At 70.4% G+C, this 54,781-nt stretch carries 56 protein-coding genes (2 of these 56 running past the window's edge); 31 read left to right on the plus strand and 25 right to left on the minus strand.

The window, feature by feature from the left end:
• A protein-coding gene (locus tag VA596_RS21725; RefSeq protein WP_323329628.1) for an error-prone DNA polymerase crosses the window boundary here: on the plus strand, window positions 1-834 show its 3' end. It extends 2,493 nt beyond the left edge of the window; 834 of the gene's 3,327 nt are visible here — the last part of the coding sequence; the start codon falls outside the window, past its left edge; it ends in the stop codon at window positions 832-834.
• Here VA596_RS21725 and VA596_RS21730 read toward each other — a convergent pair.
• Genes VA596_RS21730 through VA596_RS21740 form a run of 3 tightly spaced genes read right to left on the minus strand, consistent with a single transcriptional unit; the run spans window position 806 to window position 2,788 of the window.
• Window positions 806-1,540: a class I SAM-dependent methyltransferase gene (locus tag VA596_RS21730; protein WP_323329629.1), complete on the minus strand. Its 735-nt coding sequence runs from the start codon at window positions 1,538-1,540 to the stop codon at window positions 806-808. The two genes, VA596_RS21725 and VA596_RS21730, sit on opposite strands and share 29 nt — an antisense overlap.
• Window positions 1,541-1,571: 31 nt before the next feature.
• Entirely contained in the window at window positions 1,572-2,000 is a 429-nt protein-coding gene (locus VA596_RS21735; RefSeq protein ID WP_323329630.1) for an acyl-CoA thioesterase, read from the minus strand.
• Window positions 1,997-2,788 (minus strand): AraC family transcriptional regulator, encoded by a 792-nt coding sequence (locus VA596_RS21740; RefSeq protein WP_323329631.1) that lies wholly within the window; start codon window positions 2,786-2,788, stop codon window positions 1,997-1,999. The genes VA596_RS21735 and VA596_RS21740 overlap by 4 nt, the downstream gene beginning before the upstream one ends.
• 76 nt (window positions 2,789-2,864) lie before the next feature.
• Between VA596_RS21740 and VA596_RS21745 the strand changes: the two genes are divergently transcribed.
• Both VA596_RS21745 and VA596_RS21750 read left to right on the plus strand, forming a co-directional pair.
• Window positions 2,865-3,347: a VOC family protein gene (locus VA596_RS21745; RefSeq protein WP_323329632.1), complete on the plus strand. Its 483-nt coding sequence runs from the start codon at window positions 2,865-2,867 to the stop codon at window positions 3,345-3,347.
• 44 nt (window positions 3,348-3,391) lie between these two features.
• Window positions 3,392-3,979, plus strand: coding sequence for a pentapeptide repeat-containing protein (locus VA596_RS21750; protein WP_323329633.1), 588 nt, complete (start codon window positions 3,392-3,394; stop codon window positions 3,977-3,979).
• Window positions 3,980-4,032: 53 nt separating this feature from the next.
• Here the strand turns inward: VA596_RS21750 and VA596_RS21755 are convergent, their stop codons facing one another.
• Window positions 4,033-6,858, minus strand: a complete 2,826-nt coding sequence (locus VA596_RS21755) for a TNT domain-containing protein (RefSeq protein WP_323329746.1) — start codon at window positions 6,856-6,858, stop codon at window positions 4,033-4,035.
• A 176-nt stretch (window positions 6,859-7,034) separates the two neighbouring features.
• Here VA596_RS21755 and VA596_RS21760 point away from each other — a divergent pair, with 176 nt between their 5' ends.
• Window positions 7,035-7,907, plus strand: coding sequence for a bifunctional methylenetetrahydrofolate dehydrogenase/methenyltetrahydrofolate cyclohydrolase (locus VA596_RS21760; RefSeq protein WP_323329634.1), 873 nt, complete (start codon window positions 7,035-7,037; stop codon window positions 7,905-7,907).
• Window positions 7,907-8,230: a DUF3017 domain-containing protein gene (locus tag VA596_RS21765; RefSeq protein WP_410171912.1), complete on the plus strand. Its 324-nt coding sequence runs from the start codon at window positions 7,907-7,909 to the stop codon at window positions 8,228-8,230. The genes VA596_RS21760 and VA596_RS21765 overlap by 1 nt, the downstream gene beginning before the upstream one ends.
• On the opposite strand, the gene VA596_RS21770 is transcribed toward VA596_RS21765, so the two are convergent.
• Window positions 8,227-9,408, minus strand: coding sequence for an MFS transporter (locus tag VA596_RS21770; protein WP_323329635.1), 1,182 nt, complete (start codon window positions 9,406-9,408; stop codon window positions 8,227-8,229). The genes VA596_RS21765 and VA596_RS21770 overlap by 4 nt on opposite strands.
• A 196-nt stretch (window positions 9,409-9,604) precedes the next feature.
• A complete protein-coding gene (locus tag VA596_RS21775; protein ID WP_323329636.1) occupies window positions 9,605-9,928 on the minus strand; it encodes an ArsR/SmtB family transcription factor in 324 nt (107 codons plus the stop codon).
• A 108-nt stretch (window positions 9,929-10,036) separates the two neighbouring features.
• Here VA596_RS21775 and VA596_RS21780 point away from each other — a divergent pair, with 108 nt between their 5' ends.
• Together VA596_RS21780 and VA596_RS21785 are read left to right on the plus strand one after the other, a co-directional pair.
• The gene (locus VA596_RS21780; protein ID WP_323329637.1) at window positions 10,037-11,215 is read left to right on the plus strand and encodes an MFS transporter; all 1,179 of its coding nucleotides are present in this window, start codon (window positions 10,037-10,039) and stop codon (window positions 11,213-11,215) included.
• Between the two features lie 131 nt (window positions 11,216-11,346).
• Window positions 11,347-11,781 (plus strand): TrmH family RNA methyltransferase, encoded by a 435-nt coding sequence (locus VA596_RS21785; RefSeq protein ID WP_323329638.1) that lies wholly within the window; start codon window positions 11,347-11,349, stop codon window positions 11,779-11,781.
• A gap of 11 nt (window positions 11,782-11,792) precedes the next feature.
• Here VA596_RS21785 and VA596_RS21790 read toward each other — a convergent pair whose 3' ends face one another.
• Both VA596_RS21790 and VA596_RS21795 read right to left on the minus strand, forming a co-directional pair.
• The gene (locus VA596_RS21790) at window positions 11,793-12,374 is read right to left on the minus strand and encodes an HhH-GPD-type base excision DNA repair protein (protein ID WP_323329639.1); all 582 of its coding nucleotides are present in this window, start codon (window positions 12,372-12,374) and stop codon (window positions 11,793-11,795) included.
• A gap of 51 nt (window positions 12,375-12,425) precedes the next feature.
• Window positions 12,426-13,205, minus strand: coding sequence for a helix-turn-helix domain-containing protein (locus tag VA596_RS21795; protein ID WP_323329640.1), 780 nt, complete (start codon window positions 13,203-13,205; stop codon window positions 12,426-12,428).
• Between the two features lie 49 nt (window positions 13,206-13,254).
• On the opposite strand from VA596_RS21795, the gene VA596_RS21800 reads away from it, so the two are divergent.
• Both VA596_RS21800 and VA596_RS21805 read left to right on the plus strand, forming a co-directional pair.
• Complete coding sequence (locus VA596_RS21800; protein WP_323329641.1) at window positions 13,255-13,668, plus strand: DUF2000 domain-containing protein; 414 nt, start codon at window positions 13,255-13,257, stop codon at window positions 13,666-13,668.
• A 140-nt stretch (window positions 13,669-13,808) separates the two neighbouring features.
• On the plus strand, window positions 13,809-14,306 hold the full coding sequence (locus VA596_RS21805; protein WP_323329748.1) for a hypothetical protein: 498 nt from the start codon (window positions 13,809-13,811) through the stop codon (window positions 14,304-14,306).
• On the opposite strand, the gene VA596_RS21810 is transcribed toward VA596_RS21805, so the two are convergent.
• From VA596_RS21810 to VA596_RS21825, 4 genes are all read right to left on the minus strand, one after another.
• The gene (locus VA596_RS21810) at window positions 14,228-14,710 is read right to left on the minus strand and encodes a hypothetical protein (RefSeq protein WP_323329642.1); all 483 of its coding nucleotides are present in this window, start codon (window positions 14,708-14,710) and stop codon (window positions 14,228-14,230) included. The genes VA596_RS21805 and VA596_RS21810 overlap by 79 nt on opposite strands.
• Before the next feature lie 112 nt (window positions 14,711-14,822).
• Window positions 14,823-15,422, minus strand: coding sequence for a class I SAM-dependent methyltransferase (locus VA596_RS21815; protein WP_323329643.1), 600 nt, complete (start codon window positions 15,420-15,422; stop codon window positions 14,823-14,825).
• A 9-nt stretch (window positions 15,423-15,431) separates the two neighbouring features.
• Window positions 15,432-15,812 (minus strand): DUF2203 domain-containing protein, encoded by a 381-nt coding sequence (locus VA596_RS21820; RefSeq protein WP_323329644.1) that lies wholly within the window; start codon window positions 15,810-15,812, stop codon window positions 15,432-15,434.
• A gap of 25 nt (window positions 15,813-15,837) precedes the next feature.
• Window positions 15,838-16,347, minus strand: a complete 510-nt coding sequence (locus VA596_RS21825) for a hypothetical protein (protein ID WP_323329645.1) — start codon at window positions 16,345-16,347, stop codon at window positions 15,838-15,840.
• Between the two features lie 259 nt (window positions 16,348-16,606).
• On the opposite strand from VA596_RS21825, the gene VA596_RS21830 reads away from it, so the two are divergent.
• Together VA596_RS21830 and VA596_RS21835 are read left to right on the plus strand one after the other, a co-directional pair.
• Window positions 16,607-17,830, plus strand: coding sequence for an NADP-dependent isocitrate dehydrogenase (locus tag VA596_RS21830; protein WP_323329646.1), 1,224 nt, complete (start codon window positions 16,607-16,609; stop codon window positions 17,828-17,830).
• Between the two features lie 200 nt (window positions 17,831-18,030).
• Window positions 18,031-18,327, plus strand: coding sequence for an SH3 domain-containing protein (locus VA596_RS21835; protein WP_323329647.1), 297 nt, complete (start codon window positions 18,031-18,033; stop codon window positions 18,325-18,327).
• 1 nt (window position 18,328) lies between these two features.
• Here the strand turns inward: VA596_RS21835 and VA596_RS21840 are convergent, their stop codons facing one another.
• From VA596_RS21840 to VA596_RS21850, 3 genes are all read right to left on the minus strand, one after another.
• Window positions 18,329-18,877, minus strand: a complete 549-nt coding sequence (locus tag VA596_RS21840) for a permease (RefSeq protein ID WP_323329648.1) — start codon at window positions 18,875-18,877, stop codon at window positions 18,329-18,331.
• Window positions 18,878-18,956: 79 nt separating this feature from the next.
• Entirely contained in the window at window positions 18,957-19,541 is a 585-nt protein-coding gene (locus VA596_RS21845) for a TetR/AcrR family transcriptional regulator (RefSeq protein ID WP_323329649.1), read from the minus strand.
• 603 nt (window positions 19,542-20,144) lie between these two features.
• On the minus strand, window positions 20,145-20,888 hold the full coding sequence (locus tag VA596_RS21850; protein ID WP_323329650.1) for an MBL fold metallo-hydrolase: 744 nt from the start codon (window positions 20,886-20,888) through the stop codon (window positions 20,145-20,147).
• Window positions 20,889-21,162: 274 nt separating this feature from the next.
• Between VA596_RS21850 and VA596_RS21855 the strand changes: the two genes are divergently transcribed.
• A complete protein-coding gene (locus VA596_RS21855; RefSeq protein WP_323329651.1) occupies window positions 21,163-21,969 on the plus strand; it encodes an exodeoxyribonuclease III in 807 nt (268 codons plus the stop codon).
• Here the strand turns inward: VA596_RS21855 and VA596_RS21860 are convergent.
• Window positions 21,966-22,439 carry a cupin domain-containing protein gene (locus VA596_RS21860; RefSeq protein ID WP_323329652.1) on the minus strand — a complete coding sequence of 158 codons (474 nt, stop codon included), beginning with the start codon at window positions 22,437-22,439 and terminating at the stop codon, window positions 21,966-21,968. The genes VA596_RS21855 and VA596_RS21860 overlap by 4 nt on opposite strands.
• A 64-nt stretch (window positions 22,440-22,503) precedes the next feature.
• Between VA596_RS21860 and VA596_RS21865 the strand changes: the two genes are divergently transcribed.
• Entirely contained in the window at window positions 22,504-23,001 is a 498-nt protein-coding gene (locus VA596_RS21865) for a MarR family winged helix-turn-helix transcriptional regulator (protein WP_323329653.1), read from the plus strand.
• Window positions 23,002-23,053: 52 nt separating this feature from the next.
• Here the strand turns inward: VA596_RS21865 and VA596_RS21870 are convergent, their stop codons facing one another.
• Window positions 23,054-23,791 (minus strand): chitinase, encoded by a 738-nt coding sequence (locus tag VA596_RS21870; RefSeq protein ID WP_323329654.1) that lies wholly within the window; start codon window positions 23,789-23,791, stop codon window positions 23,054-23,056.
• A gap of 466 nt (window positions 23,792-24,257) precedes the next feature.
• On the opposite strand from VA596_RS21870, the gene VA596_RS21875 reads away from it, so the two are divergent.
• From VA596_RS21875 to VA596_RS21900, 6 genes are all read left to right on the plus strand, one after another.
• Window positions 24,258-24,617, plus strand: a complete 360-nt coding sequence (locus tag VA596_RS21875) for a hypothetical protein (RefSeq protein ID WP_323329655.1) — start codon at window positions 24,258-24,260, stop codon at window positions 24,615-24,617.
• A 46-nt stretch (window positions 24,618-24,663) separates the two neighbouring features.
• Entirely contained in the window at window positions 24,664-25,695 is a 1,032-nt protein-coding gene (gene trpS / locus VA596_RS21880) for a tryptophan--tRNA ligase (RefSeq protein ID WP_323329656.1), read from the plus strand.
• A gap of 576 nt (window positions 25,696-26,271) precedes the next feature.
• Complete coding sequence (yhjD, locus tag VA596_RS21885) at window positions 26,272-27,285, plus strand: inner membrane protein YhjD (RefSeq protein ID WP_323329657.1); 1,014 nt, start codon at window positions 26,272-26,274, stop codon at window positions 27,283-27,285.
• 56 nt (window positions 27,286-27,341) lie between these two features.
• The gene (locus VA596_RS21890; protein WP_323329658.1) at window positions 27,342-28,448 is read left to right on the plus strand and encodes an acyl-CoA dehydrogenase family protein; all 1,107 of its coding nucleotides are present in this window, start codon (window positions 27,342-27,344) and stop codon (window positions 28,446-28,448) included.
• 8 nt (window positions 28,449-28,456) lie between these two features.
• Complete coding sequence (locus VA596_RS21895) at window positions 28,457-29,458, plus strand: NADP-dependent oxidoreductase (RefSeq protein ID WP_323329659.1); 1,002 nt, start codon at window positions 28,457-28,459, stop codon at window positions 29,456-29,458.
• The gene (locus VA596_RS21900) at window positions 29,455-29,901 is read left to right on the plus strand and encodes a winged helix-turn-helix transcriptional regulator (RefSeq protein WP_323329660.1); all 447 of its coding nucleotides are present in this window, start codon (window positions 29,455-29,457) and stop codon (window positions 29,899-29,901) included. Before VA596_RS21895 ends, VA596_RS21900 begins: the two co-directional genes overlap by 4 nt.
• Here VA596_RS21900 and VA596_RS21905 read toward each other — a convergent pair.
• Window positions 29,898-31,148, minus strand: a complete 1,251-nt coding sequence (locus VA596_RS21905; protein WP_323329661.1) for a D-alanyl-D-alanine carboxypeptidase family protein — start codon at window positions 31,146-31,148, stop codon at window positions 29,898-29,900. The genes VA596_RS21900 and VA596_RS21905 overlap by 4 nt on opposite strands.
• A 43-nt stretch (window positions 31,149-31,191) precedes the next feature.
• Here VA596_RS21905 and VA596_RS21910 point away from each other — a divergent pair, with 43 nt between their 5' ends.
• Window positions 31,192-31,419, plus strand: coding sequence for an SCO4848 family membrane protein (locus tag VA596_RS21910; RefSeq protein WP_323329662.1), 228 nt, complete (start codon window positions 31,192-31,194; stop codon window positions 31,417-31,419).
• Window positions 31,420-31,482: 63 nt separating this feature from the next.
• Entirely contained in the window at window positions 31,483-32,880 is a 1,398-nt protein-coding gene (locus VA596_RS21915) for a S8 family peptidase (protein WP_323329663.1), read from the plus strand.
• Window positions 32,881-32,951: 71 nt separating this feature from the next.
• Here the strand turns inward: VA596_RS21915 and VA596_RS21920 are convergent, their stop codons facing one another.
• The 5 genes from VA596_RS21920 to sdhC form a co-directional block, all read right to left on the minus strand.
• On the minus strand, window positions 32,952-33,824 hold the full coding sequence (locus VA596_RS21920) for a hypothetical protein (RefSeq protein ID WP_323329664.1): 873 nt from the start codon (window positions 33,822-33,824) through the stop codon (window positions 32,952-32,954).
• Window positions 33,825-34,080: 256 nt separating this feature from the next.
• A complete protein-coding gene (locus VA596_RS21925) occupies window positions 34,081-34,851 on the minus strand; it encodes a succinate dehydrogenase iron-sulfur subunit (protein ID WP_323329665.1) in 771 nt (256 codons plus the stop codon).
• Window positions 34,851-36,605, minus strand: a complete 1,755-nt coding sequence (sdhA, locus tag VA596_RS21930) for a succinate dehydrogenase flavoprotein subunit (protein WP_323329666.1) — start codon at window positions 36,603-36,605, stop codon at window positions 34,851-34,853. The genes VA596_RS21925 and sdhA overlap by 1 nt, the downstream gene beginning before the upstream one ends.
• 19 nt (window positions 36,606-36,624) lie before the next feature.
• Window positions 36,625-37,038: a succinate dehydrogenase hydrophobic membrane anchor subunit gene (locus tag VA596_RS21935; RefSeq protein ID WP_247060758.1), complete on the minus strand. Its 414-nt coding sequence runs from the start codon at window positions 37,036-37,038 to the stop codon at window positions 36,625-36,627.
• Between the two features lies 1 nt (window position 37,039).
• Window positions 37,040-37,483 carry a succinate dehydrogenase, cytochrome b556 subunit gene (gene sdhC, locus VA596_RS21940; protein WP_285456018.1) on the minus strand — a complete coding sequence of 148 codons (444 nt, stop codon included), beginning with the start codon at window positions 37,481-37,483 and terminating at the stop codon, window positions 37,040-37,042.
• 1,675 nt (window positions 37,484-39,158) lie between these two features.
• Here sdhC and VA596_RS21945 point away from each other — a divergent pair.
• The 6 genes from VA596_RS21945 to VA596_RS21970 all read left to right on the plus strand — a co-directional run bounded on the left by VA596_RS21945 (window position 39,159) and on the right by VA596_RS21970 (window position 45,984).
• A complete protein-coding gene (locus VA596_RS21945; protein ID WP_323329667.1) occupies window positions 39,159-40,301 on the plus strand; it encodes a BMP family lipoprotein in 1,143 nt (380 codons plus the stop codon).
• A gap of 80 nt (window positions 40,302-40,381) precedes the next feature.
• A complete protein-coding gene (locus VA596_RS21950) occupies window positions 40,382-41,953 on the plus strand; it encodes an ABC transporter ATP-binding protein (RefSeq protein WP_323329668.1) in 1,572 nt (523 codons plus the stop codon).
• Window positions 41,950-43,038, plus strand: coding sequence for an ABC transporter permease (locus VA596_RS21955; protein WP_323329669.1), 1,089 nt, complete (start codon window positions 41,950-41,952; stop codon window positions 43,036-43,038). Before VA596_RS21950 ends, VA596_RS21955 begins: the two co-directional genes overlap by 4 nt.
• Window positions 43,038-44,315: an ABC transporter permease gene (locus tag VA596_RS21960; protein WP_323329670.1), complete on the plus strand. Its 1,278-nt coding sequence runs from the start codon at window positions 43,038-43,040 to the stop codon at window positions 44,313-44,315. Before VA596_RS21955 ends, VA596_RS21960 begins: the two co-directional genes overlap by 1 nt.
• A complete protein-coding gene (locus VA596_RS21965) occupies window positions 44,315-44,704 on the plus strand; it encodes a cytidine deaminase (protein WP_323329671.1) in 390 nt (129 codons plus the stop codon). Before VA596_RS21960 ends, VA596_RS21965 begins: the two co-directional genes overlap by 1 nt.
• Complete coding sequence (locus tag VA596_RS21970) at window positions 44,701-45,984, plus strand: thymidine phosphorylase (RefSeq protein ID WP_323329672.1); 1,284 nt, start codon at window positions 44,701-44,703, stop codon at window positions 45,982-45,984. Before VA596_RS21965 ends, VA596_RS21970 begins: the two co-directional genes overlap by 4 nt.
• A gap of 93 nt (window positions 45,985-46,077) precedes the next feature.
• Here VA596_RS21970 and VA596_RS21975 read toward each other — a convergent pair whose 3' ends face one another.
• Entirely contained in the window at window positions 46,078-47,202 is a 1,125-nt protein-coding gene (locus tag VA596_RS21975; RefSeq protein WP_323329673.1) for a PA containing protein, read from the minus strand.
• A 212-nt stretch (window positions 47,203-47,414) separates the two neighbouring features.
• On the opposite strand from VA596_RS21975, the gene VA596_RS21980 reads away from it, so the two are divergent.
• Window positions 47,415-48,509 carry an adenosine deaminase gene (locus tag VA596_RS21980; RefSeq protein WP_323329674.1) on the plus strand — a complete coding sequence of 365 codons (1,095 nt, stop codon included), beginning with the start codon at window positions 47,415-47,417 and terminating at the stop codon, window positions 48,507-48,509.
• Between the two features lie 109 nt (window positions 48,510-48,618).
• Entirely contained in the window at window positions 48,619-49,824 is a 1,206-nt protein-coding gene (locus VA596_RS21985; protein WP_323329675.1) for an MFS transporter, read from the plus strand.
• Window positions 49,825-50,130: 306 nt separating this feature from the next.
• Here the strand turns inward: VA596_RS21985 and VA596_RS21990 are convergent, their stop codons facing one another.
• Window positions 50,131-51,402, minus strand: coding sequence for a primosomal protein (locus tag VA596_RS21990; protein WP_323329676.1), 1,272 nt, complete (start codon window positions 51,400-51,402; stop codon window positions 50,131-50,133).
• 151 nt (window positions 51,403-51,553) lie between these two features.
• On the opposite strand from VA596_RS21990, the gene VA596_RS21995 reads away from it, so the two are divergent.
• Together VA596_RS21995 and VA596_RS22000 are read left to right on the plus strand one after the other, a co-directional pair.
• Window positions 51,554-54,058: a DEAD/DEAH box helicase gene (locus VA596_RS21995; protein WP_323329677.1), complete on the plus strand. Its 2,505-nt coding sequence runs from the start codon at window positions 51,554-51,556 to the stop codon at window positions 54,056-54,058.
• A gap of 39 nt (window positions 54,059-54,097) precedes the next feature.
• On the plus strand, window positions 54,098-54,781 hold the 5' portion of the coding sequence (locus VA596_RS22000; RefSeq protein ID WP_323329678.1) for a C45 family peptidase. The gene runs 360 nt beyond the window's last position; only the first 684 of its 1,044 coding nucleotides appear in the window; the start codon lies at window positions 54,098-54,100; the stop codon falls past the right edge of the window.

Here is a 54,781-nt window from a genome sequence, read left to right on the forward strand (position 1 = left end):
GCGCAGCCGATGGGCTTCTACTCACCACAGTCGCTGGTCGCCGACGCGCGCCGCCACGGCGTCACCGTGCACGGCCCGGACATCAACCGCAGCCTGCCGCACGCGACGCTGGAAGCCTTGCCGGACAAGGGAAAGCTGCATGCGGTACGCACCGGGTTGAGCACCGTCCGGCTGATCGGCGAGGAGCTGGCCAAGAAGATCGCCGACGAACGGGCGAAGGGCGACTTCACCGACATGGCCGACGTCGCCCGCCGCGTCCGGCTGACGACACCCCAGATCGAGGCGCTGGCCACGGCGGGGGCGTTCGGGAGTTTCGGCGGCGACCGCCGTCAGGCGCTGTGGACCGCGGGCGCGGTCGCCGGCGAACGCGCGGAGAAGCTCCCGGGCCTGATCAGCGCGCAGGCGCCGGTGCTGCCCGGGATGGACGGCCTCGACCTCGCGGCGGCGGACGTCTGGGCGACGGGCGTGTCGCCGGGCAGCTACCCGACCGAGTTCATCCGCGACCGCCTCGACGCGCTCGGCGTCGTCCCGGCCGACCGCCTGGCCGACCACGAAGCCGGCGCGCGGGTGCTGATCGGCGGCGCGGTCACCCACCGGCAACGGCCGGCGACGGCGGGCGGGATCACCTTCCTCAACATCGAGGACGAAACGGGGATGGTCAACGTGATCTGCACGCTCGGCCTGTGGCAGCGCTACCACCGCGTCGCGCGCGGCAGCCCGGCGCTGCTGATCCGCGGAGTGGTCGAGAAGGCCGACGGCGTGGTCAGCGTCCTCGCCGACCGCGTCGAGGCGCTGCCGATGCGGATCAAGGCGAAGTCGCGGGATTTCCAATGATCGTGATGATTTCCGGGCTGGCGTCGGTGACCGGGCTGCGGTCCCAGTAGCCGTACTGCTCCTCGACGACCAGACCGGCCTCCTCCACGAAGGCGGAAAGCGTTGGCACGTCGAGGAAACGCAGCGTGGAATCGCTGTACTTCGGCGCGTCCCAGTCCGGGCTCTCGAAGGTCGTCTTGAAGGTGACAAGGCCGTCTTCGAACGGTCCCGCGTCGTTCCACGAACGCACCGTGCCCGCTTGCGCCACATTCTCCGGCGTCCACCGTTCCCAGGCGCGGCGCGCGGGGTTGCGCGTGTCGAACCCGAAGCGGCCGCCGGGCTTCAGCGCGCGCCGGATCGCGGCGAACGCCGTCCGCAGCTCGTCGTCGGTCAGCAGCACCTGGAACGCGTGCCCGGTCATCACCGCGAAGTCGAACTCGCTGTCCCACGGCGCGGTCGACAAATCGCCGAGCACCCATTCGACGTCGTCACGGCGGCGGGCCTGGGCGAGCATGCCTTCAGCCGGGTCGAGCCCGACCAGCCGTCCGGTGTGGCCGGACTCGCGGGCCCAGTGCAGCAGGGAACCGGTGCCGCAGCCGACGTCGAGCACCGACTCGGCCGCCATGATCATCGGCAGGTAGAACTCGAAGTCGCCGCTGCTCTCCCGTGGGTTGAGGCTGTCGTACAGCGCGGCGAGGCCCGCGTCGTCAAAGGCGTGATCAGGCACGATGCCAACGTAGTGACCGCCGGGGCGGAACTCATCCGGTTTTCGGTTCCAGGCCCAGCAGTTCCGGACGCGCGGCCAGCTCCCGCCAGTACGAGCCGGGATCGGCCACCAGCCGCCGCCGGTCCAGGTCCAGCAGGCCCGAGACGCTCTCGACCTCGGCGACGAGCGTGCCGTCCGGCGCGCGGAACTCCTGCGTCACCCGCGACGTCTTCCCGGTGCCCCAGTGGAACTCGCAGCCGACCTCGACCTCGCCGCCGCGGAGTTCGCGGCGGAACCGCACGGACGTCTCAAGGTTGACCGGCCCGATCCGGCGCGCGGTCAGCTCGGCCGGGTCGATCCCGGCGGCCTGGACGCACGTCCAGCGCGCGTGGTCGGCGTAGGCGAGGTAGGCCGGGCCGCGGACGTGGCCGTTGACGTCGAGGTCGTCAGCGCGCACCGCGATCGTCACGCGAAAGGTCATGCCCCGGATCTTCGCCGCGCACGGCGGGCGGAGTCTGGAACGAGCGCGGCGGGGGAGGAGCCGGACAGCCGGCGGCAGTCGCGGCCGAGGTGCGACTGGTCGGCGTACCCGAGGTCGGCGGCGACGGCGGCCAGCGACGTCCGCCGGGCGGCCAGGGGCTCCAGCCGCCGCAGGAACCGCTGGAACCGCCGGATCCGGTGCACCTGCTTCGGGCCGGCGCCGACCGCGTGCGCCAGGTGCCGCCGCAACGCGCGGTCGCTGACGCCCAGCTCGCCCGCGACGTCGGTGGCCCGCGTCCCCGGGCCGCCCAGCGCGTGGACCGCGGCCAGCACCCGCCGGTCGGGCGACACGCCACGCGCGGCAACCAGTCCTTCGAGGACTTCGCGCTGTGCCAAGGGATCCTCGGTGCCGGCCAGGATGTCGCAAGCGCGCCGGGCGGTGGCGCCCCAGAGGTCGCTCAGCCGGGTTGCGCCCGCGGGCAGCTCCGCCATCGGCGTCCCGAGCACCGCGCCCGCGGCGCCGCACCGGAGCCGCACGCCGACCCGGGACGCCGAGGCCGGCACCCACAGCCGCAGCGACGCGCCGGCCGTGACGACCACCGTGAGCGCGTCGCCGTCCCAGACCAGGTCCGCGCAGCCGTCCGGGAGCACGCGCAGCGGCCGCGCCCAGCCGGTGCGCCCGTGCCAGCCGCAGGCGACGACGCCGGCCAGCGCGGGCGGCGGCGCGAACTCGCGGTAGCTCGATCGCGTGCGCGCGGTGACCGCCAGCGGCCGCAGCGGAACTCCCATGACGCCAGTATGCAGCGGTCAGGGTCCGTCCTATTTCGCCGCTAGTTTCGATCGCACACCCCAAGGAGGAGGCACCATGGTCAACCCCGTTCCCGACGGCTACACGACGGTCACCCCGTGGATCATCGGCCACGACACCGCTGGGCTGCTCGACTTCCTGAAGCGCGCCTTCGACGCCGAGGAGCTGGGCCGGGTCGTCGGCCCGGACGGGAAGATCGGGCACGCCGAGGTCCGCATCGGCGACGCGGTCGTGATGGCCTTCGACTCCCCGGACGACTGGGCCGACACCCCGGCGTACCTGCGCCTTTACGTACCGGACAGCGAAGAGGCGCAACGGAGGGCGATCGAGGCGGGCGCGACCGAGGTGACGCGGCAGACGGTGCTGTTCTTCGGCGACCGCGTCGGGCGCGTGCGCGACCCGTTCGGCCACCTCTGGTGGATCCAGACCCGGCTGGAGAACCTCGACGAAGCGGAGATGATGCGACGTGCCCAGCTGCCCGAGTACGTCGCGGCGATGAACTACGTCCAGGGCGCGGACCTGGTCAACCGCCGTCCATAGTGGACGGTTGCGGCGCGGCCCCGGCGGTGTGACACCCTGGGGCCGTGCTGGAAACCGGTGAGGACTACCGCGAAGCGGGGTTGTCCGGCCAGTGGTGGGAAAAGCGCCGGTTCACCGGCTGCGACTTCACCGGGGCGGACCTGAGCGGGCTGCAGACCCGCGGCTGCACGTTCGACGACTGCGACTTCAGCCGGGCCGACCTGTCGCGCTCGCGGCACGAGGCGTCGGCGTTCCGCTCGTGCACGTTCGACCGGACGGTGCTCGTAGACAGCCGCTGGTCGTCGTGCTCGCTGCTGGGGTCGTCGTTCGGTGACAGCGGCTTCGGCGGGATCGCGCTCACCGAGTGCGACCTCTCGCTGGCGTCGCTCGCGAAGGCGCGCCTTCGCCGGCTCGGGCTGTCCGGGCTGCGGCTGCGCGAAGCGAACCTGACCGAAGCCGACCTGACCGGCGCCGACCTGCGCGGCAGCGACCTGACGGGCGCCCGCCTGCAGGCCGCGAAGCTCGACGGCGCGGACCTGCGCGGCGCGCGTCTCGACGCGAACGCCCTGGTGCAGGCCGACCTCCGGGGCGCGCAGGTCGACATGGAGACCGCGATCGCCTTCGCCGCCGCGTACGGCCTGGTCGTCCGCTAGCCAAAAGAAACCGGCGGCGAGCACGAAGCTCACCGCCGGTTTCGTGGACGGACTCAGTCGATCGGCGGTTCACCCGGGTCGAGCTCGAGCAGGGCGCCGTCGGCGACCAGTTCCTCGATCGACGCCGGGAGCAGGTACGCCGACCCGCCGCCGGGCTGGTTGAACCACGGGATCGCGACGCCGGCGAGCGTCTCCAGCGGCCGCTGCACGCGGTACACGTGGTACGGCCGGTTGATCCACTCCGGCACCAGCGACCGCTCGGCGAACGGCGTGCCGGCCGCGTACGTGAGGTTGCCGTTCGGGCCGCCGAAGCGGTCCAGCTCGCTGCCCGCGGGCAGCTCGCGCAGCTCCTTGCCGCGGAACAGCGTCAGCGGCGGCTCACCGGACATCGGCCCGATCGGCCACTGCTGGTTGCCGCCACCACCACCGCCGTTGACGGCCGGGCGGGCCGGCTCCGGACGCTGCGGCGACGTCCCCGGCGGGATCATCGGAGCGCCCTGCGGCACCGGAGCCAGGACCGTCGGCGCGGCCTGCGGCGGCTCACGCCGCGGCGGTGCCGGGGCCGCGGGCGGCTGTCCGGCCTGCTGCTGCGCGAGCTGCTGCTGGGCCGGCGGCGGCCCAGCGGGCACCGGCGCGGGTACGGGCGGGCCGGACGGGCGCGGCGGCGTCGGCGGCTCGTCGTCTTCGAGGTCCCCGAACAGCTCGTCGGCGCTGGTGAACGCCGTCTGCTCCTGCGGGGGCACCGGCTCGGGCTTGCGGACCGGGTAGGAGCCGGTCGCGATCTCCGGCGACAGCGTCGCGACGACTCGCTGCGGCGCCGGTTCCGGCTCGGGCTCGGGTTCCGGTTCGGGCTCCGGCGCGGGCGGCTCCTCGGCGGGCACGTGGCCCTCGGGGTGGAGCAGCAGCTTGCCGAGCATGAACGCGGCCGCGTCCTCGGCGTCACCGAACACCGCGGGGTTGCTGAGCTTGCCGTCGTACCAGCCGACGCGCCAGCCGTCCTCGACCTGCTCGACACTCCACCCGTGCTCGGCGGGTTCGCCCAGCTTGTAGCCGCTTTCCGGGACGTCGAGCTCGTCCAGCTTGTTCTGCAGCCCGGCCAGCACGGGGTGGTCGGGGGTCTCGCGGCGCAGCGCCCGGCGTCCGGACCGCGGGGCCGCCTGCGGGGCGGCCTCGGCCTGCTGGGGGGCCGGCGGCTCCGGCACCGGCAGCACACCGGGCACCTCGGGCTGGGTGATCATGGTCGGCGGGCCGGGGTCGAACGCGGCCGCGTGCGCGGGCTCGTCCTCCTGATCCGGCTGGAACGCCGCGTGCGACGGCTCGTCGTCGTGTTGCGGACCGGCGTCGTCCCGCAGGGCCGGCTGGAACACGGTCCGCCCGGCCGGGTCCTGCGTGGGCTCGAAGGCGGCGTGGGCCGGCTCCTCGTCCTCGTGCCGCCCCTGCTGGAACGCGGCGTGAGACGGCTCGTCGTCCTGCTCCGGCTCACCGGCGTCGAACGCCACGCCGTCGTGCGGCGGCTGGAAGGCCCCGCGACCCGGCTCGTCCCCGATCGGCTGATCGGGCACGTACTCCGCGGTCTCGTCGAGGTCCGGCACCCGGCCGGGCTCCGGCGCCGTGCCGTTCGACCCGGCCTGCTCGTAGTGGCCGTCTTCGGGGTACTGGTCGTCCTCGGCGAAGCGGTCCTCGAACTCCTGGGCGTCGTAGCCGTCCTCGGCGTACTCGCCCTCTTCGGCGTACTCCTGCTGCGCCTCGTTCTCGTAGTGCTCCTCGGCCGGAGTCTCGGGCTCGGCCGAGTGCGTCAGCAGCGGCGGCTCGACCTGCGCCGGCGGCTCCTGGTGCTGCTGCGGCGGCGCGACGGGCGGTGCTGCCGCGGCGGCGGCCATCGCGGCCGGCGGCGGGCCCGCGGGGGCCTGCGGCGGTGCCTGCTGCTGAGGCATCTGCTGCTGCGGGGGCGGGCCCGGCGGCGGCCCCTGCGGCGGCGGCCCGCCCGGGCCCGGACGCTGCTGCGGCGGCTGCTGGTTGCCCCGGGTCAGGTACGCCCCGGCGGCCTGCAGCGTCGGCTCGTCGACCGGCGGCAGCTTGAAGCCGACCGCGCGGACGTGCTCGACCAGGTCCGGCTCCGGCGAGACGCCGTACTTGTCGAGGTAGAAGTTGACGGCGGCGGGCCAGATCCACTGGCCGTCGCTGTGGAACGCGACCGGGACGGTGGCCTCGGGTGCCTGCGCCAGCCGGTCGATGTCGTACCCGCGCTCGGTCACGACCAGCGGCGCGCGGTTCAGGTACTCGAGCAAGCGGTCCTGCTCGTCGACCTCGAGCTCCGGCCGGTTGATCACCGGACGGCCCGCCGGGCCGATCGTGTCGAAGATCCGGGCGATCCGGAAGTGCGGGCCGGGCTGCTCCGGGCCGAGCCCGGACATCCGCCGGATCAGCCACTCGGGCACGTTCTCCTCCGTGCGGGGGAACATGCGGAGTTCGTCCGAATAGGCCTGTGGGGGTGGCGCGAGGTTCCACACGGGTTCGTCGCGGTTGTACTCGAGGTTGTAGCTGGACGGGTGGTCCAGCTGGTACCGCGCGTTGAACCAGGTGCCTCGGCCGTCGCGGTACATGCCACCGCGCAACCGCCCGAAGAGGGTCGCGATGTCGTGGGTGGCGAGCCATTCGTGCACCGTGCCGTCTTCGGTGACGATCTCGCCGGTCAGCTCGTGGTACCTCCCGACGGCTCGGTACTCCGCGCTGACCTTGCGCCAGTCGCGGGGGGCGGCGCGCAGCAAAGCCAGCCCGATCTGCTTGACCAGGGTGTCCTGCTCCGTCGCGTTCAACTGCGTCGTCGGTTGTGCCACGGGGACATTTTGACTGTTCGCGCGCGCGAGTGCACCCCGCATGTGGGTTTTGCCGCTCACGAGCCCTGCGGCACCTGGTCTGACCTCGCCTGATGCGACGTGCGGTAGATCACAGCTTGATCGCGGGCAAGATCATGGGGAGTGGCGATCACCTTACGGGCTGCGACCGCCCACGCCTGGAAGCGACGCGCGGGGGCCCCTTTGCCAGAATGGACCTCGTGACGGCGAAGATTCTCGACGGCAAGGCCACCAAGAACGCCATTTTCGCGGAGCTCGAGCCGCGCGTCGCGGCCCTGGCCGCGCAGGGTGTGACACCCGGCCTGGGCACTGTCCTGGTTGGAGACGACCCGGGCTCGCACTCGTACGTGCGGATGAAGCACGCCGACAGCGGGAAGATCGGGATCAACTCGATCCGCCGCGACCTGCCGTCCGACATCACCCAGGAGAAGCTCGAGGCCGTCATCGACGACCTCAACGCCGACCCGGCCTGTCACGGCTACATCGTCCAGTTGCCGCTGCCGAAACACCTCGACGCGAACCGCGTGCTGGAGCGCATCGACCCGGAGAAGGACGCCGACGGCCTCGCGCCGGTCAGCCTCGGCCGGCTCGTGCTGGGCGAACCGGGCGCGCTGCCGTGCACGCCGTACGGGATCGTCGAGCTGCTCAAGCGGCACGGCGTCGAGCTGAACGGCGCGCGCGTCACCGTCGTCGGCCGCGGCATCACCGTCGGCCGCACGCTGGGCCTGCTGCTGACCCGCCGCAGCGAGAACGCCACCGTCACCTTGTGCCACACGGGTACCCGCGACCTCGCCGCCGAGGTCCGCCGCGCGGACATCGTCGTCGCCGCGGCGGGGGTGCCGGGGATCATCACGCCGGACATGGTCGCCCCGGGCGCCGCGGTGCTCGACGTCGGTGTGTCCCACGTGGACGGCAAGCTCACCGGCGATGTTCACCCGGACGTGGCCGAGGTGGCGGGCTGGATCTCGCCGAACCCCGGCGGGGTCGGCCCGATGACCCGGGCGATGCTGGTGAGCAACGTCGTCGAAGCGGCGGAGCGCTCGATCCGTGGCGTTCAAGGCGCTCAGGGCTGATGACGATGACCGAAGACCGGCGGGACCAGCGGGACCGCCGGCCACGGCAGGCGAGGTTCACCCAGCTGCCGTTCGCGGCGGTCCTGGTGGTGGCGGCGGTCGCCGCCCTGCGGATCTTCCAGTACCACTGGCGCGAGGGCGCGGCGCTGATCGGCGCCGCGCTCCTCGTCGCCGCGGTGCTGCGGGCGGTGCTGTCGACGGAGAAGGCCGGGCTGCTGGCGATCCGCGGCAAGGTCGTCGACATCATCACCTACGTGGGCCTGGCCGCCTTGATCCTGTTCGTCGCGTTGACGATCACCGGCGGCCCCTTCAGCTCCTCTTAGGACGCCATCGCGAGTTCGCGTCGTTCGGCCTTGGCCTCGCGACGGTCCAAAGTGCCCGAGACGATGGCCAGCGACAGTCCGAAGACGGCCAGGAGCGCGCCGACCCAGTTGGGGGCGAGCAGGCCGAGGCCGCCGGCGATGACCAGGCCGCCCAGGTAGGCGCCGATCGAATTGGCGATGTTGAACGCCGACTGGACCGCCGCCGAGACCAGCGACGGGGTGCCGCCGGCCTTCTCCATGATCCGCGCCTGCATCATCGGGCCGATCATGAACCCGGCGACGCCGACGAAGAAGATCGTGATCGCGGCGCCGACCTTGCCCTGCGCGGTGATGGTGAACACACCCAACACGCACGCCAGCGCGAGCAGCGCCGCGTACAGGCCCGGCATCAGGGCCTTGTCGGCCAGCCGGCCGCCGAGCAGGTTGCCGATCGTCATGCCGACGCCGGCCAGGGACAGCAGCAGCGTGACGTTCGACGGCGAGTAGCCGGCGACGTCGGTCAGCATCGGCGTGATGTAGCTCAGGCAGGCGAACACGCCGCCCAGCCCGAACGTGACGATCGCCAGCGCCAGGTGCACCTGCGGCCGCTTGAACGCGCCGAGTTCGGTGCGCAGCGACGCTTCGGCGGGCTTGCCCTGGTGCGGCACCAGCTTGGCGATGGCGGCCGCGGCGACCAGCCCGATCACGGCGACGACGCCGAAGGTGGCGCGCCAGCCGACCTGCTGGCCGAGCAGCGTGCCCAGCGGCACGCCGATGACGTTCGCCAGGGTCAGGCCGAGGAACATCATCGACACGGCCTTGGCGCGCTGGCCGGGGCCGACGAGACCGGACGCGACGACCGCGCCGGCGCCGAAGAACGCGCCGTGGGGCAGGCCGGCGAGGAACCGGAACGCGACGCCGAACTCCTGGTTCGGCGAGAGCGCGAAGAGGGCGTTGCCCAGCGTGAACAGGCCCATCATGGCCAGCAGCATGGTCTTGCGCGGCAATCGGACGGCGGCTGCCGTGAGCAGCGGGGCGCCGACGACGACGCCGAGGGCGTATCCGGAGATGAGGTAGCCGGCGGTCGGGATGTCGACGCCGAAGTCGGCGGCCGCCTGGGGCAGCACGCCCATCATGACGAACTCGGTGGTCCCGATGCCGAAGGCTCCGATGGCGAGCGCGAGCAGCGCGACGGGCACGGCACTCCTTCCAGGGGTGAGAAATCGATTACTTGGCCGATCCCGGGTGGATTTCTGGATCGGTTCAGTGGGTGGGCAAAAAGGAAGACAGCCATGCGGCCCCAGCGCCGTGAGCTGTCCTACGCACAGTCCAACCGACGGAGGGGGTCGTTGTCATCCCGATATCGGGTGACGATCCACACCTGTAACGCGTGGGTCAGCGGGGCGCCGCGAGAACGCCGTCCAGGAGGCCCGGGAACAGGGCGTCAAGATCCTTGCGGCGCAACGAGTTGAACCGGGTGGTGCCCTCCTGGCGGCCTGCGACGACGCCGGCCTGCCGCAGGATGCCCAGGTGGTGGGTGATTGTGGACTTGGTCACCGAAACGGTCAGCGCGCCGCACGAGAGTTCGTGGCCCGACGCGGCCAGCTGCCGGACGATCGCCAGGCGGACGGGGTCGGCGAGGGCGCGAAGCACGCCCTCGACGGTGATCTCGTCCCGCTCGGGGTAGACGAGCGGCGGCAGGGTGACGGACTTGGCCATGGGTCCATAGTACGACGCCGGTCGAAATTGTCGCCCCTCCGTAGTACGGTCATCATCGAACTACGACGTTCGTCGAACCAACCATCCGCTCGCTTGGGGGCACCACCCATGTCCGCACCCTCGTCCTCGAGGATCTCGGTACTCGCCTTCGGCGCGTTCGGCGTCGGGACCAGCGGTTACATCGTCGCCGGGCTGCTGCCCGCGCTGACCGGTGAGCTGCACGTCTCGGCCACCGCCGCGGCCCAGCTCGTGACCGCTTTCGCCATCGCGTACGCGATCGGCTCGCCGCTGTTCGCCGCCGTCACCGGCACCTGGGAGCGCCGGACGCTGCTGGTCGCCGCGCTCGTCGTCACCGCGGCCGGCAACCTGTTCGCCGCGCTCGCGCCCGGCTACGGCACGCTCCTGGTCGCCCGGGTGGTGACCGCGATCGGGGCCGCGGTGTTCACCCCGGCGGCGAGTGCCGTCGCGGCCCAGCTGACCGCCCCGGAACGCCGGGGCCGCGCGATCGCGCTCGTGTTCGGCGGCCTGACCGTCGCGCTCATCTTCGGCGTGCCGCTGGGCAGCCTCATTTCGCAGCACCTCGGCTACCGGACGGCGTTCGCGCTGGTCGCCGCGTTCTCCCTGGCGAGTGCGCTGGCCGTGCGCCTGGCGCTGCCGTCGGTCCCCGCGCCGCCGCGGGTCTCCCTGGCCGAGCGGTTCGCCGCCGGCCGCGACCCGCGCGTGCTCGTGATGCTGGCCGTGACGGTCCTCGGGTGCCTCGCCGCGTTCATGGTCTACACGTTCGTGTCGCCGCTGCTGGCCGCGACCGCGGGCCTCCACGGCACGGCGGTCACGGTGCTGCTCTTCTGCTACGGCGTCGGCGGCGCGGTCGGCAACTTCGCCGGTGGCCGGGCGGCCGACCGCTGGGGTTCCCGCGCGCCGCTGCTCGTCGTGACGGCCGGGATCACCGTCGTGCTGGCGCTGCTGCCGATCGCGACGACGACCCCGATCGCGGCCGGCGTGGCGCTGTTCGTGTGGGGCGTGGCGACGTGGTCGTTCAGCCCGCCGGTGCAGCACCGCCTGATCGAGCTGGCCCCCGGACACGCGGGCCTGGTGCTCTCGCTCAACGCGTCCGCGATCTACCTGGGCGTCGGCCTGTCGGGCGTCGTCGGCGGCGCAGTCCTCGACTCGGCGGGTCCGCTGGTGCTGCCCGAGGTCGCGGCCGCGCTGACGCTCGTCGCGCTGCTGCTGGTGAGCATGGCTTGGGGCTGGGTTCGCGAACGCCGTGAAGAGGTCGCCGTCGGCTAGGATCGGGGCATGGTCGACAACACTGGAGGCGCCGCGCCTCGGCGCCGGTGAGCCCCTCGGTCCGGGTCCGCACGCCACGTGAGCTGCGGGCAGCCCGGCGAAGCAAGTCGCATCCCTGCTGGGGTCACCTGGTGGCCGCCCCGCTCTGGCCGTTGCAGGGCGTCAACCTCGGCACGCTGCTGCGCACCTGTGACGCCGTCGGCGCGTGCCTCGCCGTGCCGCGGTTCCCGTGGGTGCCGGAGGCCCTGCGGCGCGGGAACACGTTGCGGCGCCCGGCATGCGTGCACTGGGTGCACGACCCGCCGGGCTGGCTGAACCGCGAACGGGCGGCGGGCACGCGGGTGGTCGGCGTCGAGCTGGCCGAGGAAGCCGTGCGGCTGGCCGACCTGCCGGCCGCCCGCGGCCGCACCATCGCGGTGCTGGGCCACGAGCAGACGGGCATCCCGCCGGAGGCCCTGGACCTGCTCGACACCGTCGTCGAGATCCCGATGCTGGGCACGGGCGCAAGCCTGAACGTCGCGGTGGCGGGCAGTCTGGTGCTGTACAAACTCGCCGGCCTGCTGTGAAAGCTGGTGCGCTAGCCGGCGGCGGCCGCCGCCTTGGCGGCCTTCTTGAACGCGCGGACCTGGGCGAGCGTCTCGGCGTTGGTGACGTCCGCGATGGACCGGCGGGAACCGCGGTCGCCGTAGGCACCGGCCGCCTCGCGCCAGCCCTTCGGGGCGACGCCGCGCTGCTTGCCGAGCAGCGCGAGGAAGATCTTCGCCTTCTGCTCACCGAAACCGGGCAGCGCGCGCAGTCGTTTGAGGACTTCGGCGGCGTCGGGCTTCGGGCGTCCGGCGGTCCAGATCCCGTCCGTGTGGCCGTCGTAGGTCTCGATGATGTGCTGGGCGAGCGCGTGCACGCGGCGCGCCATCGAACCGCCGTAGCGGTGGATGGCGGGCGGTACGACGCACATCTCGACGAACGTTTCGACGTCGGTCGCGGCGATCTTGGCGATGTCGAAGCCGTCCATCCGGTCGGCGATCTTCCGCGGGCCCGCGAACGCGTGCTCCATGGGGTACTGCTGGTCCAGGAGCATGCCGACGAGCAGGGCGAACGGATCGTCGTTGAGCAGCTTGTCGGCCGCGGGGTCGCCGGTGAGGTGGAGTTCGCGCAGCATGCCGACATCTTGACACAGCCGCCTTCTCCGAACGTGCTCGATCGGACCCGGTCAGCGGGTTTTCGAGTACCGGGCGGGGGTGGTGCCGAGGTAGCGCTTGAAGTGCCGCGTCAGGTGCGCCTGGTCGGTGAAGCCGGCGGCCGCGGCGACGTCGGCGGCGGGCGCGCCGTCGAGCAGCAGGCGCCGCGCCCGGTCGACGCGGCGGCCGGTGAGGTAGCGGTGCGGCGGCAGCCCGAACCGCGCGCCGAAGCAGCGCACGAGGTACGCGGGGTGCGCTCCGAGCGTGTCCGCGGCTTCGGCGAGCGTCATCGCTTCGGGCAGCTTCGCGTCGAGGAGATCGCGAAGCTCGTCGGCGAGCCCGCGTTTCGGTTCGTGAACCGTCGGTTGCCCGAGGTGGACGCGCAGCCGGTCGGCGACCAGCGCGAGCCGGCTCTCGGCCTCGAACGCGTCGCCGGGTTCGGCCAGCGACTCGTGCAGCTGGTGGATCCGGGTGCGCAGCAGGCCGTCGGCGAGGCTCGGGCGGTCGACGGCCGCGCCGATCAGGTCCTCGCCCAGCACCGGCGCCTCGAGGTACAGCACGCGCTTGCGGAAGCCGTGGCTGGTCGCGGCGCGCCCGTCGTGCGCGACGTTCGGCGGCAGCAGCGTCACCGCCGGGCCGAGCGCGCCGTGGTGGTGGCGGTCGAGGTCGTAGCGGATGACGCCGTCGTCGACGATCAGCAGCGTCCACGTGTCGTGCGTGTGCAGCGGGTAGGCGTGCGTGATGAACCGCGCGTGGAAGACCTCGGCGATCCCCGGGACCGCCGGCCGCCAAGCCGAGACGCGCGCCTCCATGTCAAGAACGTACAAGACGCGGGCGTCGGCGGCGGGCGACGCTTTTCGCATGAGTTCCTTCGACACGAAGATCGCCGTCCTGCTGCGTGACGACCTGGCGTCCTGGCAGCGGCTCAACGTCACCGCGTTCCTGGTCAGCGGCATCGCGCACGTCAAGCCCGAGCTGATGGGCGAGCCCTACGAAGACGCCGACGGCACGGCCTACCTGCCGATGTTCGGCCAGCCGGTGCTGGTCTTCTCGGGCACCGCGGACGTCCTCACCGCAGCGCACGGGCGCGCCCTCGGCCGCGGCCTGCGCCTCTCGATCTTCACCGACGAGCTGTTCCACACGGGCAACGACGCCGACAACCGGGCGGCGGTCCGCGCGGTGCCGGGGGAGAAGCTGGCGCTGGCGGGCCTCGCGCTGCACGGCCCGAAGAACGCCGTGGACAAGGTCCTCAAGGGCGCGTCGCTGCACAAGTGACCGGCAAGGCGGAAATGGTTGCACGGCCCGGCGAAAAGTGGCGAACCGCGCAAACCCGGCGCACGGCTCTCGACCGGTGCCATCATCGCCGTCAGTGCCGCGGGAGGCGGCCCTGACTGGGGAGGTAGTCCTTGAAAACCATGTTGCGCACCGGTGTGCTCGCCGCGTCCACGCTGGCGCTGGGTCTCGCTTTCGTGCCGGTGGCTTCGGCGGATCCGGTCCAGACGGTCGCCTACGCCTCGGAAGACCACGCGCACCCGCTGAAGGGCTCCGCGAGCTACTCGGCGCCGGGTGACGAGATCGCCGTCTGGGAGTACAGCGGCGTACTGAAGATCGACGTCCAGTCCGGCCTGAAGGACCTGCGCGTCGAGTTGAGCGCCCCGGCCGGGGAGACCCTGCACACCGGGACCTACACGGGCGCGCGGTTCCGCGGCCAGAGCGACCCGGCGCTGGCCGGCCCGGGGATCTTCGTCTACACGAACGGTCTCTCCTGCGGCGACGACTACGCCGACTTCACGATCGACCGCCTCGACCACTCGGCCGACGGAAAGGTGACGGACTACGACGGAACGTTCGTCCAGCGTTGCGGCACCCCGGACGGCCCGGCCACCCACGGCGAGGTCCACTTCCACGCCTGACGCGCGTGCGGGGCACCCTCATGGCGCTCAAGTCCATGAGGGTGCCCCTCACGGCACGAGACGCGCCAGCGGCGGGCGGCGAGCAGCCGGACGGCCTGCCACAGGTCGTCGTCCGCGTCGTGGCGGTCGAGGGTCACGCGATCCCCGGAGGTCCGGCAGAAGACACCGGTGAGGGACGTCGCCAGCCGGTCCCGGCGCTGGAGGAACCAGCCGTCGGGATCGGCGGGCGTGTTCGCCTCGCCGCCGTAGATCCGCCAGGTCACCGTGGGGCCGAGGGCCTCCTGCCACCGCACGGGGTCCAGCGGAGCGGTGAGCCGCAGAGTGCAAGCGTTTGCGGACGGCGCCGGAGGCACCGGCCGCCGCTCGGTCCGCAGCAGCTTCGTCTCGAACGCGGGTGCCGTCACGCGGATCCGGAGGGGCGCGTCGAACTCGACCGTGACCAGCCTGCCGTCTTCCCGGCACCAGGGACCGCCGTCAGGTGGCCGTCGGCGAACCGCGGCAGCCAGTCCTCGAGCTTCACGGAGCGGTCGCGTGCACCACGAACACACTCCGCGACCCGACCGTGAACGTCTTCGCCGAGACGTCCACGAAGCCCGCCGCCAGCGCCCCGGCCCCGGCCTCGTCCGTCGGGAACGTGAGGTCCTTCGGCACCAGCTCCGCGAACGGCCCGGACGGCTGGAACCGCAGGCCCGACACCACCGAGAACGCCAGCCGTCCGCCCGGGCGCAGCACGCGCAGCCAGTCGGCGAACGCGACGGCGCCCAGGAAGTGCAGCGAGGACGCGCACAGCACGACGTCGGCCGAGTGGTCTTCGGCCGGCATCGGGACCGCCGGCCCGACCTGCCACGTGATCACGCCCGACGGGTCCAGCGAAGCCGCCTTCGCCTCGGCCCGCGCGATCATCGCCGGGGACAGGTCCACGGCGAGCACCCGCGACGGCTTCAGCCGCAACGCCTCGTACGCCGCGAAACCCGTGCCGCACGCGACGTCGAGGACCAGCTCGGGCCCGTCCGGCAGGGGCGCGACCAGCGCCTCCGCCACCGAGGCGTGGAAGGGATCTTCGTCGTAGCGCTCGGCTGTGCCGTCGAAGACGGCGGCCCTGCTGTCGTGGTCCACGACCCCAACCTAGCCGGGACGACCAGCGGTTTTCAGTGGCCGACGCCCCGCGAAGCCGAGGTCGGTCCGGTGGTACCAGCGCAGCTCGGGGTCGCCTTCGAGCCAGCAGAGCAGGACGTCGGTGCCGTCCAGCTCGGCCGGGAAGTCGACGAGCAGCGGCGCGAAGCCCTTCAGCTCGGCGCCGGTGTGCTGCACCGTGGTCATCAGGTCGTCGAGCCGGGCCTGTGCGGCCTTCCACTCCGGCAGCCCGCCCAGCTCGGTCGCCCGGCCACCCGGCCGCAGCGACGCGGCCAGCTCGGCCGCGTCGGCGCGGACGCGCACCAGTTCGTCGAGGACCGGCCGCAGCCGCTTCAGTTCGTCACATGCCTCCGCGACGGTGAACAGTCCCATCCGCCGATTTTGCCATCGGCGCCCGTCAGGCTTCGCGGCGACGCCGGACCAGCGCGTTGGCCAGGCCGCTGCCCACGAGCAGGAAGCCGACACCCAGCAACCCGCCGATGAACAGGAAGTCCATGACGCCGTAGGCGATGTCGCTCTTCGGCATCAGGTTGACCAGCCTGAAGCCCCATTCGGGCACGGCCATCGCCGCGACGCCGGGCAGCACGCCGTAGATCAGCCCGCCCAGGATCGGGCCGACGGCGGACAGCGCCCCCAGCGCGGCGACGACCAGCAGCAGGATCGCCCCGCCGGCCAGCAGCGCGATGCCGAGCGAGTCGCGGTTGGTGCTCAGGGTGGCCTGGATCAGTTGTTGCTGCCGCAGCCCGCCCCAGCTCAGCAGGCCCAGCGCGACCGGGGTGAGCAGCAGCCCGCCCAGCGCGCTCACCAGGTGTGCGACACCCCGGCGCGGCCGCTCGTCGAGCACGTCCGCAGGCTCTTCGTAGTCCTCGTAATCGTCTTCGTATTCGGTGTACCGATGGGTCGACATGGCCGTCACCTCCCGCATGATGAGTTCACGGATGGCATCGTGCCCTGGTTCACCCGGTAGCGCGACGATCGCTCGGCGAGCGGTCGGATCGGGTGACCGGCGGGTCGTCCCCGGTGATCCCGGCCACAATCCACGGGTGGAGACTTGATGCCGACCACTACTTGAACCATCCAGCTGCGTCAAGCAGTACGCTTGTACCGCTACCGGCGAAGACTTATAGAGAAGAACGCGAAGATCCGCGGAAGGAGCACCGCTGCTCATGGCCAAGATCAAGGTCCAGGGCACCGTCGTCGAACTCGACGGCGATGAGATGACCCGCATTATCTGGCAGTTCATCAAGGACAAGCTGATCCACCCGTACCTGGACGTGAACCTGGACTACTACGACCTGGGTATCGAGGAGCGGGACCGCACCGACGACCAGGTCACGGTCGACTCCGCGAACGCGATCAAGAAGCACGGCGTCGGCGTCAAGTGCGCCACGATCACGCCGGACGAGGCGCGGGTCGAGGAGTTCGGCCTCAAGAAGATGTGGCTGTCGCCCAACGGCACCATCCGCAACATCCTCGGCGGCGTGATCTTCCGCGAGCCGATCGTCATCCAGAACATCCCGCGGCTGGTGCCGACGTGGACGAAGCCGATCATCATCGGCCGTCACGCCCACGGCGACCAGTACAAGGCGACCAACTTCAAGGTCCCCGGCCCGGGCACGCTGACCATCAGCTACACCCCGGACGACGGCTCCGAGCCGATGGAGTTCGAGGTCGCGAAGTTCCCCGAGGGCGGCGGCGTCGCCATGGGGATGTACAACTACAAGAAGTCGATCGAGGACTTCGCGCGCGCCTCGCTCCAGTACGGCCTCGACCGCGGCCTGCCGGTGTACCTCTCCACGAAGAACACGATCCTCAAGGCCTACGACGGCCAGTTCAAGGACGTCTTCGAGGAGATCTTCCAGGCCGAGTTCAAGGCCGACTTCGACGCCAAGGGCATCTCCTACGAGCACCGCCTGATCGACGACATGGTCGCCGCGGCGATGAAGTGGGAGGGCGGCTACGTCTGGGCGTGCAAGAACTACGACGGTGACGTCCAGTCCGACACGGTCGCGCAGGGCTTCGGCTCGCTCGGCTTGATGACGTCGGTGCTGCGCACGCCGGACGGCCGGACCGTCGAGGCCGAGGCCGCGCACGGCACGGTCACCCGGCACTACCGCCAGCACCAGCAGGGCAAGCCGACGTCGACGAACCCGATCGCGTCGATCTACGCCTGGACCCGCGGCCTCGAGCACCGCGGCAAGCTGGACGGCAACCAGGAGCTCATCGGCTTCGCGAACAAGCTGGAAGAGGTCGTCGTCGAGACGGTCGAGAGCGGTCAGATGACGAAGGACCTGGCGCTGCTCATCAGCAAGGACCAGCCGTTCCAGACGACCGAGGAGTTCCTCGCGACGCTGGACGACAACCTGGCCAAGAAGATCGCCCAGGGCTGATCGAACGACGCAGGCCCCCTTCCCGGAATGCCGGGAAGGGGGCTTTTGCGTGGTCCGGACGGACACGGTGCGTCACCGTCGGAACGTCTTGGTTGGCGCCTACGGGTGGTTAGGCCGCCCGGCGCTGTTCGTCTGGGTAAAGGATTGCCTACCCTTGGCGCAGGACGGGATTCGTGGTGAAGGAAGGCGTGGTCCTCGTTATGTCGAAGAAAACGCTGATGATCCTCGGTGCCATCGTCGCGGTCATCGTCATCTACGCGCTGAACACGGACAAGCAGGCGTCGGGCGCTTCGGCCACCGGATGCAAGGTCACGGTGACCGCCGACGTCCTCAACGCCCGTGAGACCGCCGACGGCAACGCGAAGATCGTCGGGAAGTACCTGCGTGACTCGCAGTTCGACGCCCTGCCGGGCGTGCAGAACGGCTTCCGGAAGGTGGCCGACGACAAGTGGGTCGCCGCCGCGTTCACCGCGCCGGTCGAGGGGTCCGCCTGCTGACTCACACCCCCAGGAGGTCGGTGCCGAGGGTGATGACCCCGCACAGCGCGGCGGTCAGCCCCAGCACCCGCGCGCGCTTCGGGTCGCGCTTGGCCGCCGCGCGCCAGTAGAGGCCGATGCCGACGGCCAGCATCAGCAGCTCGACGACGGCCGAGACGGCGGGCAGCCGCCAGAGCCCGAACCCGAACGTCGGCAGGTCGCCGGCGTTGCCGGGCAGGATCGGCAGGTCCGCGCGGTGCACGACGAGGTCGAGCAGCCAGTGCGAGAACACGACGGCGCCGAGGACCAGGCCGGCTTCCCGGCCGAGCCGCCACGCGGCGACGGCGCCGAACAGCGCCGCGAGCACGAGCGCGCCGACGAGGGAGTGCGTGTAGTCGGCGTGGATCACGCCGCCGCCGTACCCCTCGCCGTCGATCGTCTCGACGCCGGTCAGGTAGAGCGGCACGAACACGACGTCCAGCCACGCGGTGGCGAGCATGAGCGTCCACACGGGAATGGCCGGGCGGCCGGCCTTGACGGCGGCCGCGAGCCCGAAGTGCCCGGCGATCATCTGCGGGCCTCCGTCCAGGGGAAACGGGCGTCGAGCACACCCAGCCCGACGGTGAACAGCAGTACGGCGATGATGAAGGTCATCGTTCTTTTTCCTTCTGTGTAAGGTTTTCCAGGCCTTGGATGAGCATGGTCTTGAGGACTTCGAAGCTCTCGCCGACGTCCTCGGGCCGCCCGAACCCGCCGGAGGCTTCGAGCCCGGCGAAGCCGTGCACGGCCGCCCGAAGACAGCGCGTCGCGTGCACGGCCCGCGCGTGGTCGAAGCCGTAGGGCCTCAGCACGGCGAAGACGACCTCGGCGACGGCGTGGGTGGCGGTGCTCAGCTCGGCGTCACCCCGATCGGGATCGGTGCTCAGAGCGGCGGTCCGGTGCGGGTGTTTCCGCAGGTAGTCGCGATAGGCATCGGCGAGGGCGGCGACGGCGTCCGCACCTTGGCGGCCGGTGGCCGAGGTGCGCAGGGCATCGGCCATCTCCTGGACGACCCGCAGGTCGATGAGCCGCCGCAGGTCCCCGAGGTTCTTGACGTGCTTGTAGAGCGAGGGCGCGGCAACGCCGGCCCGCTCGGCGACTTTGGCGATGGTGAGGTCGTTGGGGCCACCTTCGTCGACGATCTCGAGTGCGAGGTCGACGACGGCTGTGGTGGTGAGCCCGGCTCTAGGCGACATGGCTACGTTCCATAGCTTTAAAGCTACGACCCATAGCTTTCTGGGTCAAGGCGCGTTTTTGTCGGTGGTCGCTGCTAGAACTGATCCCGTCGGGAGGTGCAGGTCGGCGAGGGGAGGGGTTGGTTGAGCGGTGGGGTGCGCCACGGCGGCGGCGGTGTCCGCGGAGTCTCCAGGGGGAGTTCCGCGGGCGTGTGAGCCGGCTGAGCGGCTGTACGCGGGGGAGGCCTACGCGTTGGGCTGAACGCCGGGCCACGGGGCTGTGCACCGTGCTGGGGAGCGCGGGCGGCGTAGCCGAGTGGTGGCCAGGGGACGCATCGTGCTGGGAGCGCGGCGGTGTCGCCGAGTGGCCGGGCTAGGGAGCGCATCGTGCGGGGAGTTCGGGCGGCGTAGTCGAGTGGTGGCCAGGGGGCGCGTCGTGCTGGGGAGCGTTGCGCGCGGTTCGGCCGTGTGGCTCGTCGTCGGCCGCGGTGCCGCGTCGTCGGGGGGCGGAGTGCAGCTCAGGGGAGCGCACTTCCGTCGCCTCTTCGCGGCTGCGCTGGTGATCGGCGGCGATGCGAGTCGTCCGGAGGAGGATCGAGCCCGGGGACCGTGCCCTGACGGGGGTCAGAGCACGACGGTGAGATCCTCCTCCGCGACCAGCACCTCGCCGTCGAACTCGGCGCGGGCTTCGGCGGCCGCCGCGGCTCGGTCGGTGCCCGGCCAGAAATGGGTGAGCAGCAGCCGCCGGGCGCCGGCGGCGGCTGCCCAGTGGCCTGCCTCCGTGGCGGTCAGCAGGAAGCGGGGGCCGTCGGGTGGCGTCCGGTGGGTGGCGTCGCTGATGAGCAGGTCCGCGTCGCGGCCCAGGTCCGCCAGCACCGGCGACGGTCCCGTGTCGCCGGTGTACGCCACCGTCAGCCCGGGCGCGCTGAGCCGCACCCCGAAGTTCGGCAGGTGGTGCGGCAGCGCGAACGTCGTCAGCCGGAACGGTCCGAGCGTCGCCGGCTCGCCGAGGTCGTGCACCTCGAAAAGCTCACCCGGATCCGGCCGCGGCTCAAGCGCTTCGAGCCGCCGGACGGTACCGGGCGTGCAGTGCAACGGCAGCCGCGGCCGCTCAGACGACCGATCCTGCACGGTGAAGTGCCAGGCCCGCCCGAGCGCACTCACGTCCGCACAGTGGTCGGGATGTTCGTGCGTCACGACAACGGCATCGGGCAGCCGATCCCGGCTGTGCGCGAACAACCGCGAGGCAGCGCCGAACCCAAGGTCCAGCACCACGCGAAACCCGTCGTGCTCGAGCAAAAACCCGGCGCAAGCCCGCCCAGGCTCCGGAAACGCCCCACAACTACCGAGCACCGTCAGCTGACTCATGCACGGCAGTCTGACAGAGCGGCCGCCGCCGCTCGCCCAGTTTTCGCCGCCCAGACCACACCGCAAGCCCGCCCACCCAACGCCCCGCAACGGCCGCCGCCCCCAACACCGCGCGGTCCCTGGTGGCGCGCCATACCCGCGGCGGCCAAAGCTGCGCCGCACCCAACGGCCCGCCACGCCCGCGACCGCCAACACCGCGCGCCCGGTCGCTCCCTGCGCCAAACCCCGCACACCCCACCCCGGCCCCGCAACCCCCACACCCCCGGCCGGTAGCGTGCTGTTCGTGCTGACCGTCTCCACCGTGAACGTCAACGGCCTTCGTGCCGCCGCCAAAAAGGGCTTTGTCGAGTGGCTTGCCGCCACCAAGGCCGATGTCGTCTGCTGCCAGGAGGTGCGCGCCACCGCGGAGCAGCTTCCCGCGGATGTTGTCGACCCCGATGGCTGGTTCGCGATGCACGCTCCCTCCGCCGCCAAGGGCCGCAATGGCGTCGCCATCTACAGCCGCGTTGAGCCCGACGAGGTCCGGATCGGGTTCGGGGAGCCTGAGTTCGAGGACAGCGGGCGGTACCTCGAAGTCCACCTGCCGAAGGTCGTCGTCGCGAGTCTTTACCTGCCCAGTGGGGATGTCGGCACCGAGCGTCAGGACGAGAAGGAGCGCTTCATGGCCGCGTTCCTGCCCTACCTCGTCGAGCTTCGCGCGAAGGCCGCCGCCGGTGGGCGGGAAGTGGTCGTCGTCGGGGACTGGAACATCGCCTACGACAACGCCGACCTGAAGAACTGGCGCGGCAACCGCAAGAACTCCGGCTTCCTGCCCGAGGAACGCGAATGGCTCGGCCGGGTCTACACCGAGGCCGGCTACACCGACGTCCAGCGCCGCCTCGACCCCGAAGGCCCCGGCCCCTACACCTGGTGGTCCTACCGTGGCCAGGCCTTCGACAACGACTCCGGCTGGCGCATCGACTGCCAGCTCGCCACCCCCGGCCTCGCCGAGAAGGTCGTGGACGTCGTCGTCGAGCGGGCCGCGGCCTACGACCAGCGCTGGTCCGACCACGCGCCGGTCACCGCCACCTACGACATCTAGGCCGCGCGGGCCGTCCGCCAGGTCTCGCTGTCGACGAAGTGGTTGTCGAAGCGTTCCTGCGACGCCAGGATCTCCGCCGGTGACGCCTCGCCGCGCCGGATCCGGTCGATCATCCGGAAGTACTCGAAGCGCTCGACGCCCGGCGTGAACACGATCAGCACGTCCGCGCCGGACCGCGACGTCGCGCCGAAGGCGTGCGTCGTGTGCGGCGGCACGAACAGCATGTCGCCCGTCCGCACCGTCACCACCTCCTCGCCCTGCAGCACCTCCAGCTCCCCGTCGAGCATGAAGAACATCTCCGCCGACGAGGTGTGGAAGTGCGGGGTCGCGCCGTCGCGCCCGCGGCTCAGGCAGGCGCGGTTGGTGCTCAGGTGCCCGCCCGTCTGGGAGACGTCGGCGAGCAGCGTCATCGTGTCGGGCGTGGTGCCGAGCTGCTCGGCTTCGTCGTGGCGTACCAGCAAGGTTGTCATGCCGAGATGGTTCCATGGCTGATAGTTCGCTGTCAAACTATCTGGGAGCGAATAGACTGCCCGAGTGACTGACGAAGACGCCGTCGACGCCGTGGTGTCGGCGTGGGCCCGCGAACGCCCCGACCTCGATCTGACCGCCATCGGCGTCGCCGGCCGGCTCGGCCGCCTGAGCCTGGTGCTCGGCCCGGCGCAGGAGCGCGTCTTCGGCAAGTTCGGCCTGCAACGCGGGGAGTTCGACGTCTTGGCCGCGCTCCGCCGTTCGGGGAAGCCCTACACGCTGATTCCGTCGGAGCTGTCCGCGACGCTGATGATGTCCCGCGCCGGCATGACGAGCCGTCTCGACCGGCTCGAAGCCGCCGGGTTCGTCGAGCGCACGCTCGATCCGAACGACCGCCGCAGTTTCCGGATCCGCTTGACGGACCGGGGTTTCGAGGTCGTCGACGCCGCGATGACCGAGCACACCGCGAACGTCACCGAGCTGCTCTCTTCGTTGCGGGGCAAGGAACTCGGGCTGCTCGACGACGTCCTGCGCAAGCTGCTCCGGGAGTACGACACCCCGTGAACGCGCACAGGGCCTCCCCGGATGGGGGAGGCCCTGTGCGACGAGCCGGAGGTCAGCAGGAAAGGTTGTCACCCGTCGGGACGCCGAGGATCCCGGTGATCTGCGTGTACTTGTCGACCCGGCTCTGCACCTGGGCCGGGTTGCCGCCGTTGCACTCGATGGACCCGTTGATGCTGCGGATCGTCTCGCCGAAGCCGCGCTGGTTGACCATCGCGTCGTGCGGCGTCATCGTGCCCGGGCCGGTCTGCGTGTTCCAGTACCAGAGCCCGGTCTTCCACGCGACGGCCGCGTCCTGCTCGACCAGGTACGGGTTGTTCAGCAGGTCGATGCCGAGCGAGTCGCCGGCGGCCTTGTAGTTGAAGTTCCAGCTGAGCTGGATCGGGCCGCGGCCGTAGTAGGCCGCGGTGCCCGCCGGGCAGCCGTAGGACTGACTGGTGTCGCAGTAGTGCGGGTAGTTCGCGGTGTTCTGCTCGACGACGTAGACGAGACCGCCGGTCTCGTGGTTGACGTTCGCCAGGAACGCCGCCGCTTCCTGCTTCTTCACGGTGTCGTCACCGGTGTTCGCGAAGCCGGGGTACGCGTCGAGCGCCGCGGTCAGGCCGCTGTAGGTGTAGAAGCTGTTGCGGCCCGGGAAGATCTGGTCGAACTGGGCCTCGCTGACCACGAAGGAAGCGTCCGAAGTGGACGGTGCGGCGGACGCGGTCGTGGTGGGGAGCACGACGGCCGCGGCGGTGGCGGCGAGTGCGCCCACCGCCACTCCGGCGCGCTTCAGGAACCGGGGGAACGACATGCGGGACTCCTCTGCTGTCATGCCCGGTCGTGCGCGGTCCGACCAAGCCGGTGAATTTCTTACGAGCTACACCAAGAGGTATAGACCAATCACCAACGGGTGAAACGGGGTCGAAGCGAAGAGGCCGCGATCGGAGCAGCGTGAACTGCGTCAAATGGCAGAACGTGAGGTGTCACTACGGTGAATGGGTGACCAATCGCCGGACAACGATCAGTCAGGCTCTACTTTGGGTATAAGCGTTCCGTCTTCCGCAACACCGTTCGGGTGATCGATGTGAACCCTGGGGGTGCCCGGATCGTGGTCACTGGTGGGCGCTAGTCTCGGCCCCCGAGTCCAACGGCCCACCAGGCCTTGACACGCTCGGTAGTTTTTTGACCAGTAGCACGCAGCGTCTCACTCGTATGGGTGAGCGTCTCGCTCGTCACTCGCGGGAGGCACTCCGGTGCGCAACCCAGGTCAACTCCTGATGCGATCCACGCTGCGCGGGTTCCGCGCGGTCGCGGTCATCGCGCTCGTCCCGGCCGGCCTGCTGGCCGCGGGAGGGGTCGCGCTGGCCGACGTCACGACCGCGCAGGCCGACACCAACACCGACAGCTTCGGTGTGCTGGGCCCGGTCGGCCTGGTCGCTGTCGCGCTCGGCATCGTCGGGATGACGCTGGGTGTGCTGCGCCAGCGCCGCAAGACCCGCTCGACCGCCGAGATCGTCGAGGCCGTTCCGGTCGTCCCGGAGGTCACCGGCCCGGTGACGGCGCTGGCGGAGGCCGTGCTGTCCGAGCCCGACGCGGCCCCGACGCGCCCGTTCCTGGCCCCGCACCCGCACGCCTGAGGCCCCTCGGCGCCGTCGGTGCGCCGCGGCCTGGAAGAATCCTCGCGTGTCCGAAGAGCAGATCGCAGCCGCCCGCCGCCCGCGGGTCCTGTCCGGGATCCAGCCGACCGCCGACTCGTTCCACCTCGGCAACTACCTCGGCGCGCTGCGCCAGTGGGTGCGGATGCAGGACACGCACGAGACGTTCTACTGCGTGGTCGACCTCCACGCGATCACCGTCGAGCAGGACCCGAAGGTGCTGCGCCAGCGCACCCGCGTCTCGGCCGCGCAGCTGCTCGCCATCGGCATCGACCCGCAGCGCAGCGCCCTGTTCGTGCAGAGCCACGTGCCGGAGCACGCCCAGCTGAGCTGGGTCCTGGAGTGCCAGACCGGCTTCGGCGAGGCCGGCCGGATGACGCAGTTCAAGGACAAGTCCGCGAAGCAGGGCTCGGACCGCTCCAGCGTCGGCCTGTTCACGTACCCGATCCTGCAGGCCGCGGACATCCTGCTCTACCAGGCGGACGCCGTCCCGGTCGGCGAGGACCAGCGCCAGCACCTGGAGCTGACGCGTGACCTCGCGCAGCGCTTCAACAACCGGCTGGGCAAGACGTTCGTCGTGCCGGAGCCGTACATCATCAAGGACACGGCGAAGATCTACGACCTGCAGGACCCGACGAGCAAGATGAGCAAGTCGGCCTCCACCGCGAACGGTCTCGTCGAGCTGCTCGAAGACCCGAAGCGCTCGGCGAAGAAGATCCGCTCGGCGGTCACCGACACCGGCCGCGAGGTCGTGTTCGACGCCGAGAACAAGGCGGGTGTCTCGAACCTGCTGACGATCTACTCGGCCCTCACCGAGCGCACGATCCCGGACCTCGAAGCCGCCTACGAGGGCAAGGGGTACGGCGACCTGAAGAAGGACCTCGGCGAGGCCTTCGTCGACTGGGTGACGCCGATCCAGGACCGGGTCAAGTCCTATTTGGACGATGTGACCGAGCTGGACAAGGTCCTCGCGGCGGGCGCCGAACGTGCGCGCGAGGTGGCGTCGAAGACGCTGGCGAAGACGTACCAGCGGATCGGTTTCCTGCCGCCGGTGCGGTGACGCGCGCGGCTCGCCCCACGCAATGGCGGGCCCGGTGCCCGGCACAGGGCCCAAGCTGCAACGACGCGCGGCTCGCCCCGTGCAATGGCCGGGTCCCCGTGCCGGCACAGAGCCCCACCTGCAACAGGGCCCGCCCGCGCCAAGTCCAGCCCAGCCCGCGCCGAGCCCAGCCCAGCCCGCATCAAGCCCCGCCCCCGCCCTCTCCTGGGGGGCTGCCCCGTGTCCAGTTTATCGGTGGCTGCCGACAATCCCGGCTTTTGCGCTGCTCGGGTGTGCGGTTGTCCACATCTGCCGGGGGGTGTGGACAACGGCCTGCACGTTCCTCACCTGCGAGTTTGCGGACGCCCGGCAGGCTCGGACGGCTTGGCGGGGTGCGGACGCGAAGTTCGCGAGCGAAACGCCGGGGGCCCGGCGAAGATCGGGTTTGCGTCAACCCTGGGGGAGACCTGAGTTCTGTGCCGAGCGGCGGGCGGCGAGCCTGCCGGTGATCAAGATCTGACCTACCAGGCCCTTCTCGCCTCCCTCACGCAGACCGCTCGCGTTGCGGGAGTCACCCGGCGTGGTTAGCGTTTCACGGTGGCGAACGAAGAAACGAAGGAAAAGCTCCTGCCGCGGCTGCGGCGGAAGTACCCGTGGCTCGATCACCTGATCCGGGCGAACGAGGCCTTCACCGAGCGGTACGGCAACCACTACGCGGCCGCCATCACCTACTTCAGCGTCCTGTCGGTCATCCCGATCCTGATGGTCGCCTTCGCCGTGGTCGGGCTGGTCGTCAACCACGACCCGGCCGTCATCAACCAGATCAAGAGCAGCATCAACGACTCGGTGCCCTCGGGCCTGCGCAGCCTCGTCCAGGGCATCGTGGACGCCGCGATCGGCGCCGGCAGCGGCATCGGGATCTTCGGCCTGCTCATCGCGCTCTACTCCGGCATCGGCTGGATGGCGAACCTGCGCGACGCGCTCACCGCGCAGTGGGGTCAGGAGAAGCAGCCGCAGCCGTTCGTCAAGCAGACGCTCAAGGACCTTGTCGCGCTGGTCGGGCTGGGTGTCGCGCTCGTCGTCTCCTTCGCGCTGACCGCGATCGGCGGCGGTGTCGGGAACTTCCTGCTCGGGCTCGTCGGGCTGGCGGACGAGACCTGGGCGAAGGTCCTGCTCCGCATCGCGACCATCGTGCTCGGCCTGGCCGCCAACACCCTCGTCTTCCTCTGGGTCATCGCGCGCCTGCCGCGCGAACGCGTCGCGCTGCGCAGCGCCGTCAAGGGTGCGGTGTTCGCCTCCATCGGGTTCGTCATCCTGCAGCAGGCCGCCACGTTCTACCTGGCCAGCGTCACGAAGTCGCCGGCGTTCGCGCTGTTCGGCCCGGTCATCGGCCTGCTCGTGTTCGCCAACTTCGTCTCGCGCTTCCTCCTGCTCGTCACGGCGTGGACCGCGACGGCCAAGGAGAACCAGCGCAAGGTCATCGCGCCGCCGGTGCCGGTGCGGCTCGAGCAGAACGTCACCGTGCAGCGCGGGCCGGGCCTCGGCGCCGTCGCGGGCGCGTTCAGCGCCGGGGCGCTGCTCGCGTGGCTGGGTGGCCGTCGCAAGTCTTGACAGCGAGCAGGTCGGTAAAGAAACTGAACCGGTAAGAATTCTGAACCGGAGGTTTCATGCTGGACGCCGCCCGCGAGTGTGCCGCCCTCGCCAAGACGCTCGCGCCGGTCACCGAGCGGAACCGCGCGCTGCCGGCCGAGCTCGTCGCGAAGCTGACCGACGCCCAGCTCCTGCGCAGCGGCGTGCCCGGTTACCTCGGCGGCCCCGAAGCGACGCCCGCCGTCAGCCTCGAGACGGCGGAGACGGTCGCGCGCGGCGACGCGTCGGCCGGCTGGTGCGTCTCGATCGCCGTGACGAGCAGCCTGCTCTCGGCCTACGCCCCGCGGAAGTGCGCCGAGGAGGTCTTCGGCGACCCGCGCACGGTCGCGGCCGGCGTCTGGGCGCCGCGGGGGGCCGGAAAGAAGGTCGACGGCGGTTACGTCGTCTCCGGCCGCTGGCCGTTCTGCAGCGGAATCCCGCACTGCGACTGGCTTTTCGCCGGGTTCGTGCACGAGAGCGCGTTGTACGTCGCCGCGTTGCCGAAGGCGGAGATCGAGGTGCTCGACACCTGGCACACCAACGGCCTGCGCGGCACCGGCAGCCACGACTGCGTGGCCGACGACCTGTTCGTCCCCGACCACCGCGTCTTCTCGGTGATGGGCGGGCCGCCCGAGGAAGCCGTTGCGCTGCACCGGTTCCCGCTCTTCGGGTACTTCGCGCTGTCCGTCGCCGCGGCCGCGCTGGGCAACGCGCGCGGCGCGATCGACGACCTGGTCGAGCTCGCCTCGACGCGCAAACCGCTCGGCTCCAGCCGGTCGCTGGCCGAGCGGTCGCAGACCCAGGCCGCCGTCGCGGAGGCCGAAGCCGCTCTGCGCGCGGCCCGGCTGTTCTACTACGCGAGCATCGACGACGCCTGGCAGGCCGCGCAGGGCACCGACCCGGTGCCGGACAGTCTCAAGCTCGGCCTCCGGCTGGCCGCCACGCACGCGACGCGCACCGCCGCGAAGGTCGCGGACAGCATGTACGACCTCGCCGGCGGCGCGGCGATCTACGAGACGTCGCCGCTGCAGCGCCGGTTCCGCGACGCCCACACCGCCACCGCGCACTTCCAGGTCAACCCGGCCAGCTTCGAGCTGTCCGGCAAGCTGCTGCTGGGCGTCCCGGCCCGCACCGAACAGTTCTGAGGAGTCCCGTGCCCGTCAACGCCCAGTACCGCCTCGCCGCCCGGCCGTCCGGCCTGCCGAAGGACGAGGACTGGCAGTACACCGAGGACGCCGTCCCGGCGCCCGGTGACGGCGAGTTCCTCGTCGAGGTCAAGTACCTCTCGCTGGACCCGGCGATGCGAACCTGGATGAACCCGGGCCGGTCGTACGTGCCGCCGGTCGGGATCGGCGAGGTCATGCGCGCGGCCGGGATCGCGGAGGTCGTCGAGTCGAACCACCCCGGGTTCAAGGCCGGCCAGAGCGTGTTCGGGACCTTCGGCGTGCAGAACTTCGCCGTCTCGGACGGCAAGGACGTGCAGGTCGTCGACACTTCGCTCGCCCCGGCGCCGACGTTTCTCGGGACGCTCGGCATCAGCGGGATCACCGCGTACTTCGGGCTCTTCGACGTCGGCCGCCCGGAGCCGGGCCAGACCGTCGTGGTGTCGGCCGCGGCCGGGTCGGTCGGCATCGTCACCGGCCAGCTCGCGAAGATCCACGGCTGCCGCGTCGTCGGCATCGCCGGCGGGCCGGAGAAGTGCCGCACGCTGGTCGAGGAGTACGGCTTCGACGCCGCCGTCGACCACCGCGCCGGGAACCTGCGCGCGGACCTGAAGGAACACGCTCCCGACGGCATCGACGTCTTCTTCGACAACGTCGGTGGTGACGTCCTCGAGGCCGCCCTCGCCCGGCTCGCGCGCGGCGCCCGGATCGTCCTGAGCGGCGCGGTTTCGCAGTACAACAGCACCGAGGGCCCCCGCGGCCCGGCCAACTACATGCAGCTGCTGGTGCGGCGCGCGTCCATGACCGGGTTCGTCTTCTCCGACTACGCCGACCGGTACCCCGAGGCGATCGAGGCGCTGGCCGGCTGGGTGCGCGAAGGCCGGCTGAAGGCGCGCGAAGACGTCGTCACGGGCGGGATCGCGAAGTTCCCGGAGACGCTGCTCAGGCTGTTCCGCGGCGAGAACACCGGCAAGCTGGTGCTGGCGCTGTGACCGACCTCCGGCACCGGTTCACGGCGGACTCGGTCGGCCGGGCGCTCGACCTGGTCGGGGAGCGGTGGAGCCTGCTGATCCTGCGGGAGTCGTTCTTCGGCGTCCGGCGCTACGGCGAGTTCGCGCGCAACCTGTCGATCCCGCGCCCGACGTTGTCCGCGCGGCTGAAGACGCTGGTGGAGGCGGGTGTGCTGGAGCGCGTCGAGTCCACACCGGACCGGCCGGAGTACCACCTGACGCAGGCCGGGCGGGACCTGTTCGGCGCCGTCGTCACGCTCATGCAGTGGGGCGACAAGCACCTCGCCGGTCCGGACGGGCCGCCAATCCTGTTGCGGCACAACGACTGCGGCGAGATCACCGACACTTACGTGGCCTGCGGGCACTGCGGCGGCGCGATCGCCACCGACAGGGTGACCCCGGAGCCCGGGCCCGCGTTCCGCTAGTTCCCCGCGGCCTTCTTGCGCTGGTGCCCGACCACGAACCCGCCGACGATGATGAGGAACACCACCAGCGTGATGATCCAGCCGGTGACGCCGAACGGGTCGTCCTTGGCGGCCGCCGCGGTGGACGTGCCGCTGTTGGTCGCGGTGCTGCCGTCGGGGAGGATCGTCGGCTCGCCGCTCTCGGGCGTCGTGGCGGGGGACTGGTAGGTGATCCGGCCGACCGGCTCGGCGTGGTCGTCCTCCAGCGCGAAGCCGTAGTCCAGCAGCTTCCCGGCCTGGTCGACGACCTTGGTGGGCTTCTGCTCGGCCCGCAGCATGACGACGGCGAGCCGCTTGCCCTTCTGCTGCGCGGCGCCGACGTAGGTGTGGCGGGCGTCGTCGGTGAAGCCGGTCTTGCCGCCGAGGAAGCCCGGGTAGACGCCGAGCAGCTTGTTGTCGTTGTAGACCGGGATGGCCGGTTTGCCCCCGGCCGGCGGGATCTCGAAGTCCTTGGTCGCGACGGTCTTCGCGAACTCCGGCTGCTTCATCGCGTAGTGGAAGATCAGGCTCAGGTCGTAGGCCGACGTCGACATGCCCGGCCCGTCCAGCCCCGACGGCGTCGCGGCGCGGGTGTCGAGGGCGCCGATGCGGGCGGCCAGGGCGTTCATCTTCGTCACCGTGGCGTCGACCCCGCCGAGCGCCGTGGCGAACACGTGCGCGACGTCGTTGCCCGAGTGCATCAGCAGGCCGTGCAGCAGCTGGTCGACGGTGTAGCTCCCGCCGGCGACGATGCCGACGCAGGTGCACTCCTGCTCGGCGTCCTCCTTCGTCGCGACGAGCGCGCGCTCGGGCTTCAGCTCGGTGACGACGAGGAGCGCGAGCAGCGTCTTGATCAGCGACGCCGGCCGCTGCCGGGCGTGCGGGTCCTTGGCCGCGATGACCGCGCCGGTGTCGAGGTCCTGCACCACCCAGGACGCGGCGGTGTTGCCGTCCGGCGGGTTGAGCGCGCCGTTCGGGGTGATGAGGCCGCACTCGGCCAGCCGCGGGCCGCCGACCGGCGCCTGGGGCACCGGCAGGGGCGCGGGGGCGACCCGGCCGGGGGCCGGCTTCTCCGACGTGTCGACCGCGGGCGGCGGTGCCTGGTGGTTCGCGCACTGCGCTCCCTGCGGCGGCGCGGCGGCCGCGAGGACCGGCGTGCCCATGGCCAGGAGACCGGCGGTGAGCGTCGTCGTGAAGACCTTGAGCGACCGGGAGGCGACGGAGTGCACCCACGCAATCTAGCGTCGCCGGCGCCCGCGCATACTCAGGGGCATGCGGATTTCCAAGGGCACGTCGTGGTTCCTGCTGGCCTTCGGCGTCTGGTCGTGGATCATCTGGATCACCTTCGCGAAGAACCTGTGGGCGAGTGACCAGTCGTGGGCGGCCGACGGCTCGGCGACCGCGTACTTCGTGGTGCACGCCGTGCTGACCGTCGTGTCGTTCGTGCTGGGGACGCTCATCGGGCTCCTGGGCTGGCGCGGCGTACGGGCCGCTTCCTGACTTTGGTCGGTGGCGCCCGGTTGCGCCTCGGTTTAGGTTGACGCCACCGAACATGGAGGTGGTATGTCCCGTTTACGCCGAATGGCGGCTCCGCTGGCGCTGGTCGTCGGGGGTGGCCTGCTGGCCGTCGCGCCGGCCGCCGAGGCCGCCCCGGTCGCCTGTGACACCACGAGCACGGCCTACACGTACGTCGTCACCTACCAGCCGGGCACGCGCGCGTCGGCCGTCGACCAGGAGCTGGCCGCGAAGTGCGGCACGAAGGTGGCGTACTACGGCGAAATCGGCGTCGCGATCGCCAGCTCGCGCAACGCGGACTTCCAGCAGAAGATCGGCGTCTACCGGGCTTACTCGGGCGGTAAGGACGTAGCTTCTTCTTCGGGCGCGACCGCTCGCTCGCTGGGCGCGGTCCGGACGCTGGAGGACACCCGGTCGGTGGCCGCCGCGGGTAACCTGTCGGCGCAGCAGTGGGACATGAAGGCGATCCACGCGCCGGAGGCGAACAAGAAGTACCAGGGCAGCCGTTCGGTGACGGTCGGCGTCCTGGACTCGGGCATCGACGCCACGCACCCGGCGCTTCGCGCCGCGATTTCTCCTTCGGAATCGGCGGGCTGCATCACGGGAGCCGCGGACACTTCCCCGGCGTCGTGGGCCCCGACGACGTCCGACCACGGCACGCACGTGGCGGGCACGATCGCGGGCAAGGACCCGGCGGCGGGCTTCACGGGCATCGCGCCGGGGGTGCGCCTGGCCTCGGTGAAGGTCGTCAACGACGACGGTTACATCTTCCCGGAGTCGGCGGTCTGCGGCTTCGTCTGGGCGGCGAAGCACGGCTTCCCGGTGACGAACAACAGCTACTACATCGACCCGGGCATGTTCTTCTGCTCGCGCGAACCGGGCGACGCGGCGGCGTACGAAGCGGTGCGCCGCGCGATCACGTACTCGACGCACCACGGCGTCCTGAACATCTCGGCCGCGGGCAACTCGGGCTTCGACACGACAACGCAGACCACGGACCCGAACCGCCCCCACCCGGTGGACAAGTCGTGCGGCATCCTCCCGAAGGCGATCGACGGAGTGGTGACGGTGTCCTCGGTGGGCTACGCGGGCACGAAGTCGTCGTTCAGCAACTACGGCTCGATCGACGTCACGGCCCCCGGCGGCGACTTCTCGCAGACCCCGCCCGCCGGCGCGGGTCCGTCTTGCCCGCTGTCGACGACGGTCTTCGGCGGGCTGTACGGCTCGAAGTGCGGCACGTCGATGGCGTCCCCCCACGCGGCGGGTGTCGCGGCGCTGATCGCTTCGAAGTACCGCTGGCTCCCGCCGCAGCTGCTGGCGAAGGTCCTGACGGGCGAGGCGGACCCGGTTTCGTGCTCCACCACCGAAGCGACGTGCACGGGCCCGGCGAAGAACAACTCCTACTACGGCCACGGCCTGGTCAACGCCCTGGACGCAGTCCACTAACCCTCCCGCTCAGTTGTCCGTGAAGGCCACATTGAGGGACTCTGAGTCCCTCGATGTGGCCTTCACGGCTTTCAAGCAGCTTCATCCGCAAGGAAAACCGCAGGACGCGGGCGAGCCGAGGCTTCCTGGTAGGCCGACCGGAGTTCCGCTAGAACACCCATGGGGTCGCTTTCCAGGCGCGACGGGAGGGTCTGGACGACGGTGATCCCGGCCGCCGCGTACCGGTTGTTCCGGTGCAGAGTTCTGGCGTAGCCGTCCCGGTAGAAGTGGAAGTCGACCGAGTCGATCTCCCACGCCAGCGCGACATCTTCCCACCAACCGTCCGGGCGGCCGATGTAAGCGCCCGCGGCGTTGTGGATCGCCGAGTTCCAGTGGCTCGGCGGTACGGGGAGCTGTCGGCTCAGCTGCCGGGCCCGTGCTTCGGCTACCGACCGGAGATCGGCCCATTCCGCAAGGAGACGTCGTGGCATGGCGGTGCCGCGTTTTGTGCCTTGGTCGAGCTCCCTGCTGATCGCTTCGGGCGAGCAACGGCCTCGCTGGATCGCTTCGATCAGGAGCCTGCCGATGGGTTCGACGGCCCGGGTTCGCCTGACCGTGTCGGTCGTCGCCCGGACCATCGGCGCGAGCGGAAGGCCGTCCCTCAGCCAGGGGCCCGGTAGTCGTGCGGTGCGTTCGATCGTGACGAATTCGCTGCTGAGGATCTTCCGCCCGTGTGGCACCAACACGTGTACGTCGGTATCCGCGAACTCCGCGGGAACGTGGAGGCCGTATTGGCGGCACGCCGCCGCTCCGGTGATCATGCTTTGGGGCCCGGCGTAGAGCAGCGCCGCGATGAGCCGTTCGCGGGCGGTCGGTTGCGTGTTGTGCAGCAGGATGATCCCCGGGAGCAGCCGCTGCCACGGGCCGCCGGGAAGACACCGGCGATAGATGACCTTGCTGCTCATTTCGAGAGATTCCAAGCTGAGTGCCCGGATCACCCCTTCTCGACTGCGTTCCTTCAGCAGTTCGGGATGCTGAGCCCATCTCCCCCTCTTCGGCATCTTTCGATCTTGCGGCGGTACGGACACCGATACCAGCCCCGAACCTCCAGGCTGTGGATAACCCGCCTGTTGTGGATAACTCCGGAAAGCCGTGAAGGCCACATTGAGGGACTCTGAGTCCCTCAATGTGGCCTTCACGGACTGTCTCGCGTGAAGAGCGTCAGACGCGCTTGAAGAGCAGCGCGCGCTTCACTTCCTGGATCGCCTTGGTCACCTGGATCCCTCGGGGGCAGGCGTCCGTGCAGTTGAACGTTGTGCGGCAGCGCCAAACGCCTTCGCCGTCGTTCAGGATGTCCAGGCGCTCCTCTGCCCCCTCGTCGCGGGAGTCGAAGATGAAGCGGTGGGCGTTCACGATCGCCGCCGGGCCGAAGTACGAGCCGTCGTTCCAGTACACCGGGCACGAAGACGTGCAGCACGCGCACAGGATGCACTTCGTCGTGTCGTCGAACCGGTCGCGATCCGCCTGCGACTGGATGCGTTCGCGCGTCGGCTCGTTCCCGTACGTGATCAGGTACGGCTTGATCGCGCGGTACGCCTCGAAGAACGGGTCCATGTCGACGTAGAGGTCCTTCAACGTCGTCAGGCCCTTGATCGGGGCGATCGTGATCGTCGTCGGCTTGCCCGACGACGACAGCAGGTCCTTCATCAGGACCTTGCACGCCAGGCGGTTGATGCCGTTGATCTGCATCGCATCCGAACCGCACACGCCGTGGGCGCACGAGCGGCGGAACGAGAACGTGCCGTCGATGTAGTCCTTGACGTAGAACAGCAGGTTCAGCAGCCGGTCGGTGCGCTGCGCCGGGACGTCGTACGACTCCCAGTGCGGCTCCGTGTCGACCTCCGGGTTGAACCGCAGGATCTTCAGCGTGACGGTGATCGGCGTGTGGTCCGAGTCCGTGGAAGCGGCCGGAGCTTCAGTTGCCGTGGTCATCAGTACTTCCGCTCCATCGGTTCGTAGCGGGTGAAGGTAACCGGCTTGTAGTCCAGCCGGATGTCGGACGCCAGCGCCGTGCCCTGCTTGTACGCCATGGTGTGCCGCATGAAGTTCGTGTCGTCGCGGGTCGGGTAGTCCTCGCGCGCGTGGCCGCCGCGGGACTCCTTGCGCGCGATCGCGCCGATGACCAGGACCTCGGCCAGCTCCAGCAGGAAGCCCAGCTCGACGGCCTCGAGCAGGTCGGTGTTGTACCGCTTGCCCTTGTCCGCCACGGTGATTCGCTCGTAACGGGCTTTCAGCGCCTGGATGTCGGTCAGCGCCTGCTTCAGCGTGTCCTCGGTCCGGTACACCGACGCGTGCGAGTCCATCGTCTGCTGCATTTCCTTGCGGATGTCGGCGACGCGCTCGTCGCCGTGCTCGGAAAGCAGGCCCGCCAGCTGCTCCTCGACCACCGTGGTCGGGTTCTCCGGCAGCTCGACGTGCTCGTGCGACAGCGCGTACTCCGCGGCCGCGATGCCGGCCCGGCGGCCGAAGACGTTGATGTCCAGCAGCGAGTTCGTGCCCAGGCGGTTCGAACCGTGCACGGACACGCACGCGACCTCACCCGCGGCGTACAGGCCGGGGATCACGTTCTCGTTGTCCCGCAACGCCTCGCCGTGGATGTTGGTCGGGATGCCGCCCATCACGTAGTGACAGGTCGGGAACACCGGCACCGGCTCCTTCACCGGGTCGACGCCCAGGTAGGTCCGGGAGAACTCCATGATGTCCGGGAGCTTCGCGTTCAGCGTCTCCTCGGGGATGTGCGTGACGTCCAGGACGACGTAGTCCTTGTTCGGCCCGCACCCGCGCCCCTGCAGCACTTCCTGCACCATCGAGCGCGCCACGATGTCGCGCGGCGCGAGGTCCTTGATGGTGGGGGCGTAACGCTCCATGAACCGCTCGCCGGACGCGTTGCGCAGGATCCCGCCCTCGCCGCGGACGGCTTCGGAGATCAGGATGCCCAGGCCGGCGAGGCCGGTCGGGTGGAACTGGAAGAACTCCATGTCCTCCAGCGGCAGGCCCTTGCGGAAGATGATGCCGAGACCGTCGCCGGTGAGGGTGTGCGCGTTCGACGTCGTCTTGAAGATCTTGCCGGCGCCGCCGGTGGCGAACACGATCGACTTCGCCTGGAAGACGTGCAGCTCGCCGGTGGCCAGCTCGTAGGCGACGACGCCGGACGCGACCGGGTTGCCGTCCTCGTCCGGGCTGGTGACGAGGTCGAGCACGTAGAACTCGTTGAAGAACTCCGTGCCGTACTTGACGCAGTTTTGGTAGAGCGTCTGCAGGATCATGTGGCCGGTGCGGTCCGCGGCGTAGCAGGCGCGGCGGACGGCGGCCTTGCCGTGGTCACGGGTGTGCCCGCCGAAGCGGCGCTGGTCGATCTTGCCCTCGGGCGTGCGGTTGAACGGCAGGCCCATCTTCTCGAGGTCGAGGACCGCGTCGATGGCCTCCTTCGCCATGATCTCCGCGGCGTCCTGGTCGACCAGGTAGTCGCCGCCCTTGATCGTGTCGAAGGTGTGCCACTCCCAGTTGTCCTCTTCGACGTTCGCCAGCGCGGCGCACATGCCGCCCTGGGCCGCGCCGGTGTGGGACCGGGTCGGGTAGAGCTTGGTGAGGACCGCGGTGCGGGCGCGCTGGCCGGACTCGATGGCCGCGCGCATCCCGGCGCCACCGGCGCCGACGATCACCACGTCGTACTTGTGGAACTGCATGGTGGGAGGTCTCCGGGCTTCAGTTCGCGGGCATGTTCGGGTCGAACGTGAAGATCACCATGGTGCCGACGGCCAGGATCAGGACCATGGACACGTACAGCAGGATCTTCAGCCAGAACCGCGTGCTGTCCTTGCGGGCGTAGTCGTCGATGATGGTGCGCAGCCCGTTGCCGCCGTGGATCTCGGCGAGCCAGAGCATCGCCAGGTCCCAGAACTGCCAGAACGGGGACGCCCAGCGGCCGGCGACGAAGCCCCAGTTGATCCGGTGCACACCGCCGTCGAGGATGTTCATGATCAGCAGGTGGCCCAGCACCAGGATGATCAGCGCGAGGCCGGAGATCCGCATGAACAGCCAGCTGTAGAGCTCGAAGTTGCTGCGGCGGGCGGCGGGGCGCTTCGGGGCGCGGGGGTTCGCGAGGGCGAGGTCGGCCATGTCAGTTACCCCCGAAGAGCGTTTCGACGGTGCGCTTCAGCATGAAGAACGCACCGGGGACCATCACGACGACCCAGACCACGCCGATCACCCACAGCATCGCCTTCTGCAGCTTCGGGCCCTTCGACCAGAAGTCGACCAGCATGACGCGGATGCCGTTGAGCGCGTGGAACAGCACCGCGCCGACCAGGCCCACCTCGAGGAGGTTGACGATCGGGGTCTTGTAGGTCTCGATGACCTGGTCGTAGGTGTTCGGCGACACGCGCACCAGCGCGGTGTCGAGCACGTGCACGAACAGGAAGAAGAACGTGAGCACGCCGGTGATGCGGTGCAGCACCCAGGACCACATGCCGGGGTCGCCCCGGTAGAAGGTCCCCTGCCGGCGTGAGGCACCCGCCCGATCGCTCGCCCCTGCCTCCGGGGCAGTGCTCGCCGTGGTGGACATCGGTGAACGGCCTCCAACGTCTGACTTGTGCCCGGGTGACCGGTGAGGTCCGCACTGATCGTCGCTGGTCCACTGGGGACGAACTACGGCGGCAATGCCGAGATCAAGGGTCATCGAGCGTGGATGCCAAGGATGCTAGACCCGCCTCGGACGGACGGCTCACCTCCGGGTTCCCCTCTGTGATGGACCAGACACCGGAGTGGGGCCAGGGCCACCCGGCGGTGTGGTCTGGAGCACACGGACGACGGCTTTCGGGGCGCCGCAGGGGGTATCGGCGTGACCTGCGGCGGCGGCACGGCGATGGCGCGGTGATGTGGGCGCCGTCACAGCCGATCGGGGTCCGCTGTGGACGCTGGGTGGCGGGTTGCGGCTGGTTCGCACGCTCGAAGGACGCTCGGTCGGGTGGTGGTCGCGGTCTCGCGCGGCGCACGCACACGCACGAGGTTTCGGGTGGAGGCTCCGCTTGGCGGCGGGCTCGGGGCCGCGGTGGCCGGATGCGGAGGAGGCGCCCGCCGCTGCTGGGGACAGTCGGGTCGGATGAAGGTGAGTGGCTTCGGGTGGTGACCCGGTTGCCGGAGGGCTGAGGTGGTTCCCGCAGCGGCGGACTCGGGGAGCGGTCGCTGGGCGCGGAGGTGCCGGGTGGGTTCTCGCGGCGGTGGGCTTCGGGCGGGGGTGTGGGAGTGGGCGCCGGGTGTTGGCGTGCGGCTGGGCGCTGGGTGTGGATGGAAGGGCGAGTGGTGTCGGGTGGGTGCCGGCGGTGCTGGGTTCCGGGCGGGGGGTTGCCGGGTGTGGGAGTGGGTGCCGGGTGGGTGCCTGGGCGGTGGTGGGTTCCGGGCGGGGTCACCGGGTGCGGAGGAGTGGCGCCAGGTGTCGGCGGGCGGTCGGGCGCGGATCAGGCATGAGTGATGTCGGTGGGTGCCCACGGCGGAGGGGATCCGGGCAGGGTTTACCGGGTTCGGAGGGGTGTCGGCGTGCGGCTGGGCGCTGGGTGTGGATAGAAGCGTGAGTGGCGCCCGCGGCGGTGGGCTCAGGGCAGGGCCACCGGGTGGAGGCGCCAGGAGTCGGCGGGCAGTCGGGTGCGAATCAGGGCACGAGTGGTTTCGGGTGATGACCCTGGTCTGGGAAGGCCGGGGGCGCGGCCTCGGCGGTGAGCGCGGGTAGCAGTCGCCGGGTCTAGAGGGTGGCGTGGATGGTCTCGCGTGGTGACCCCGTTCCGCTGGAGGTCTGAGATGGGCGCCCGCGGCGGTGCGCTCGGGGCAACGCTCGGCAGCCGCGGCATGGCCCCGTGCCGTGATCACCGACCGTGGCCCCGGCGCCCCGCCAAACCACGTCCAAACGAGGGCACCCACCCCTCGAACCCGTCGTCTCACAGGGTGACCGTGCTGGCCGTCGATCACGGACACCCGGCACAATCGGTGACGTCCGGCGGCATTTTGGCCGTCATGACCCCCGCGAACCCGGCGAAAGTGGCCTGCGGCGCGCCCGATGATCACGTTGGGTATACATCCGGTCGCGCGTGCGACTCGTGAGTAAACGTTTGTGTTACGTAGCGTGCCTTTCCTATGGCGCATTCCTGTCCGTTGGGTACGGTCTGGCGGTCGACCCGGCAGTTGGGCCGGGACGCGCCCTTGACCATCCGCTGGATCAGCGGGGAGGGAGACACACGTTGCGTCGCATGCGTGGAACCGCGCTGGCCGCCGTGGCCATGGCCGGGGTGCTCACCCTGGCCGGGTGCGCCAAGGACTCGAGCGGTGGTAGCAGCAACAACAGCGCCGCGCCTTCGTCGGGCGGTTCGGACTGCGTGACCGCGCAGAAGCCGCCCGCCGCGCCCGCCGCGTCGAGCAGCACCGCCGCCGCCGGTGGCAAGGTCGACGGCAGCAAGCTGAAGATCGGCCTGGCCTTCGACGTCGGCGGCCGGGGTGACGCGTCCTTCAACGACGCCGCCGCCGCGGGCACCGACAAGGCCAAGTCCGACCTGGGCGTGACGACGGTCAACGAGAGCACCGCGTCCGCCAGCGAGGCCGAATCGGCCAAGCAGCAGCGCCTCGACCAGATGGCTTCGCAGGGCCTCAACCCGATCGTCGCGGTCGGGTTCGCCTACGCCGACTCGGTCAAGGCCGTCGCCGCCAAGTACCCGAACACCAAGTTCGCCATCGTCGACGACGACTCGATCACGCTCCCGAACGTGACGCCGCTGGTCTTCGCCGAGGAGCAGGGCTCGTTCCTGGCCGGCGTCGCCGCCGCGTACAAGAGCAAGAGCTGCCACATCGGCTTCGTCGGCGGTGTCAACACCCCGCTGATCCAGAAGTTCGAGGCCGGCTACCTGCAGGGCGCGAAGACCGTTTCCAGCAAGATCAAGATCGAGGACGAGTACCTCACGCCGGCCGGTGACTTCTCCGGGTTCCAGGACCCGCCGAAGGGCAACGCGAAGGCGCAGGCCGAGATCGCCAAGGGCGCGGACGTCATCTACCACGCCGCCGGGGCCTCCGGTAAGGGTGTCTTCGACGCCGCCAAGTCGGGCAACGCGCTGGCCATCGGCGTCGACTCCGACCAGTACAACCAGAAGACCGTCGCGGCCGACAAGGACGTCATCATCACGTCCATGCTCAAGCGCGTCGACGTCGCGGTGTTCTCCTACATCGAGGCCGTCGCCAAGGGTGACCTGACGACCCTGCCGAAGCGGTTCGACCTCAAGGTCGACGGCGTCGGCTACGCCACCTCCGGTGGCAAGGTCGACGACATCAAGGACGTCCTGGACGGGTACAAGGCCCAGATCATCTCGGGCGCGATCACCGTTTCGGACAAGCCGCAGAAGTAACTGACAACGCGGGCAGGGCTCGGAGGGCAAGCGCCCTCCGAGCCCTCACGTGTTTTGACAGAGATGGAACTCTCCCGCCCATGAGCACTGCCGAGGCCCCGGCCGCGGCCGTCCCCGACCGGGGCGTGCCCGCCGTCCAGCTGACCGGGATCACCAAACGTTTCCCTGGCGTGGTGGCCAACTCCGACGTCAACCTCACCGTCGTCACCGGCGAGGTGCACGCCATCTGTGGTGAGAACGGCGCCGGCAAGTCCACCCTGATGAAGATCCTCTACGGCATGCAGCCGCCGGACGAGGGCACCATCGCGATCAACGGCGACGAGGTGAGACTGCGCAACCCGCAGGACGCCATCCGCGCCGGCATCGGCATGGTGCACCAGCACTTCATGCTCGCCGACAACCTCACCGTCGGCGAGAACGTCTTCCTCGGCGCCGAGGGCCTGCACGGCATCGGCCGCGCCGCCCGCGCCCGGCTGGCGGAGCTCGCGCAGCGCACCGGCCTGCACGCGAAGCCGGAGACGCTGCTGGAGGAGCTCGGCGTCGCCGACCGCCAGCGCGTCGAGATCGTCAAGGTGCTCTACCGCGGCGCCAAGATCATCATCCTGGACGAGCCGACCGCGGTGCTCGTGCCGCAGGAGGTCGACGCGCTCTTCGCGACCGTCCGGGAGATGAAGGCCGACGGCTACACCTTCCTCTTCATCTCGCACAAGCTCGACGAGGTGCGCGCGATCGCCGACACCGTCACGGTGATCCGGCGCGGCACCACCGTCGGCACGGCCGACCCGAAGACCATCACCTCGCGCCAGCTCGCCGAGATGATGGTCGGCTCCGAGCTGCCCAGCCCGGAGACCCGCGAGTCCACCGTCACCGACCGGGCCGTGCTGCGGCTGACCGGGCTGACGCTGGGCGCCGAGGGCTCCGACCGCAACGCGCTCGACGACATCACCTTCACCGTGCGCGCGGGCGAGGTGCTCGGCGTCGCCGGGGTCGAGGGCAACGGCCAGACCGAGCTCGTCGAGACCATCATGGGCATGCGCAAGGCGTCCGGCGGCACGATCGAGCTGGTCGACGCCGACGGAAAGGCCCGCGACCTGACGAAGGCGGGCACGCTGGCGCGGCGCGAGGCGGGCATCGGGTACATCGCCGAGGACCGCACGCGGCACAGCCTGCTGCTCACGCAACCGTTGTGGGTCAACCGGATGCTCGGTTACCAGACCCGCGAACCGGTCTCAAAAGGACAGTTGCTCGACATCGCCGGCACCCGCTCGGACACCGAGCGGATCGTGCGCGAGTACGACGTCCGCACGCCGGGGATCGACGTCCCGGCCGCGGCGCTTTCGGGCGGCAACCAGCAGAAGCTGATCGTCGGACGCGAGCTGTCCGGCAACCCGGTGCTGCTCATCGCCTCGCATCCCACGCGCGGGGTCGACGTCGGCGCGCAGGCGCTGATCTGGGAGAACATCCGCCAGGCCCGCGCCGCCGGCCTCGCCGTGCTGCTGATCTCGGCCGACCTCGACGAGCTCATCGGCCTGTCCGACACGATCCGCGTCATGCTGCGCGGGCGGCTCGTCAGCGAAGCCGACCCGGCGACCGTGACGCCGCAGGAACTGGGCTCGGCGATGACCGGCGCCGGAGAGGGTGACGACGAATGACCTCCTGGCGCACGAAACTGCTGCCACCGCTGCTGGCGATCGCGTTCGCCGTGCTGCTGTCGGCGATCGCGCTGATCGTCTCGGGGGCCGACCCGCTCCAGGCGTACGGCACCATGATCGGCCAGATGTTCAAGGGCTCGACCGCGGTCGACACCGTGAACCTCGCGACCGTGTACTACCTGTCCGGGCTCGCGGTCGCCATCGGCTTCCAGATGAACCTCTTCAACATCGGGGTCGAGGGCCAATACCGGTTCGCCGCGGTCGTCGCGGCCATCGTCGGTGGTGCCCTGCAGCTGCCGCCGGTGATCCACACGCTGGTGATCCTCATCGTGGCGGTCGTCGCCGGCGCGTTCTACGCGGCCATCCCGGCGGTTCTGAAGGTCACCCGCGGGGTGAGCGAGGTGATCGCGACGATCATGCTGAACTCGATCGTCGGCGGGATCATCGCCTTCCTCATCAACGCCGACCAGTTCGGCGTGCAGCGGGGCAACAACATCGGGACGCGGGAGATCGCGCCGTCCGGCCGGATCCCGGGCATCCCGCTCGGCTCGGGCACGCTCTTCGGGTTCGTGATCATCGCCGCCATCATCGGCGCCGCCTACTGGTTCATGCTCAACCGCACGCGGTTCGGCTTCGAGCTCAAGGCGTCCGGCGAGTCGACCACCGCGGCCGCCGCGGGCGGGGTCAACGCCAAGAAGATGACGCTGATCGCGATGGTGCTCTCCGGCGGTGTCGCCGGCCTGGTCGCGATGCCGGAGCTGCTCGGCCGCGACTACACCTACGGCATCACCTCGACCCAGATGTACGGCTTCACCGGCATCGCGGTCGCGCTGCTGGGCCGCAACCACCCCGGCGGCATCGCGCTCGGCGCGCTGCTGTGGGCGTTCCTCGACACCTCGGCGGTGTCGCTGGAGCAGATCAACGTGTCCAAGGAGATCGCGACGATCATGCAGGGCATCATCGTGCTGTCGGTCGTCGTGGCGTACGAGATCGTGCGGCGGGCCGACCTGGCCGCCGAACAACGCAGAGTCGGCCGGGCACTCGGCGCCAAGCCCGCCTCGGTCGCCGGGGGAGGTGCCGTCTGATGGCCGTCACCGACGTTTCCCGCCCCGACGCGGGCAGCCCCGGCGCCATGCCGGTGCACCGCAAGCGATCCCGCATCCCCGGCTGGCTCCGCGGGGTCATCTGGGCCGTGATCGCCATCGCCGTGATCTCGACGGCGTCGTACTCCACCGGCGTCTCGGCACTGACGTCGTCCAACACCGCGTCGACGGCGCTGCGCCTGGCGCTGCCGATCCTGCTGTGCGCGCTCGGCGGCCTCTGGGCCGAACGCGCCGGCGTCGTCAACATCGGTCTCGAGGGCATGATGATCCTCGGGACCTGGGGCGCCGCCTGGGGCTCGTACAACGGCGGTGTCTGGGCCGGCCTGCTGGCCGCGATCGCGTTCGGCGCACTGGGCGGCCTGCTGCACGCGGTGGCGACGGTGACGTTCAACGTCAACCACATCGTCTCCGGTGTCGCGATCAACCTGCTGGGCCTCGGCGTCACGAAGTACCTGGCGAACCTGATCTTCGAACCGCTGTCGGGCAACCCGCGGCAGTCGCCGGTGGTGCCGAAGTTCGACACCTACTCGGCTTCGGGCCTGTCCGACTGGCTCGGTGACCTCGAGAAGGAGCAGCGCGTCGGGATCTCCGACGTCGCGGGCGTCCTGCGCGGCCTGGTCACCGAGGTGGCGCCGCTGACGATGATCGCGATCCTGCTGGTGCCGATCAGCTTCTGGGTGCTGTGGCGCACGCGCTTCGGCCTGCGGCTGCGCTCGTGCGGTGAGAACCCGGTGGCCGCGGAGTCCCTCGGGGTCAACGTCTACCGGCACAAGTACGTCGCGATGCTGATCTCGGGCGCGTTCGCCGGCATGGGTGGCGCTTCGCTCGTGCTGCTGCGCGGCGGCGCGGACTACCTGGAGAACCAGACCAACGGCCGCGGGTACATCGGCCTCGCGGCGATGATCTTCGGCAACTGGCGCCCGGGCGGCCTCCTCGGCGGCGCGGCGCTGTTCGGGTACGCCGACGGCCTGCAGCTTTCCGGTGGCGGCGAAGCGGTGCTCGCGCTGCTGTACGGCGCGGTGATCCTGGTCGCCGTGATCGTCGTCGTCCAGCTGTTCCGCCGGCAGTGGATCGCGGCCGGGCTCGGCGTCGTCGGCGCCGGGATCCTGTACTTGATCTACTGGTCGAACGACACGCTGCCGTCGGACCTGATCCCGTACACCGCGCACTTCGTGACGCTGATCGTGCTCGCCGTCGCTTCGCAGCGGCTGCGGCCGCCGAAGGCCGACGGGCAGCCGTACCGGCGAGGTGAGGACTAGTGTCCACAATAGACTGGGACGCTCTGCGTTCTCAGGCGATCGAAGCTGCTTCCCATGCGTACGCGCCTTATTCGGGCTTGCACGTCGGCGTCGCCGGGATCGTGGACGACGGCCGGGTGGTCGTCGGCTGCAACGTCGAGAACGCGTCCTACGGGCTCGGGCTCTGCGCGGAGTGCACGATGGCCGGCCAGCTGCGGCTGTCCGGCGGCGGCAAGCTGGTCGCCGTCGCGTGCCGCAGCGGCGCCGGTGACCTGCTGATGCCGTGCGGCCGGTGCCGTCAGATCCTGTTCGAGCTGGGCGGGTCCCAGTGTTTGGTGGACACGCCGAGCGGCATCCTGCCGATGTCGGACGTGCTTCCGGACGCCTTCGGCCCGGACGACCTACCGTGACCGCGTTCTCCGCGGTCGACGTCATTCGCGCCAAGCGGGACGGCGGCCGGTTGACCGACGAGCAGATCGACTGGGTCGTCGACGCCTACACCCACGGTGTGGTCGCCGAGGAGCAGATGTCGGCGCTGGCGATGGCGATCTTCCTGCGGGGCATGGACTCCGACGAGATCTCCCGCTGGACCGGCGCGATGATCGCGTCCGGCGAGCGGCTCTCCTTGGACGTGACCCGGCCGACGGTCGACAAGCACTCGACGGGCGGGGTCGGCGACAAGATCACGCTGCCGCTGGCGCCGCTGGTGGCCGCGTGCGGCGCGGCCGTGCCGCAGCTGTCCGGCCGCGGTCTCGGGCACACCGGCGGCACGCTCGACAAGCTCGAGTCCATCCCCGGCTGGCGGGCTGCCCTGTCCACGGCGGAGATCCAGGCGCAGCTGGAGGACGTCGGCGCGGTGGTCTGCGCGGCGACGTCCGGGCTGGCCCCGGCGGACAAGAAGCTGTACGCGCTGCGGGACGTCACCTCGACGGTGGAGTCGATCCCGCTGATCGCCAGCTCGATCATGAGCAAGAAGATCGCGGAGGGCGCGTCCGGGCTGGTCCTGGACGTGAAGTTCGGGTCGGGCGCGTTCATGAAGACGCTGGACCAGGCGCGGACCCTGGCTTCGACGCTGACGTCGATCGGCGTCGACCACGGCGTCCCGACGACGGCGCTGCTGACCGACATGAACGTCCCGCTGGGGCGGGCGGTCGGCAACGCGGTCGAGGTCGCGGAGTCGGTTTCCGTCCTGCAGGGCGGTGGGCCGTCGGACGTCGTCGAGCTGACCTTGGCGCTGGCGCGGGAGATGCTGGCGCTGGCCGGTGTTTCCGCGGATCCGGCGGCGGTGCTGGCGTCGGGCGAGGCGTACGAGACGTGGTGCCGGATGATCTCGGCACAGGGTGGTGACCCGTCGGCGCCGCTGCCCAAGCCGTCGCACGTCCACACCGTGGTCGCTCCGGCTTCCGGGGTGCTGGCGTCGCTGGACGCGTACGCGGTGGGCGTCGCGTCGTGGCGGCTGGGCGCGGGCCGGGCCCGCAAGGAGGACCCGGTGCAGGCCGCGGCCGGCATCCTGTGCCTGGCGAAGCCCGGCGAGGCCGTCACCGAGGGTGAGCCCCTGCTGGAACTGCACACGGACACGCCGTCCGCGGTCCCCGCGGCCTTGGCGGCGCTGGAAGGCGCCTACTCGGTCGCCTCCGTGGCTCCCGCCCCGTCGCCGATCGTCCGGGAGACGATCCGCGGCACGGTGTGATCATCATCGCGAAGATGATCACCCGTCCGAGTGACTCTTGACGCGAAGAGGCCCCCACCGGCATGCCGGTGGGGGCCTCTTCGTTCGTGCTGCTTACTCCGTGGGCTCTTCCGAACCTTCGCCCGGCTTGGCCTTGGCGTCGGCCGGCTTCGGCGCGCGGCCGTTGCGCGAGCTGCGACGCGGCTGGCGCGGGGCCGGGGGCGGCGGCGCGATCTGCTGCACCGCGGGGCCGCCGCCGAGCATCAGCTCCGCGAACGTCGCCATCGCCTCGTCGAGCTGGCCGCCGATGCGGCGGACGCTCTCGTCGTTGCTCTTGCGGACCAGCGTGTCGACCGAGTCGGTGTCGGGCTGCTTCGACAGCGTGCCCTCGACCTTGGACAGCCCGGCCTTGAGCGCGCCGTCGAGGTCGCCGATGCCGGAGAGGAAGCCGTCCTCCACCTTGTCGAGGCGGCCGGCCAAGTCGTCGAGGCGGGTGGTGACCGTCTCGAGGCGGTTGCCGAGCTTCTCCAGGCGGTCCGAGGCGTCGATCATCTCGCCGGTCTCGGTCAGCGCGACCTTGAGCGCCTCGGTGTTCGCGCCGATCCGCTCGCCGGTGACGCGGTCCAGCTCGCCGATGCGCTCCTGCGTGACGCGGCTCAGCTCGTCGACCTTGCCCCGCAGCTCGTGGTCGGCGTGGTCGACGCGGTCGCGCAGCGACGCCTCGGCCTGCTCGATCCGCTCGCGGACCGGGCCGAGCACCGACTGCGGGATCGAGTCGAGCTTCGCGTCCTGCTTGTCGAGGTGGCCGCCGACCTCGTCGATCCGGCGGTGGATGTTCTGGAGCTTGTCCTCGAGTCCGTCCATCCGGCCCGCGACGCCCTCGAAGCGCGCGGCCATGCCGTCGAGGCGCCCGTCGAGCTGGGCGAACGGCTTGGCCAGCTTGTCGACGATGCTCTCGACGGCGCGGGTCAGCGCGGCGATGGCGTTGTCCTGGGCCTCCAGCCGGGACATCGTCTCGTCGAGGCGCTCGGCCAGGACGCTGACCTCGGTGCGGTCGGGCATCTCGGAGAGCCGCTTGCGGACCGCGCCCAGCGAGTCCACCGGCGCGAGGCGGGCGTAGATGTCGTCGAGCGCGTCGAAGATCTGCTGCTGCTCGCTCTCACGCACTTCGGCCGCGCGCACCAGCATGTTGCGCATCCGGTCGAAGGACGGGGCGGCAATGTGGTTGTCAGTGGTCACTGCTGTGTGTCCTTCGTCGGCGGGGAAATGGAGGGACGTGCCACGAAGCTTAACGATTGCGAAATTGCTGTGCGTATGGCCCCCGTGAAGCGGGTATTGCGGAGGCCGCCCCCGGATGGCCGATTCGTTACCTGATCCTCGACGCTCAGGGTTAGCCCGAGGCTGAGGGTTACGGCCATGTAGGGGAATGACAACGAGGTTACCGTTGGGGGATGCCTGACGAAAGCCCTGATCTGCCCATCGAGACGCTCCGCCGCGCGCCCAAGGTGCTGCTGCACGACCACCTGGACGGCGGCCTCCGGCCGTCGACCGTGGCCGAGCTCGCCGACGCCACCGGTTATGCCGGCCTGCCCACCACCGACGCCGCCGAGCTGGGCAGCTGGTTCCGCCGAGCGGCCGACTCCGGCTCACTCGTGTCCTACCTCGAGACGTTCGCGCACACGTGCGGTGTGATGCAAACGGAGGAATCCCTGGTCAGGGTCGCCGCGGAAGCTGTCGAAGACCTGGCCGCCGACGGCGTCGTCTACGCCGAGGTGCGCTACGCACCGGAGTTGTTCGTCGAACGCGGTCTGTCACTCGATGCGGTGGTTGAGGCGGTCCAGGCGGGGTTCACGGAGGGCACACGGCGCGTGGCCGCGGCCGGCGGTTCGATCCGCGTCGGGACGTTGCTCTGCGCGATGCGCCAGCACGCCCGGGCCCTCGAGATCGCCAGCCTCGCCGTCCGCTACCGCGACGCCGGCGTCGTCGGGTTCGACATCGCCGGACCGGAGGACGGATTCCCGCCGACCCGCAATCTCGACGCCTTCGAGTATTTGCGGCAGAACAATGCGCATTTCACCATTCACGCCGGAGAGGCGTTCGGACTTCCGTCCATTTGGGAGGCGATTCAGCACTGCGGCGCCGAACGGCTGGGGCACGGCGTGCGGATCATCGAGGACATCAAGAGCGACGCCGACGGCACGGTCCACCTTGGACGGTTGGCCGCCTATGTCCGTGACCGCCGTATCCCGCTGGAGATCTGCCCGACGTCGAACGTCCAAACAGGCGCCGCGCGCTCGATCGCCGAGCACCCCATCGGGCTGCTGGCGAAGCTGCGCTTCCGGGTGACCGTCAACACGGACAACCGGCTGATGAGCGGATGCACGATGACCAGCGAATTCGCCACGCTGCACGAGACCTTCGGCTATGGCCTGGACGAGCTGCGCTGGTTCACGATCAATGCGATGAAATCCGCCTTCATCGATTTTGACTCCCGCCTCGCGCTGATCGACGACGTGATCAAGCCCGGGTACGCCGCCCTGCGCTGACCTGCCGGCTCCGGACCGTGGCCGCCGATCGGTGGTTGCGGTCCTTAGGCACGACAACTATCGTTCACCATGTAGGAGGTTGTTCTCAGATTTTGAGACGGTGACGACGATGGCGCAGGTCGCGGACGGTTCGGTCGAGCAGGTGCAGGCGAGTTCACGACGGTGGCTCATCCTCGCGCTCGGCCTCGCCGCGCAGACCGCGAGCTGTTCGTTCCTCTACGGCCTCCCGTTCCTGGTCCCGGCCATGCGGGCGGCGGAAGGGCTGACGCTGGCCCAGGCCGGCACGGTCGTCGCGGCCCCGAGCATCGGGTTGTTGTTCACCCTGATCGTGTGGGGCGCGGCTGCGGACCGTTACGGAGAGCGTCTGATCATGGCCCTCGGGCTGGGGGCCTCGGGGTTACTCCTGGTGTACGCCGGGCTCGGCGCTCACTCGGTCGGGCTGCTCTTTGGGGTGTTCCTGGTGGCCGGCGCGTGCACGGCGTCGGTGAACGCGGCGAGCGGCCGGGTCGTCATGGGCTGGTTCGCGAAGTCCGAGCGCGGGGTCGCGATGGGGATCCGCCAGACGGCCCAGCCGCTGGGCGTCGGCGTCGCGGCGCTCGGGCTGCCGCCGCTGGCCGCGCACTTCGGGTTCCGCGCGGCGATGCTGCTGCCGGCCGGGCTGGCGATCGTCGTCGCGCTGCTGGTGGCCTGGCTCGTCACGGACCCGCCGCGGCCGCCTCGGCCGGCTTCGGGTGAGAAGCCGCCTTCGCCGTACCGGCACGCGACGCTGTGGCGGGTGCACGGCGCGAGCGCGCTGCTGGTGGTCCCGCAGTTCGCGGTGTCGGCGTTCGCGCCGGTCTACCTGGTCGCGGTGCAGCACTGGAGCCCGCTGTCGGCGGGCTGGTACCTGGCGGTGGTCCAGATCCTGGGCGCCGCGGGCCGGCTCGGGTCGGGCTGGTGGTCCGACCGCGTCGGCAGCCGGCTGCGCCCGATGCGGCAGCTCGCGGTGCTGAGCTGCCTGGTCATGCTGCTGGTGGCGCTGGGGGACACGACGTGGCCGTGGCTGGTGCTGCTCGCGCTGGCCCTGGCGGGGATCATCACGGTCGCCGACAACGGCCTCGGCTTCACGGCGTCGGCCGAGCTGGCGGGGCTCGCGTGGTCGGGCCGCGCGATGGGCACGCAGAACACGGGCCAGAACATCGCGGCGTCGCTCACGCCGCCCCTGCTCGGCCTGGTCATCGGCGACAGCCGCTACGCGCTGGCCTTCTGCGTCGCGGCGATCTTCCCGGCACTGGCGGTGCTGGTGGTCCCGACCCGCGCGGAGCCCCGCGACTGACCCCGTGTCGTCCACCCAGGTACGCGTGTCGTCCGCCTGGGTACGCGTGTCGTCCCCTCAATCACGCGAGTCGACCCTCCAATCACGCGTGATGCCCTCTCAATCACGCGAGATGCCTCCCCAGTCACGCGAGATGCCCCGCTGATCACGCGAGTTACGCCCCCGATCACGCGAGTTCGGCGTTCCGCGCGTGCCTGGATGGACGACACGCGTGCTTGGACGGACGACACGCGTGATTGGGGAGACGACACGACGAAGGCCACCTCCCGAACGGACGGGGAGGTGGCCTTCGACGAACCAAAAAGATCAGGCGACCGTCAGGCGGTTCTCGAACGTCTCCACCAGCTTGCGCCACGAGCCCTGCTCCGCGTCGAACGGGGCGCTCGGCTCGAGGCGCGTGGGGTCGGGGCGCAGGACGAACGAAACCAGCCAGCCCAGGCTTTCGTTGCCCGCCAGTGCCGTCTCGGCCGTGTCGTCGCCCGCCCAGTCGGCCGCGTCCGTGATCAGCTCGACGGCCAGCTCCAGCTGCGTCGGGTCGATCGCCTCCGGGCCTTCGGCGATGTCGGCGTCGATGCCGGTGAGGACGTACGTGTTCTCCTGGTCGACCTCGATCTCGAGCTCGCCGGCGGTCGCCTTGGCGAGCACCTCTTCCCAGGTGGACACGTCGGCGAGGTCGGTGTCGGCGAGGTCCTTGCCGTCGGCCAGGGCCCGCGCCAGCGCCTTCTCGGACGTGTAGACGTCGATCTCGCCCTCGCTGCCGAGGAACACCGGCGCGTCGTCGAGGTAGCAGCGCAGCGTGTAGTACTCCGCGCCGGACGTGATGATCTTGATCGGGTCGATGCCGACCTCGGCCCAGAAGCCGACCGGGCCCTCGTCCTCTTCTTCGTCCTCGTCCTCGTCGTCATCGGCGTCGGCCGAGTCGATGGCCTCGAGGTCCTCTTCGCCCTCGGCGCCGGCTTCGGCCTCCGCGGACTCCTCGTGGAACGCCGCCAGCTCCTCGGCGGTCTGCTCCAGGACCTTCTCGTCGACGTCGGGCGCGGTCACCAGGCCGTCGATCGCGTCCAGGATCGTGTCCCACTTGGTCGACACGGTCTCGGACAGGTCGTTCCACACCTGGACGCCGACGCTCCCGGTGAACGGGAGGGTGCCCTGGTCGAGCAGCGAGAAGCCCTCGGTCGAGTCGAGGATCTCGTGGACCTCTTCGAGGTCGCAGACGTCGGCGAGCGAGCGGACGATGCCGATGATCTCGGCGAGCTCCGCGATGTGCCACATGTCCGGCTCTTCGGCGACGAGCTCGGGCACGCCGACGAGGTCGTACGTGTGGTCCTCGTCCGGGATCAGCTCCGGGACGTTCAGCGACGGCACGGCGTCCCACGCCGGGTGGTCCAGCAGGTCGTGGCGCTCGGACGTGCGCACGAACGCGGCTAGGTGCGCTGCGTCCGGAAAGGCGTACAGGTCGTCCTCGTCGCCGAGGAACGCTTCCCACTCCTCGCCGTCTTCCCGCCAGCGCGGCGCCCACAGGGTGACGACGTCCCCCTGCGGCAGGCCGAGTTCGATCGGGATGATGTCCTGTGCCATTCCTAAGCCCTCCGGATTACCGCCCGTGTGCGCGCGAGACCGAATGTATCCCCCGGTCGATGCGCGGTACCGCGAAGCCTACGGGTTTACCACGCGCGACGCGATTGCCCCTGCCGACTTTGCGACGAGCGGATGGCACGATGGACGCCTGATGACTCTCACAGACCTCCTGCCTGCGGATCCCGACCCCGACACCCTGTTCGAAGCCTTCACGACCTGGACGGCCGAACGGGGCATCGAGCTGTACCCGGCGCAGGAGGAGGCGGTGATGGAGGTCGTCTCCGGATCGAACGTCATCCTCTCGACGCCGACCGGCTCCGGGAAGAGCCTCGTCGCCGTCGGCGCGCACTTCACCGCGCTCGCCCACGGCCGCCGCAGCTACTACACCGCGCCCATCAAAGCGCTCGTGTCGGAGAAGTTCTTCCAGCTCATCGAGATCTTCGGCGCGGACAGCGTCGGGATGATGACCGGGGACTCCGCCGTCAACCCGGACGCGCCGATCATCTGCTGCACGGCCGAAATCCTGGCGAACATCGCGTTGCGGTTCGGGGCCGACGCCCCGGTCGGGCAGGTCGTGGCCGACGAGTTCCACTTCTACTCCGAGCCCGACCGCGGCTGGGCGTGGCAGGTGCCGATCCTCGAGCTGCCCAAGGCCCAGTTCGTCCTGATGTCGGCGACCCTGGGCGACGTGTCCTTCTTCGAGAAGGACCTCACCCGCCGCACCGGCAAGCCGACGGCGGTGGTCACGTCGGTGCAGCGCCCGGTGCCGCTGACCTTCCGGTACGCGCTGACCCCGCTGCACGAGACCATGTCCGAGCTGCTCAACGGCGGCCAGGCGCCGGTCTACGTCGTGCACTTCTCGCAGGCCGCGGCCATCGAACGGGCGCAGACGCTGATGAGCATCAACGTCACGACCAAGGCGGAGAAGGAGGCCATCGCCGAGCTGCTCGGCGACTTCCGGTTCTCCGCCGGCTTCGGCAAGACGCTCTCGCGGCTGGTCCGCCACGGCATCGGCGTCCACCACGCGGGCATGCTGCCGAAGTACCGCCGACTGGTCGAGACCTTGGCCCAGTCCGGGCTGCTGAAGGTGATCTGCGGGACGGACACCCTCGGCGTCGGCATCAACGTACCAATCAGGACAGTGGTCTTCTCCGCGCTCACGAAGTACGACGGCGTCCGCCAGCGCCACCTCAAGGCCCGCGAGTTCCACCAGATCGCCGGCCGCGCCGGCCGGGCGGGCTACGACACCGACGGCTACGTCGTGGTGCAGGCGCCCGACCACGTCGTCGAGAACGCGAAGGCGCTGGAGAAGGCGGGCGACGACCCGAAGAAGAAAAAGAAGATCGTCCGGAAGAAGGCGCCGGAGGGCTTCGTCAACTGGACCGAGAGCACGTTCGACCGGCTGATCGCGGCCGAGCCCGAGCCGCTGACGTCCAGCTTCAAGGTGACGCACTCGATGCTGCTGAACGTGATCTCGCGCCCGGGCAACGCGTTCGACTCCATGCGCCACCTGCTGGAGGACAACCACGAGGACCGCGCGTCGCAGCGCAAGCTCATCCTGCGCGCCATCGCGATCTACCGCGCGCTGCTGTCCGCCGGTGTCGTCGAGCGGCTGCCCGAGCCGGACGAGCAGGGCCGGATCGTCCGGCTCACCGTCGACCTGCAGTTCGACTTCGCGCTCAACCAGCCGCTTTCGCCGTTCGCGCTGGCCGCGATCGAGCTGTTCGACCTCGAGTCGCCGAGCTACCCGCTCGACGTCGTGTCCACTGTGGAATCCACTGTGGACAACCCGAGGCCCGTGCTGTCGCAGCAGCAGTTCAAGGCGCGCGGCGAGGCCGTCAACGCCATGAAGGCCGAGGGCATCGAGTACGACGAGCGCATGGAGCTGCTCGAGAACGTCTCGTACCCGAAGCCGCTGGAAGAGCTGCTGCAGGGCGCGTTCCACAGCTACCGGCAGGGCCACCCGTGGGTCGACGACTACGAGCTGTCGCCGAAGTCGGTCGTGCGCGACATGTACGAGCGCGCGATGAACTTCGTCGAGTACATCGGTTTCTACCAGCTCGCGCGGTCGGAGGGCCTGGTGCTGCGCTACCTCGCGGACACCTACGACGCGCTGCGCCACACGGTGCCCGACGAGGCGAAGACCGAGCCGCTGCAGGACCTCATCGAGTGGCTCGGCGAGCTCGTCCGGCAGGTCGACTCCAGCCTGCTCGACGAGTGGGAAGCGTTGCGGCACCCCGACGAAGAGGGTCCGGTGTCGAACCGGCCGCCGTCCGAACCGCCCGCCGTCACGCGCAACGAGCGCGCGTTCCGCGTCCTGGTGCGCAACGAGCTGTTCCGCCGGGTCGAGCTGTTCGGGCGCCGGGCGTGGAACGTGCTGGGCGAGCTGGACGCGGCGTCCGGCTGGGACGCCGGGGCGTGGGAAGACGCGATCGAGGACTACTTCGAGGAGTACGACTCGCTCGGCACCGGCCCGGACGCGCGCGGCCCGGCGCTGATCATCATCGAGCAGCTGCCGGACGTCTGGAAGGTCCGCCAGATCTTCGACGACCCGGCGGGCGACCACGACTGGGGCATCAGCGTGGAGGTCGACCTGGCCGCGTCCGACGAGGCCGGCTCGGCCGTGGTCCGGGTGCTCGAGGTGGGTGCGCACTAGAGCGTTGCCTTTTCCTGACTGCTCAGGCATCGTGATCGCATGGTGGCGACGGTCGTGGAGCACCGGATCGGTGACGTGCGCTGGACGGTCGTCCGAGGCCCTCGCGAAGCCGCTTTCCGCGAGCTGGGGGCGTGTGCGGCCGACGACATCCGGACCGTCCTCGACGGACTGGCGTCCTGGCCGGTCACCGAGCGAGCGCGGCGGTCACCGGTGCTGTTCCGGGCGATCGAATCGGCGTCGCAGGTCGAGCACCCGGACGCCTACGCCGAGCTGACGGCGCTGGCCGCGGGCGCCGGGGTGCCGTTCGACGACCTGCTGCTGGCCAACCTGCGCGGCGACCTGGGCCGCGGCGACGGCACCGGCTGCACCGACCTCGCCTGGGTCGGTGCGCCGAGCCTGCTGGGGCACAACGAAGACGGCGCGCCCGTGTTCGACGGCATCGGGCGCCTGCTGACCCTGCTGATCGACGGGGAACCCGGCGTCTGCGTCTGGTGGTACCCGGGTTTCGTGCCCGCCAACACGTTCACGCTCACCACGCACGGCCTGGTGTGGGGGATCGACAGCGTCGACGTCGTCGCGTCTTCGCCGTGCGCCGGGCGGCACTTCCTGGCGCGCTCGGCGCAGCGGGCCGTCACCGTGGCGGAAGCGGTGTCGCTGCTGCGTTCGCACGCTTCGGCCGGCGGGTTCGCGTACACGATGGGCCAGGTCGGTGCGGCCGGGGTG

The sequence above is a fragment of the Amycolatopsis heterodermiae genome (assembly GCF_034929455.1).
Lineage (GTDB): Bacteria > Actinomycetota > Actinomycetes > Mycobacteriales > Pseudonocardiaceae > Amycolatopsis > Amycolatopsis heterodermiae.

Excerpts from the sequence above, each read along its gene's own strand:
- VA596_RS21735 (WP_323329630.1), bottom strand. The coding sequence starts at position 2,000 with ATGACCTTTCGCGTGACGATCGCGGTGCGCGCTGACGACCTCGACGTC.
- VA596_RS21935 (WP_247060758.1), bottom strand. The coding sequence starts at position 37,038 with ATGGCCGACCTCGCCCTCGCGAACCCCCGCGCCCCGAAGCGCCCCGCC.
- VA596_RS21960 (WP_323329670.1), top strand. The coding sequence starts at position 43,038 with ATGGCCGTCACCGACGTTTCCCGCCCCGACGCGGGCAGCCCCGGCGCC.
- VA596_RS21920 (WP_323329664.1), bottom strand. The coding sequence starts at position 33,824 with ATGAGCAGCAAGGTCATCTATCGCCGGTGTCTTCCCGGCGGCCCGTGG.
- VA596_RS21765 (WP_410171912.1), top strand. The coding sequence starts at position 7,907 with ATGACGATGACCGAAGACCGGCGGGACCAGCGGGACCGCCGGCCACGG.
- VA596_RS21820 (WP_323329644.1), bottom strand. The coding sequence starts at position 15,812 with ATGGGACTGTTCACCGTCGCGGAGGCATGTGACGAACTGAAGCGGCTG.
- VA596_RS21745 (WP_323329632.1), top strand. The coding sequence starts at position 2,865 with ATGGTCAACCCCGTTCCCGACGGCTACACGACGGTCACCCCGTGGATC.
- VA596_RS21795 (WP_323329640.1), bottom strand. The coding sequence starts at position 13,205 with ATGGAGGCGCGCGTCTCGGCTTGGCGGCCGGCGGTCCCGGGGATCGCC.
- sdhA (WP_323329666.1), bottom strand. The coding sequence starts at position 36,605 with ATGCAGTTCCACAAGTACGACGTGGTGATCGTCGGCGCCGGTGGCGCC.
- VA596_RS21915 (WP_323329663.1), top strand. The coding sequence starts at position 31,483 with ATGTCCCGTTTACGCCGAATGGCGGCTCCGCTGGCGCTGGTCGTCGGG.
- VA596_RS21860 (WP_323329652.1), bottom strand. The coding sequence starts at position 22,439 with ATGACAACCTTGCTGGTACGCCACGACGAAGCCGAGCAGCTCGGCACC.
- VA596_RS21800 (WP_323329641.1), top strand. The coding sequence starts at position 13,255 with ATGAGTTCCTTCGACACGAAGATCGCCGTCCTGCTGCGTGACGACCTG.
- VA596_RS21925 (WP_323329665.1), bottom strand. The coding sequence starts at position 34,851 with ATGACCACGGCAACTGAAGCTCCGGCCGCTTCCACGGACTCGGACCAC.
- VA596_RS21850 (WP_323329650.1), bottom strand. The coding sequence starts at position 20,888 with ATGAGTCAGCTGACGGTGCTCGGTAGTTGTGGGGCGTTTCCGGAGCCT.
- VA596_RS21870 (WP_323329654.1), bottom strand. The coding sequence starts at position 23,791 with ATGTCGTTCCCCCGGTTCCTGAAGCGCGCCGGAGTGGCGGTGGGCGCA.
- VA596_RS21825 (WP_323329645.1), bottom strand. The coding sequence starts at position 16,347 with ATGTCGACCCATCGGTACACCGAATACGAAGACGATTACGAGGACTAC.
- VA596_RS21755 (WP_323329746.1), bottom strand. The coding sequence starts at position 6,858 with ATGCGGGGTGCACTCGCGCGCGCGAACAGTCAAAATGTCCCCGTGGCA.
- VA596_RS21805 (WP_323329748.1), top strand. The coding sequence starts at position 13,809 with ATGTTGCGCACCGGTGTGCTCGCCGCGTCCACGCTGGCGCTGGGTCTC.
- VA596_RS21985 (WP_323329675.1), top strand. The coding sequence starts at position 48,619 with ATGGCGCAGGTCGCGGACGGTTCGGTCGAGCAGGTGCAGGCGAGTTCA.
- VA596_RS21840 (WP_323329648.1), bottom strand. The coding sequence starts at position 18,877 with ATGATCGCCGGGCACTTCGGGCTCGCGGCCGCCGTCAAGGCCGGCCGC.
- VA596_RS21955 (WP_323329669.1), top strand. The coding sequence starts at position 41,950 with ATGACCTCCTGGCGCACGAAACTGCTGCCACCGCTGCTGGCGATCGCG.
- VA596_RS21910 (WP_323329662.1), top strand. The coding sequence starts at position 31,192 with ATGCGGATTTCCAAGGGCACGTCGTGGTTCCTGCTGGCCTTCGGCGTC.
- VA596_RS21945 (WP_323329667.1), top strand. The coding sequence starts at position 39,159 with ATGCGTGGAACCGCGCTGGCCGCCGTGGCCATGGCCGGGGTGCTCACC.
- VA596_RS21780 (WP_323329637.1), top strand. The coding sequence starts at position 10,037 with ATGTCCGCACCCTCGTCCTCGAGGATCTCGGTACTCGCCTTCGGCGCG.
- VA596_RS21875 (WP_323329655.1), top strand. The coding sequence starts at position 24,258 with ATGCGATCCACGCTGCGCGGGTTCCGCGCGGTCGCGGTCATCGCGCTC.
- VA596_RS21775 (WP_323329636.1), bottom strand. The coding sequence starts at position 9,928 with ATGGCCAAGTCCGTCACCCTGCCGCCGCTCGTCTACCCCGAGCGGGAC.
- VA596_RS21835 (WP_323329647.1), top strand. The coding sequence starts at position 18,031 with ATGTCGAAGAAAACGCTGATGATCCTCGGTGCCATCGTCGCGGTCATC.
- VA596_RS21740 (WP_323329631.1), bottom strand. The coding sequence starts at position 2,788 with ATGGGAGTTCCGCTGCGGCCGCTGGCGGTCACCGCGCGCACGCGATCG.
- VA596_RS21990 (WP_323329676.1), bottom strand. The coding sequence starts at position 51,402 with ATGGCACAGGACATCATCCCGATCGAACTCGGCCTGCCGCAGGGGGAC.
- VA596_RS21845 (WP_323329649.1), bottom strand. The coding sequence starts at position 19,541 with ATGTCGCCTAGAGCCGGGCTCACCACCACAGCCGTCGTCGACCTCGCA.
- VA596_RS21950 (WP_323329668.1), top strand. The coding sequence starts at position 40,382 with ATGAGCACTGCCGAGGCCCCGGCCGCGGCCGTCCCCGACCGGGGCGTG.
- VA596_RS21995 (WP_323329677.1), top strand. The coding sequence starts at position 51,554 with ATGACTCTCACAGACCTCCTGCCTGCGGATCCCGACCCCGACACCCTG.
- VA596_RS21890 (WP_323329658.1), top strand. The coding sequence starts at position 27,342 with ATGCTGGACGCCGCCCGCGAGTGTGCCGCCCTCGCCAAGACGCTCGCG.
- VA596_RS21790 (WP_323329639.1), bottom strand. The coding sequence starts at position 12,374 with ATGCTGCGCGAACTCCACCTCACCGGCGACCCCGCGGCCGACAAGCTG.
- sdhC (WP_285456018.1), bottom strand. The coding sequence starts at position 37,483 with ATGTCCACCACGGCGAGCACTGCCCCGGAGGCAGGGGCGAGCGATCGG.
- VA596_RS21830 (WP_323329646.1), top strand. The coding sequence starts at position 16,607 with ATGGCCAAGATCAAGGTCCAGGGCACCGTCGTCGAACTCGACGGCGAT.
- VA596_RS21980 (WP_323329674.1), top strand. The coding sequence starts at position 47,415 with ATGCCTGACGAAAGCCCTGATCTGCCCATCGAGACGCTCCGCCGCGCG.